Source organism: Cohnella zeiphila (genome assembly GCF_014212055.1).
GTDB lineage: Bacteria > Bacillota > Bacilli > Paenibacillales > Paenibacillaceae > Cohnella > Cohnella zeiphila.
This window is the reverse complement of record NZ_JACJVO010000037.1, coordinates 1-45,324: the sequence shown is the minus strand read 5'-3', so window position 1 is coordinate 45,324 and position 45,324 is coordinate 1. Positions and strand designations below refer to the sequence as shown.

Here is a 45,324-nt window from a genome sequence, read left to right as displayed (position 1 = left end):
GTGCTTGGCTGGGCACGCGAATTCGGAAAAGCCGGCGAGCCGGTCGCGATCGTGACCGGCTCGTCCAGCGGTTTGGGTCTATGGACATGCGTTTGCCTGGCCGCGGACGGGTACCGGGTCGTCGCGACGATGAGGAATCCGGACGCGAGCGGGGAGCTGCTCCGCGAGGCGGAACGCGCGGGCGTCGCCGGGCGGATCGCGGTTCGTCGGCTCGACGTGACGGAGCCGGAATCGATTCGGGCGGCGGTCGAGGCCGTCCTTGGCGACGGCGGGCGGATCGATCTGCTCGTGAACAACGCCGGCTACGCCGCGGGCGGATTCATCGAGGAAGTTCCGCCGGAAGCTTGGCGGGAACAGATGGAGACGAACTTCATCGGAACGGTCGCCGTCACGCAAGCGGTTCTGCCCGCGATGCGGAGACAAGGAAGCGGCACGATCGCGAACGTCGGCAGCATCAGCGGCCGGATCGGCTTCCCGGGCTTCGGTCCGTATGCTTCCTCCAAATTCGCGATCGAAGGCTTCAGCGAATGCCTCCGGCACGAGATGGCTCCGTTCGGCGTGCGCGTCGTGCTGCTGGAGCCGTCCTCCTACCGCACCCCGATCTGGCGCAAAGGCTGGGAGCGGATGTACAGCCGCCCCGGCTCCGCTTACGAACAGGCGCTGCAATCGGTGCTTCGCTATACGCAGCGCACGGCCGAGAACGCGCCCGACGCCCGAGACGCCGCGCTCGCCATCGTCCGGGCGTTGCGGGTCCGCTCCTCCCGCCTCCGTTATCCGATCGGCCGCGGCGCCCGCCTCACGCTGATCGGCAAAGCGCTGCTGCCGTGGCGGCTGATGGAGCGGCTCATCGCTTCGACGCTCCGGTAATATTCATATTGCGCTAATATATACCATGATATATTATTTATATAAGATTCTATAAGGGGGAATACCCAGGAGGACGCAAGATCATGTCAAGTCCGATGTACGAGCGAATCTTCGCAGCGCTGCGCGACGACATCCGGAGCGGAAAATACGGGATCGGCGATCGCGTGCCGTCGGAGAAAGAGCTGGCCGACGAGTATAACGTGAGCCGGATCACGAGCAAGAAAGCTCTCGAATGGCTGTCGGCCGACGGATGGATCGTGCGCCGGCCCGGCCGCGGCTCGTTCGTGGCCGGCCCCGCCGGACAGACCGCCAGCCTTGCCGGAGATGGAAGAGCCCTCTCGAAAAGCGGAGCCGCGCGCGGCAAGCTGCTGATCGGCCTGATCATCAACGACTTCTCGGAAGGCTTCGGCACCCGGCTCGTGCACGGATTGGAAGAAACGTCGCGCGAGCGGGACAGCTATTTGATCGTGCGGCGGTCGCTCGGGGATCCCGCTTGCGAAGAGGAAGCGATCAAAGGGATGCTGGAGATCGGAGTGGACGGGCTGGTCATCCTGCCGGCGCACGGGGAGTTTTTTAACGCGGAAATTTTGAAGCTGGCGATCGGCAAGTTCCCGCTCGTCATGATCGACCGGTATTTGACGGGCATCCCGGCCGGCGTCGTCTGCACCGACAATATGGCGGGAGCCAAGCGCGGCGTGGAGCATTTGTTCGACCTCGGCCACCGGCATATCGGCCTGCTCGCGCCTCCGCCGGACCATACGACGTCGGTGGAGGACCGGATCGACGGTTTCGTCAAGGCGCACGCGGAACGCGGCATTCCCGTCGACCGGGAATTATGGATGAAGGACATTCTGTCGACGATGCCAAGCGCGTTCACGGCGGAGAACCGCGAGCGGGACATTCTCAAGATCAAGCGGCTGCTGCAGAGCCGCCCCCGAATCACGGCCCTGTTCGCCATCGAGTACAATATCGCCCTGCTGGCCCGCGAAGCGGCGAGCCGGCTCGGGCTGGCCGTGCCGGGAGATCTGTCCGTCATCTGCTACGACTGCCCCGAGATGAACGGGACCTATCCGTTCACCCATCTGAGGCAGCAGGAGGAAGAGATGGGGCGAACCGCGTTCGAGCAAGTGATCGATCTGCTGGAAGACGGCGGAACGCCAAACCGAACTCTGTTGGAAGCGCAGCTCGTGCAGGGAAACTCGACCGCTCTCGCGCCTGTACACCGTTAACGGCCCCCGCTTTGTTCTCAAGCTCGTCCCGTCGGCCCGACTGGCCGACGGGCTTTTTGTTGTTTTTTGGATGGTATGCCAACATAGCATTTAATAAATTTAATATATTGACATCTAATTGTTATGACATTATATTGGAGGTGTAAACGCTTTTATGGAGATCATCCGAAGCCTATTGCCACACATCGAGGGATAACTGGAAAGGAGCATCTCTTCCATGAACACAGTGGATTCATTCGCCGCCCTGAACGATTTGATCCGGGCGGTTGCCGAACGAACGGGAGAGAACCCCAAGCTGTCCCGCATGTTCCGAAGCATGCTGGAGAATACGCTAAGTACGACGGTTCGCCGGCATCCGGACGGAACGACCTACGTCATCACGGGAGATATTCCGGCCATGTGGCTGCGGGATTCGGCGGCGCAGATCCGTCCTTTCCTCGTGCCGGCCCGGCAGGACGAACGGCTCGCGGAGCTGATCGAAGGACTCGTCCGCCGGCAAGCCGCTTTTATGGTTCTGGACCCTTATGCCAACGCTTTCAACGACGCTCCGAGCGGCAACGGGCACCAGAACGACCGCACGCGGATGACCCCCTGGCTGTGGGAACGCAAGTACGAGATCGACTCCTTGTGCTATCCCCTGCAGCTCGCCTACCTGCTATGGAAGAACACCGGCCGGACGTCGCAATTCGACGCCGCGTTCCGATCCGCCGCCAAGATCGTCCTGGATACTTGGAAGGTCGAACAGCATCACGAGACGCTGTCCCCTTACACGTTCGAACGCTTCGATTGCCCGCCGAGCGATACGCTCCCCCGGGAGGGCAAAGGGGCGGAGGTCGCCTTCACGGGCATGACCTGGTCGGGCTTCCGCCCGAGCGACGACGCCTGCCGGTACGGCTACCTGATTCCGGCCAATATGTTCGCGGCGGTCGTGCTGGAGTACTTGGCCGAGATCTCCCGCGAGGTATGGACCGATGAGACGCTGGCGGAAGAAGCGCTGGCGCTGGCCGGAGAGATCCGGTCCGGCATCGAAAAGCACGGCGTCGTCGACCATCCCGAGTTCGGCCGCATTTATGCTTACGAGACCGACGGAATGGGCAACCATCTGCTGATGGACGACGCCAACGTCCCGAGCCTTCTGTCGATCCCTTACCTTGGATATGCGAAGGCGGACGATCCGGTCTACCGGAACACCCGGCGTTTCGTGCTCAGCTCCGCCAATCCTTACTATTACGAAGGCTCGGCCGCCAGCGGAATCGGCAGTCCCCATACGCCGGACCGGTACATCTGGCACATCGCGCTCGCCATGCAGGGACTCACCTCCGAGGATCCGGACGAGAAGAGGCGGCTGCTCGCTCTGATGGCCGACACCGACGACGGCACGGAGATGATGCACGAAGGCTTTCTGGCGGAGAATCCGTCACGGTACACCCGCTCCTGGTTTTCCTGGGCTAACATGATGTTCTGCGAGCTGGCGATGGATTGCTGCGGCATTCGGGTTCAAAGTCGTTAGATACGCTGTAGCGAAGGAGGAGTCTTGAAGCCATGAAGTCCGCGATGACCAAACGCAAGTTACGGGAATGGAGAAACGGTTACTTATTCATTCTGCCTTCGATTATCGGCTTTAGCGTGTTCGTCGCCTATCCGCTGCTTTCCTCGATCTATTATTCGCTCACGGAATGGAGCGGCTACGACAAGCCCAAGTTCGTCGGGCTCGACAACTTCGACTACATCTTCAACGTGGATCCGGCGTTCTGGCCGTCCATCCGGGCGACATTCTATTACGTCCTCATGAGCGTCCCGCTGTCCCTGATCATCGGCCTGTGCCTGGCCATGCTGCTGAACCGGGGCCTGCCGGGCATCAAGTGGTTCCGCACGATCTACTATTTGCCGACGGTGGTCCCTTCGATCGCCACCCTTACCCTGTGGCTGTTCATCTACCAGCCGCAGTACGGGCTCGCCAATTCCCTGCTTCGAGCGCTGGGCTTGCCCGAGGGAACCTGGCTGACGAGCTCGCGAACCGCCCTTTTCTCCATCGTGCTCATCGGCCTCTGGCAAGTCGGATCGGGCATGATCATCTTTCTGAGCGGCCTGCAATCGGTCCCCCAGGAGCTGTACGAGGCCGCCGAGGTCGACGGAGCCCCCAGGTGGAAGGTTTCGCTCAACATCACCATTCCCATGATCACCCCCATCCTGTTTCTGCAGCTCATTCTCGGCATAATCGGCGCGTTCCAGGCGTTCAACCAGGTGCAGGTGCTGACGGCCGGCGGGCCGAACTTCTCCACCTCCCTGCTGAACTTCAAAATCTACCAGGACGCCTTCAACAACAAAATGTTCGGCTACTCGATCGCCGAGGTATGGGTGCTGTTCGTCATCATCATGATCTTCACGCTGCTGACTTACCGCTACTCCAACCGGTTCGTTTATTATGAGAGCGATTCCAGATAAAACAGATATCCACTTATGCAAAAAGAGGTGAAGGACCGATGAATGCCCAACCGGGAGTGGCAGCCGGATCCCGCCGAGGCGGTTCCCCTGCGCTCAAAGCCATTCGTTTCCTCGTGCTGTGCGTAGGAGCCGTCGCCATGCTGTTTCCGCTGCTGTGGATGGTGACGATCGCGCTGAAGAGCGACAATGAAGTGTTCCGGCTTCCCCCGCAATGGTTCCCCAAAGAACTGCACTGGTCCAACTTCGTGACGGGAACGAGAGAAATCCATTTCTGGCAGACGTTCGGCAACTCCTTGTTCATCGCCGTACTAACCGTAATCGGCCAGGTCGTCAGCTCCGTATTCGTCGGCTACGGTCTTGCCAGACTGAATTTTCCGGGCCGGAAGCTGTGGTTCTCCTTCTTCGTCGGAAGCCTCATGCTGCCCGGGTTCGTCGGCATGATTCCGCTGTTCCATCTTTACTCGAGCCTCGGATGGTATAATACTTGGCTGCCGATCATCATTCCCGCTTTCTTCGGCAACGCGACATTCTCCTTTCTGTTCGTGCAATATTTGAAAACGATCTCCGTCTCCTTCGACGAAGCGGCCAAGATCGACGGGGCTTCGGATTTGTACGTGCTGACCAAGGTGCTGGCCCCCATGGCGGCGCCGGTTATCGTCACGATGGTCATCTTCGCCTTCCAAGGCTCGTGGAACCAATACCTGGAGCCGCTGATCTACATCGTCGACCAGAAGAAATGGACGCTGGCCCTCGCCATGGCTTCCTACAAGGGCACGTACGCCACCGCCTGGAACCTATTCATGGCCGCGGATCTGATCTATATTCTGCCGATGCTGATCCTCTTCTTTTTCGGCCAGAAATTCTTCATGCAAGGTCTCGGCTCGGTGAACTCCGCTTCCTTGAAATAGCGCCCGCGTCCGCGCTCGGCGGCAACTTCGCAAAGGTGGTGGTAGCGCTTTCAAATGTACAAGTAGGCAAATCGCAATTCGCAACGATTCGCTTGATTGAAGAACCAAATTCGAAATGCGGGAGGTCTTACAATGGACAAGGCAACTCGGAAATGGGTATCGGGAATGGCGGCCGGCATGATGGCGGCCGGTTTGTTGGCGGGATGCGGCAACGGCGGCAATTCGAATGGCGGCTCGGCTTCCGGATCGGCGGGCGAGTCTTCTCCGGCATCGTCCGGAACGGCTTCGGCTTCGCAGCCCGCGTCGTCTTCCGGCGGCGGCAAGAAGGTCGAAGTGACGCTGATGACGTGGGAATCCGCGGAGATGAACGACAAGATCATGGCCGCCATGAAAAATTTCGAGCAGGAAAATCCGGACATAACGGTCAAGCTCATTCCGACCCCGCTGGATAATTACGGCGTCAAGCTGAACGGCATGCTGGCCGCCAAACAAGCGCCCGATATCTTTCAGTCAGGCAACGACATGCTCATCAGCAATGGTTCCCAAGGGTTATTATACGATTGGACGTCCCACGCGACGAACGATTCGGAGTTCTTAGGCGGTTTCTACAAAGGCACCGTCGACAGCTGGTATCTGGACGGCAAGCTGCTCGGATTGCCCGGACTCCTGAATACGTACGGCATCTTCTATAACAAGAAATTGTTCCAGGACGCCGGCTTGACGGAGCCGAAGATCGGCTGGACGTACGACGAATTTTTCGCGGATATGCAGAAGCTGTCCGGCAAGCAAGGCGGGGTTCAGCAATACGGCTATTACGCCGCTCCGGATCCGTTCATCACTTCTCTCTACGCCGTATCGGCGGGCGGCGCTCCGTTCGCGAACGACATCATCAATCCGACCAAGGTGGAGATCAGCCCCCAGTTTATCGAGGGCGCCGAGAAATATAAAGACGCCATTGCAAACGGTTACATGAACGCTCCTACCTTTGATTTGACCAACATCATGAGCTCGTTCAAGGAAGGCAAAGTGGCGATGACGTACCAAGGCCAATGGGTTGCGGACGATCTGATTCGCACGGCTCCCAAGGATTTGCAATGGGGCTTCGCCCCGATGCCGGTCGTGTCGTCGCAGACGGAAATTAACGACGCCGTCGGCTGGACCAGCCCGGCCTCCATTAAAAATCCGGATGCCGTGTGGAAAGTGCTCAAATACCTCGACTCGACCATGTACGAACAAGTGCTGCCGCAAACGCCGGTCGCGCCGGCCGCCTACAAGGCTTCCGCTTCGGCTTACTTCGACGCGCTCAAGACCGCTGGCCACCCGGAAGTGGGCGAAACGATCGACCATATTCTGAATTCCCCGAATATTCAACCTGTTCGCTTCCTTCCGGCCTGGTCCGGCAAGGCGAATCCGTTCATCGACGCGACGTGGAAAAACGTGCTGGCGGGCAAAGCGCCGATCAGCGACCTGAACGGCATGGCGGACAAGATCAACAAAGTGATCGGCGGGTAACAAATTCGCGCGGGCGCGAAGCCGACGGAAATGCTGTATGTCGGCTTCGTCTTCCGCCCAATTTCATTATAATGGAGGGAATGTAATGAAACTGCTCAGCTCGAAGCCGGCCAGGTGGGGAACCTGGACGGTCGCGGTCGCCTTGGCCTGCTCTCCCCTGTCCGTCATCGGCCCGGCCCAGGCGTCCGCCTTCACGTCTTCCGATGCGGATACGGCGATAAAGGCGTTCAATTCCGCATTCTGGGACAGCAGCGCCAAGTACTTCTGGGCGAATTCCGGCCACGGCAACAGCTATCAGGGCTTCTGGGTCGAGGCGGAGCTCTGGGAGACGGTGATGGACGCGTACTTGAACACGTCCGACCCGAGCTTGAAGGCTTCCTTGCGAACGCAGATCGACGACGTCTTCGACGGCACGGTGGCCAAATACGGCGAGGATTGGACCAACAATCACTTCAACGACGACATCATGTGGTGGGCCATGGCAAGCGCAAGAGCTTACGCTATCACCAAGGAGCAGCGCTACCTGGACAAGGCGAAATACTACTTCGACTTCGTGTACGATACGCAGTGGAGCGACGACTTTGCGAACGGCGGCATCTGGTGGATGAACAGCGACCATTCGACGAAGAACGCCTGCATCAATTTCCCGGCGGCGGAAGCGGCGATTTTCCTCTATAACGACACGAAGGACGAGCACTACCTGGATGCGGCGGCCAAGATTTTCCGCTGGGGCAAGACGATGCTGACCGACGGCAACGGGAAAGTGTTCGACCGCATCGAAGTGAAGAACGGCGCCGTTCCGGATGCCACTCATTACAATCAGGGCACGTTCATCGGCGCGGCTGTCGGGCTGTACCAAGTCACCGGCAACAGCGTCTATCTGGATGACGCCGTGAAGGCGGCCGAGTTCACCAAGAGCCATCTGGTCGACGCTAGCGGCCTGCTGCGCTTCGAAGGCCCCAACGGCGACTTGAAGGGCGGCAAAACGATTCTGATGCGCAACCTCGCTTATCTCCAGAAGGCCGTTGACGAAACCGGCGGCGCCTACCAAGCGTTCGGAACCGAGCTGAACGACTGGCTCGCCTTCAATACGGAGACGGCCTGGAGCAATCGCGGCTCGAGCAATCTGGCAGACGGCAACTGGGCCGGTCAGCTGCTGGCCGGCACGTTCGACTCCTGGGGAGCGTCCGGCGCCGTCGAGGCGCTGAACGTGATCAAGCCGCAGACGGCCGAGCTCCATGTCGCCGACAAGGATCCGTATTCCAAAGTCGAGGCCGAAAGCTTCAACACGGGCACCGGCTTCCTTCTGGAAGGCAGTCCGGAAGGAACGATGCAGCTCAGCGGCATCCAATCCGGCTTCTACGCCGCCTATAAGAATGTAGATTTCGGAACGACGGGCGCGGCGGGCTTTATCGCCAGGGCGGCCAGCGGCACGGGCGGCGGACAGATCGAGATTCGTCTCGATTCTCCGGACGGCCCCAAGGTCGGCACCGTCGACGTGACGGGAACGGGCGGCTGGAACAACAATGCGGACTTCCCCGCCGCTTTGTCGGACGATCAAGGGCAGCCGGTCACCGTTACCGGGAAGCACGATGTCTACCTTCTTTTCAACAAAACGAACGACCCATACTTATTCAACCTGAACTGGTTCAAGTTTACGGCCGGCGATCCGACGCGGACCGACGCGTACGCCAGACTGAGCGCCGGCAACTTCGACGATAGCTCCGGGCTGAACAAGAACGCCGACAACGGTTACCTGGACACCATCCATGACGGAGCTTACGCATCGTATAAAGGAATCGACTTCGGAACCGGCGCGGCCGGCGTCACCGTCCGCGTCTCGAGCGGCAATCAGGGCGGCTCGATCGAGCTCAAGCTGGACAGCCCGGACGGCCCGACCGTCGGCACGGTGAACATCCCCGCCCAAGGAGGCTGGGACGACTGGTCCGAGATTATGGCCGCGATCGACGACACGCAAGCCGCCGGCGTCCATGATCTGTACCTAATCTTCCATGGAGCGGACGGAAGCGATTATCCGTGCAACCTCGACTGGTTCAGCTTCACGACCGTCAAAGGCAAGGAACAGGACGCTTCCGGCAAAATCGAAGCCGAGAGTTATTCGACCGGCGTGCAGTTCGGAACGGAGAACGGCGGGGGACAGACTTACTTGGCCGGCATTTACGGACCGAACAATCCTTATGCCGTCTACAATTACATTAACTTCGGAGACGCCGGCCCGGCCAAGCTGTACGTGAACGCCGCCAGCGACACGCAGGGCGGGACGATCGAAGCGAGACTGGACAGCCTGAACGGCCCGCTCATCTCTTCCGTCAACGTTACGGGTACCGGCGGCTGGCAGACGTTCCAGGTGTTCTCCGGGGACGTCGCTACTCCGGTTACCGGCAAGCATATCGTATACTTGCTATTCAAAGGAAGCGACTATCTGTTCAACCTCGACAAGTTCACCTTCGGCGATCCTGACGTTCTGACGAAGCCGGACGAACCGCCGACGCCTCCGACGGACAGCGTGGCTCCTGGCGAGGTCGAGCATGTGCAGACGATCCGGGAAGACGACCAGATTCGGCTGACCTGGGACGGGCCTTACGATATCGACGGCACGAAGACGATCATTACCGTTCTCCAGAACGGGCAGCAAATCGGAGAGCCCGCCATTGTGAATCGTGGCATTCAGACGGCCCTGCTCAGCGGACTTGCGGTTGACGAAGACTATACGATCGTCTTTAGGAACGTGGACACGTCGGGCAACGTCTCCCAGGGTCTCTCCATCGAGACGAAAAACGGCCCTTCCTTCTCGCTCGCTTCCGGCGGAAAAGCGGTGAAGGAAGGCAGTTCGATCGGCGACGGCACGCCGTTAAGCTTCCAGGTCACGGACGGCGTCTCCGAGATCGTCTCGGCCGTCGTCACGCTGGACGGCAAGGATTATCCGGCCTCCGGAGGCAAGACGACCATCGATCTGGCCGGCAATCTCGGCGACAAGACGGCGGTCGTGGAGCTGACGGATCGCGCGGGAAATCGGGTTCGGGCAACCCTCGCCTTCCATGTCGTTACCAGCCTGGACGACATCGGGCGGCTCCTCTCCCGCTACGCGGAATCAGGCGACCTGACCGGCCCGCTCGTTCCCCAGCTGACCAACGCGCTCGATCAAGCGAGGCAGCAGTTGGATAAAGGAAGCAAGGAGCAGGCAGTCAAGCATATGGAGGACTTCATTAAACACCTTAATAATAAAGCGCTAAGCGATCTGGTGTCGGCCGCAGCCAAAACGGCATTGAATGCCGACGCCCAATCACTCCTCTCCGCTTGGAAATAGAAGTCGCCATACGCTCGCCGCGCACCAGCCGCCGGCCCCTCGGGCCGACGGCTTTTTGATTGGACGGCCCAACCGAAGAGAGCACAAATGAACAGGCGGACTCGAATGCTTTTTAGGTAAGATGAAAGCATCGGAACCTTAATCCAAACCCGAAAGGGAGTTTTCAGAGATGGAAACGTTATGGAAGCGTTATTGGTTCAAACGCCTGCCGATCCTCGAACAGAATGCCGCGGCCTGGGCTGCCCATACCGAGCGGCACTGGAATCTCGAGCCCTACCGTCCGGCCGATCCGGTCCCGGCCGAGGAAGTCAAGCTTCTGATCCGACAGTTTATGCCGGAACTGCTCGCCGAATTCGAAGCTCTCGTGTCGGCATCGCCGGATCGTTCCGGTCAGGCTCAGATGATCGCCATGCATAATTTGCGGCCCTTCTTCTCGGGGTGCAGCAACTCGATTTCCCTCCGGTCGGGTTACCCGACCTTGATCCGGAACTACGACTTTGCCACCGACGGTTTCAGCGGCGTGTTCCGTTACGAGCCTACGCCGGACGGCGGGTGGATCATCGGTTCCGCCGAATGCGGCTGGGGCTATCTCGACGGCTTGAACCATCACGGTCTCGCCGTGGCCATCACGTTCGGCGGAAGCTTCGAAGTCGGGGACGGCTTCAGCATTCCCATCATCGTCCGCTACCTTCTGAGGACTTGCGCGACGGTTCCGGAAGCGGCGGAACGGCTGAACGCCCTTCCGCATCGCCTCGTACAGAACCTCTCCCTCTTGGACCGCGACGGGCGCTATTGCGTCGTCTACGCTTCGCCGGATCAAGTGACCGCGGAACACGGACTTCTCTGCTGCACCAACCATCAGCAGCGCATCCAAGAGTCGGGGCATGTTGAACACGGGACGGTCGAACGATTCGACCATCTCTTCAAGAGGGCGGGCGACGTATCTCCGGAGGTTTTTCTGGAACCCCCTCTGCACTCCAAACGGTTCTCCGATCAATTCGGCACCCTGTATACCGTCGAGATCGATCCCAGGTCCGGGACGGTTCACTATCATTGGCTTGAAGGCAGACAGCTACGGGTCTCGCCCGATTCGCCGGAGACGGAGTTCAGCATTGCGTTATCGGATAGGGAGGACTAACGAGCTGCCGCGGTTCGTCGTCCGCCAACACATGCTTATTAAGCTAAGGAAATATACACTGTCAGCCGCCGGCCCACAATGGCCGGCGGTTTCGTTTTGAGCATTCTGCCGGAGCGACTCGCACTCCTACCGATTCCTGCAATTATTTTACGTTCATTGAAAATTCGACAAAATGATCGACATTATTCGCCAATCTCCCACTCATTTCCATGATAGTATAAGGTCAGAGTGCCCATTTTTAGTGACTGCAGACGGAGGTCTATCGATGCAAAAACGTTGGCTGACAGGTTTACTGGCATTTATTCTGCTTTTTCCCCTTGCACTTCCCGTACATGCCGAGGATGCCCCGAATACGAGTACCGGCGATCCGCCGACGGTCGAACATCAATCCGATGTCTCGCAGACGTCCGATCAGCAGCTTCCTCTGCCTGACGAGAACGCCGATTCGCCGGACAACCTCTCCGCTGCTGCCATGGTTCCCGGAGTTATACAAATGGGAAGCATTGAAGGCTTTTCCCCATCCGAAGGAACCGTGAATATCCTGCAGCAGGGCATGAACCATAGCCTAAACATTGTAAGCGGCCAAGTCGATCTTCGACCTCTCGAATTGTCCGCGGACGCTCCCGTTCGGGTCGATCTGGTCGACAGTTATGTCAACGATCAAGGCGAAACGCTCGTTTATTTGGACTCCGTCGACTTTGCCTCCGGAGCGCAATTGCTGCAAACGGAAGAATGGCCGATTAGCGGTGACGCGGTACGATCGACGGTAAACTTGCCGGTCTCCCCTGGCGAGACCGACCGCAATCTGTATTTTGCGATCAACGGCTATCCATTAAAAATTCCTATTCATGATGCGGCTTCTGTCGCCTTGTTGGCCGAGCCGACGTCTCAGTTGGAAGTAGTTTACACCGGCACGGTCGGTCAGACAGGCTACCTCCTGCGAAAGACGGCGACCGTAGCAGCCGGCGGAGGAATTTCCTTTACGTCCGCCGATCTCGATGCCGCCTCCGAAATCTCAATGCCCGAGGGCAACGGACTAACGTATGTCCAAGCTCCCGGTTTCTTTGCCTATTTCCAAGCTGTAGACAAAATTAGAGTGACTAACGGGGCACAATATTCTTTCAACATCACGCAGACGATAAGCGGAGAAAACGGCATTCCGTATCTCTATTTTTGGAACAGCGCGCCTCTTCAAATAACGGAGGACAAAACGCTCAGCTTCGCCTCACCGAAGGTTGTCCCCACTTACGTTCATGCAAGCTCCGATAATATCAACGTCGTTTTTACCATCCAAAATGGCGATTTCCTTCTTAATGACATTCAGGAACAGTCAGGAATCGGAAATTCGGAAATCGAAACACTCGTTCAACTGAAGAACGACGCCGGGGATCTCGTTTATGACGAAACGAGCCAGCTAGGCTGGTGCTGCATCAATCATGCATTCGACCCGAAACTGCCCGGCGGCAGCTACAGCCTTAACGTCACCGTAAACTACCCGGGATTGCCGCAGCCTCTGACTCTCGACAAAGAACTTATCTTTCTCAATACGGACAGCTCGACCAATGGCCTCACCATTCAAGCGGAAGATGAAACGGGTCAAAGACTGCAGCACGCCCGAGTTTACTTGTTCTCTAAGCAGCCCCCTTGGGTCGATCGGGCGAACCAAGGCGAAACCAGCTATGGAACCGAGCTTCTCTATCAAGCCGACGCTAAAGAAGACGGATCGTTGTTCGTTCCCGACGCATACTTGCTGAAGGGACGTTCCTATGAGATGATCGTTGCCGGTTCGTCGGCGGACGGTAAATACGATGCGATCTATCACAATTCCTTTACCGGAGGAATCTCGGAGCTTCAATTCCGCGGGGGAGACTTGAAGCATTTGACGGTCTCCGCCTCGCAGGCGCATGAGCATGACAAGCTGCTTCTATCCGTTCTAGGCGATCAAGGGGAGTTATCCAGTTGGCCTCGGCCCCTGGAGTTTGACGGCAACCATCAAGCTGAGGTTTACATTCAGGGCGGCAGTAAGCTCTCCTTCTTTACCAAATTATATGACGCCGTTAGCGACACCGGTTATTTCCTGCACAAAGACGTTGATATAACGAATGACAAAAACCAAACGGCAAACCTGAACGGCGATATGATTCAAATTACGCTGCCGCAAGAAAATACCGCTAAGCTGGATGTCAATTACAGTTGGAGCGGCGAAGCCGACGACGCTTACACTTCTCGCTATCTGGTCAGTAAAGGAACGGACGTTGACGCCCGGTACGAGGTCGATGCCGACGGTTATCGTTACGAGTTCGAGAAATATTTAGGTCCTGTCGACCGGGATGTGGCACTAAGCTTTGGCCATACGTTTGCCGATCGCAATGCCTCGGCCTCGGTCACTTCCTATCGGGCGGGCGCGGTCAATCAGAAGGTTTATACCGATTACCGGGACGATCTGGATAATGAACTGAACGACGTCACGATGTTGGAAGTGGCTAAGATAACCCAGCGAATGACCGGAGAGGACATTTCCTTCTCCGTTAGCGGAGAAACCGGGCCGCAGACGATGACGATTCAGCGCTCTGCCGACGGAGTTTCCTATGCTCCGCTCGAACGCGCCGACGCGCAGACCTCGGCTCTAACCGGGGGCTTGTTGAACTATCGGCTGTACGATTCGCAGCAGTTGCCGATCGGCCAGCCTACAGCCGCAATATCGCCGCGCAGCGTTTCGCTCGACATTCCGAATCAATCGGGTGACTATTCGCTTCGTCTCGAACAACAGGCTTTTCCGAATGATCTCATTCGGCTCGATGAGCAAAGGAAGATATCGGTAACGGGAGAGCCGATCGCCAGCAAAGAGGTGACGATCGTATACCCTCCCGGCTATACCGCTGGCTCTTCCGATAGCTATGGCGAATTGTGGGAGGCCGGAAGCAGCGACGACGCAGTCCACTTGTTTATCCAAAACGGCAAGCTGATTCTGCCCGATACGTCGGCCATCGATCCCTTGAAGACTTATGTGCTGTCATTTATCGTTTCGGTCAAACCTCCTGGAGCTAGCTCGATCAACGGAACCTTGTACTTTAACCGGCAAACGCTGAGCGGAGCGGATTTGTTGCAGCTTGACAAAGTTGCCTATCCATCCGATGCTATTTCCGTAAAACCGGAAATCAGCGATTTGCCGAGCGACTTGACTGATACCATCGTTCAGTACCAATTTCCCGTCGAAAACCGAAGCCAGCCTTTCGCCGTTTGGAAAGGCAACATTAAGATCGGCAGCACTTTCTATTTCGACGATCTGCTGATGAAACCTGGCGACTTCTCCCTCGATGTGAAGGGAACGGACGGAGCGACGACTGGGTATCACATTCTGAAACGAATTCATGTCGATTCGTTCACCGGCCGTACGACCGTTTCGAGCTTTCCGCTGCATCGCATTCAATTGGAAGGAAAAAAGCCTTTCCTGGGTCTCGATATTGTCGACAGACCGGAAGAGGCCATATACCGAAGCTATTATAACGGAACCATGTTGAACCAAGCTTATCTTCCCGAAGGGGAACACACGATTCAAGTCGAGACAGCGTCACGCGATAACGGCGCAACCCCTTGGCTCTTGTTCTGGAAAACCGGCGCTCCTATACAAATCAATAGCGACAGATCCATTCCTTTCACGGGACAGGTGGATGTTGCGGCCTCGTCGCTCGCGGTCAGCAAGCAGCAGCAGAACGAACGGACCGTTCTCACCGTTACGCCGAATCTGATAAGCGGGAATTTGAAGCTAATAGGCGTAAACGTTGAATCCAAAGTCGATGACGGCACATATTCGAGCTCTGTGCAAGCCATGGTCACGATAACGGATGCCAACAACAATAAAGTGTACGAAGCCTTAACGGATTGGCAAAGACCGTTTGACATCGCCGCGCGTTTCCAAGCTGAAACGTATACATTGACGTTCCAGTTGCCAGTCGGGCCGAATGACGAGGTTGTCTTGAAAAGCACGTTTTCCGGGGCTTCATCGGACAATAATGACGGCGGGACGGGTGGAGGTTCCGGAGGCGGAGGAGGAATCGGCGGCGGCGGTGGCGTCACTTCTCCCGGCGGTGCCGAGACCGGATCGGCTGCGTCCAAAACCGTCGAGTTCGGCGCGAAAGATATTCCCGCTGCCGTGAATGGCGTCGTTTCGCTCGACATCGCGGACAACGAAACCGTGACGCTGCCCGCCGGCCTGTGGAGCAACGCGGAAGCCTCGAACGCCATTGAAGTCGTGACCAGCCGCGGCAAGGCGGTAATTCCGCCCGAGGTATTCGCCCAGCTTACAGGCTTGATCGGAAAAGTGGATTTGGCCGACGCGAAGGTATCCTTCTCCATGAAACCGATAAGCGGCTCGGACGCCGCCGCAAAAATGGAGGGGGCGCCAGGAACCACAGTCAAGCCGGTCGGCGACGTTTACGAGATGAAGTTGTTCATTACGACGAAAGCTGGCAAGTCGATTGCTCTGACCCAGTTCGTCAAACCGATCTCCCTGACGTTCAAGATGAACGCAGGCGCGGACAAGCAGTTGACGGGCATCTACTATGTCACCGACGAGGGAGCGCTGACTTATATTCCGGCGCACAGGGACGAAGGGACGCTTACCGCCGAAGTAACGCATTTCAGCGAATACGGCGTGTTCGAGGTACACAAGGAGTTCGGAGACGTCGGCTCCTCTCATTGGGCTCACGCTGCCGTTCAAGAACTGGCGGCCAAACAAATGGCTCAAGGGGTTACCTCCGACAGGTTCGAGCCGAACCGGCAGGTAACGAGAGCGGAGTTCACGGCGATGCTCGTTCGCGCGCTTGGCCTTAGCAGCGATAAGTCCCCTACTTTTGCTGACGTTCCCTCGTCGGCATGGTACGCTTCCGCAGTATCTGCCGCATACGAGAACGGACTCGTTCAAGGAGTAGATTCCGGCTCATTCGAACCGGCCCGGGAAATTTCCCGGGAAGAGATGGCCGTCATCGTCATGAACGCCTCCCGGTTGGCGCAGTTGAACGCAGCCGGCTCCGATCCGGCCGTCTTCAAAGACGCGGATCAAATTAGCGGTTGGGCTCAGGAACCGGTTCGGTCGGCTTCGGCGCTGGGGCTTCTCAAGGGAACGCAAGAAGGAAAGTTTGTCCCCAAGGGAGACGCGACACGAGCCGAAGCGGCTCAGTTGATCGTCAATTTGCTGCACCGCATCTCGGAATAGAGAGCGGAAGAGACCCGAGCGATCGGGTCTCTTCCCTTATCCCGCTCGGAAACGGATGATCCTCGTGAAAACTGTTCCATCCAGACAGGCAGGTTTATCGTCGCTATTGCTGGCTCTTTTTCTACTGGTCGGACCCTTGGTTCATGGTTTTTTGTTTGAAGCCGAGACGTGGTCCACCGCTATTATCGTCGCCGTCGGCTTTGTCTTCTTTCTGTGGATGGGAGCCGCTCCGCGCGGGATCCTTCCCTTGCTGCTTGCGGCTTTTCTCGCTATTTATACAGCCAGCGTCTTCTACGGAACGGACCATCGAGCAGCGCTGACAGGCGCGCTTGGAGCCTGCCTGCTTCTCCCCTTGCATTCGTTCGCTTCAGTTGCTACGTCCCAAATGATGAATCGCCTTTGGACGGTCTTCGTCTGGCTGCTTGCCGTCTCCGTTCCCGTCAGCGTCGCGATGGGCCGTTTCGTCAAGGGCCGATTGGCGGGATTTCTCGATTATGCCAATGGCTATGCCATTTTGTTGCTAGCCGGTCTGATTGTGGCTTACAGCTTGTATCGCACGGAACCGGCCCGGCACCGCTGGATGCCTCTGGCCTACTTCGCATGCGCCGGCGGCCTGGTGCTGACCGAGTCGCGAACGGCGTTTTTGTTTCTGCTGATCGTCTTGGGAGTGCTCGGCTTCTGGAACCGGAAAGTCTCTCGTTTTTCCTGGTTCCAGCTTGCCGCAGGCACTTCTCTAGGCATTATCGCCGCCTTGACGTACCAGCTTTCGCCGTGGCTGCCGGTCCCTTTCGCTGCCGCAGCTGTTTGGTTATCGGTTCGGACGAGAGACACAGCGGCGACCCGAAGGGCCTATGCTCCGGCCCTGATCGCGTCCGTTCCGCTTACCCTGGCTGTCGCCTTCATGTCCAATTCCGGGCTGGCTGCCCGGTGGTCCTCCTTTTTATCGAAAACAGGCGAAGGATATGCGCGGCTCGTCTATGCCCACGACGCCTGGTCGATGATTCGGAAATCGCCGATCTGGGGATACGGCGCAGGCGGCTGGACGAATTTCCAATATCGCTATCAAACCGCCGATTATTATACGGAGTACGTTCACAATCATCTGCTCCAGTTGATGACCGAAGTGGGGGGAATCGGCCTGCTTCTGTACGTTGCCGCCTTCGCCTTCCTGATAGCAGAGGCCGTTCGAAAAGCCCGTCTTGCAGAAGGAGATGCTGCGTTCGCGATTCGCTGCCGCCTGCTCGCGTGCTTCACCCTCTTCTTTCACAGCCTGACGGACTTCACTTTTTCCTACCCTTACCTGCTCGGTCTGGCGTTCGTGCTGGCGACTGTACCTTCCGGTTCCGGCGCGATTTCGCCCCAGGAGAAAATTCCAGTACGCAAAATCGCTTTTACGGCAATTGCCGCCATTACGGTCGCCGTTGCGACTCTGCTGCTGCTGTCTTCCGCCTACGAGGGCGCCGTGGACAAAGCGCTTGCCTCCGGCCGCTCAGCCGATGCCATTCATTGGCTGGACCGCAGCGCGCGAATCGCCCTTTTTGCCGACCGGATTCATGACCGGAAAGCGCGGCTTTATTATAAAGCCTTCCTAAGCAGCCGGGATCGCCGATACTTGCAAGTGGCCGAAACGGAAAACGAAAAGTCGCTAACAGCCGCTCCACAGAATATCTGGTACTTAAAGCTGAAAAGCGACATTCTGTGGGAGCTTGGCGACCGCGATACCTCCGTCTCGCTTTTGAGCAGATTGGCCGGGCAGAACCGTTTCATCCAACAATGGCAAGCGGATCTGCAGAGCAGAAGCCAGGTCGGTTAGGAACTGCCGATAAACAAAGACCGTCCCTTGCCCGATGCCGGACGAGAGGCGGTCTTCCTATTCTCATAGGATGAACTGGAGTTACGGAAGCTTCGCGTTCAGCGTCTCGGCGAGCTCCAGCAGTTCGAGCGGCTCGCGAATCGTGTAGTCGGGACGCTGGCTGTCGTCGGCGGGCTCGTGCGGGTAGCGCGACGTCCAGCTCTGGAAGATGCTCGTGATGCCGAGCGCGTTCGCGCCCTTGACGTCGCGTGCCAGGTTGTTGCCGACCATCGCCACCCGGCCGAAGGCCGAAGCGTCCAGCCCGATCGCGCCGATCGCCGCCAGGAACATACGGGCATTCGGCTTCTCCGCTTTGACGTTCTCCGAGTTGATCATGGCCGTAAAACAGTCATAAAAGCCGTGCTGGATAAACATATTTTTGAACGATTGCGCCAGTCCGTCGGCCACCAGCACGAGCGTGTAGCCCCGCTCGTACAGCGTGCGGATCATGACGTCGGCTCCCGGAATCACATCCGCGCGGATGACGACTCCGTTTTCGTCGCGGATTTCGGTCGTCTCGTCGATAATCGTATCTCCGCTGTCCAGGAACAGAATCAGCCTTTTGTCGCTGCTTGCTTCTTTCAAGATGTGTCTCTCACTCCTTCAATTAGCCGATGGCATCGGGCGGCGGGGCCGTCGATTCCCGAACGATCAGCTCGGGCTCCATGACGAAGCGCCGCCGCTCCGGGCCGCCTGCTTCCGGCTCTCCGATCAGCAGCTCCAGCGCCTTGCCGACAATCCGATCCAGCGGCTGAGCGATGGTCGTCAGCGCCGGATCGGTCACTTCGGCCAGAATCGTATTGTCGAAGCCGACGACGGACAATCCGCCGGGAACCCGAATGCCGAGCCGCTTCGCCGCCCGCAGCGCCCCCGCCGCCAGCATGTCGTTGCAGCAGAACAACGCGGTCGGACGATCGGGGCGGCGCAGCAGCTCGCCCGCGGCCCGCTCCCCGTCCGCGACGCTCGTCTCGCAGACGAGGATGTCCGCCTCGGCTAGTTTTAGCCCCGCTTCAGCCAGCGCCTCCCGAAAACCGCGCACCCGGTCCTTGCTGCTCGTCACTTTGGCGTTCTCGGCCAGCACCGCCAGCCGCCGATGCCCGAGTCCGAGCAGGTGACGTGCCGCTCCCGCCCCTCCCGACCGGTCGTCGGTCAAGACGCTGCTTGCGGGGAGAAGATCGGAGCCGCGGGCGATCATCACGAGCGGAACCGACTTCTCCTTCAGCTGGGACAGCGCGCCGGACCCGCCGAGCCCGGTGCCGATCATGAGCCCGTCCACGCGCTTGCGCTTCAGCAGCCGGATGTAGCGCTCGATCCGCTCGTCCTTGTTGTCCGTGCTGCAGGCGATGACGCTGTAGCCGGCCTGGTGCGCGTGGTCTTCCACCAGCCGCGCGATCTCGGCGAAAAACGGGTTCGCTACGTCCGGCACCAAAAGGCCCAGCGTATACGTTTTTTTGCCCATGAGAGCGGAAGCGAGAACGTTCGGCCGGTAGTTGAGCCGCTCCATCACGGCGCGGATCTCTTCCCGCTTCTTCGCGCTCACCTTGCCTTTGCCGTTAATAACGTTCGACACGGAAGCGATGGACACGCCCGCCTCCTTGGCCACGTCGTAGATCGTCGTCTCTCTCATGGTCTCCCCCGTCATCGGTCGGTTCCGGGACTCGTCTCGTCCGCCGGTCCCTTTTCGGCTATTATCCGTCGATTCGGCTCCCGTTGCAACTTCATAATTTATTGCGAGCGGGCACTATCTCCAAAGCGATTCTAGGCATCGCCAACCGAGTTAACGTCAGAAAGCAATAACATGCGCCAATTAGCGTATTCGCAAGCCGAGTTAGTGTCAAAAGGCAATAACACGCGCCGTTAAGCTACGAGCTTTAAACTCCCTTGGGCTTCACGATCCACTCGTGATCCGGGTCGTTATGGAACTTCCACTGCCGGATCGGGCCGGCCATGACGTTCAAGTAGTAGACGTCGTAGCCGGGCGGCGCGGATACCGGATGGTAGCCGCACGGAACGAGCACGGCTTCGCCGTCGCGCGGCGCCAGCGTCTCGTCGAGCGAGCGGTCGTCGGTATAGACCCGCTGCACCGCAAAGCCTTGGCCCGGCTGAACCCGGTAGTAATAGGTCTCCTCCAGCAGCGACTCCTCGGGCAGCGCGTCCCGATCGTGCTTGTGCGGAGGATAGCTGGACCAGTGTCCGCCCGGAGTGAACACCTCGACGACGAGCAGGCTGTCCGCCGGCTTCTGCTCCGGCAAAATATTGTGAATGTAACGCAGCGTGTGCCCTTCCCCGCGCTCCTCGAAGCCGACGTCCTCCGGCCCGATCAGCCGCGAGGGATACGTTCCGGCACCCGGCGCCCAGCAGACCGCCAGCTCCAGCTCGGTCACCGCCTCCACGTCGAAACGGTTGCCGCTCGGAACGTAAACGGTGTAAGGCGGAATCCGCTCGAACACGTTCATCCGCCGGCCGATCCCTTCCCACTGCCCGTCGGCCGTGCTCGCATTCGCTTTGCCGCTCAGCAGCACGAGAGCCGCTTCGCGCTCGCCCGTCTCCCGCAGCAGACGCTGCCCGGGTCGCAACCGATACACCTCAAAACCGACATACGTCCACCCCGCCGACTCCGGCGTAACCGCAAGCACGCGCCCGTCCGCGTCCGGCGCGGTCTGCGGCACGATCAGTTCAGACGCCATGACCCAGTCCCTCCTTCAGCTTCTCGATCTCGGACAGCTTCACGGGCCGGCCGCTCTCCAGCGACAGCTTGGCGGCCAGCGCGATCCGCTCCGCCTGCCATGCGTCGCCGCCGTCCACCGGCACCGGCCGGCCTTCCCGCAGGCATTCGACGAATTGAACGGCCTCGTCGACGTAAGCCCCCTGGTATCGCTCCAGGAAAAAATACAGCGGCTTCTCGCTCACGACGCCGCTCCCGTTGCTGACGACGGCCGTGCTCGGATAATCGTTGGACGCCGCGACCGAGCCGCCGGAGCCGAATACTTCCGCCCGCTGGTCGTAGCCGTATACCGCCTTCCGGCTGCAGTCGATGACGCCGAGCGCGCCATTCGCAAACTTCAGCGTTACGATCGCCGTGTCCACGTCGCCGTGAACCGCGAAGACCGGGTCGATCAGCACGCCGCCCTGGGCGTACACTTCCTCGACCTCGCTGCCGGACAGGTAGCGGGCCATGTCGAAGTCGTGGATCATCATGTCCATGAAAATACCGCCCGACACCTTGATATAAGCCTCCGGAGGAGGGCTGGGATCGCGCGACGTAATCTTGACCACGTGGGGGTCGCCGATCGCGCCGGCGAGCACATGCTCGCGAACTCGCTTGAAATTATGATCGAAGCGGCGGTTGAAGCCGACCTGCAGCTGCACGCCGGCGACGCGAACCGCTTCGAGCGCTTCCTCCGTCTGCGAGAGGTCCATGCTGACCGGCTTCTCGCAGAAAATATGCTTGCCCGCCGCGGCCGCCCGCTTAATGAGCGGAACGTGAGTGTCCGTGGACGAACAGATAAACACGGCGTCGATATCGGGATCGGCGAGCAGCTCCTCGCTGTCCTTCGTCACTTTGCCGATGCCGCGGAGCGCGGCCCATTCCCGCAGCTCTTCCCCGGCGAACAGATCGCTGACGCCCGCTACGACCGCTCCCGGAACGCCGCGCAAGTTGTCGGCGTGAATTTTCCCGATGCGCCCGGCTCCGATAATGCCGATGCGGATCAATCTCGTATCCGTCATGTCCGTTTCTCCTCCGCTTTTCCCGAGCTGCCGAACAGCCGCATTTTGGCGCGGACGGCGGCTTCCACCGCCTCGCGCGCCGGAATCAGATAGTGCCGGGGATCGTACGTCTCCGGGTGCTCGCCCAGGTAAGCGCGGATCGCGGCGGTGAAGGCGGCCTGATTGTCCGTATTCACGTTGATCTTGGCGGTGCCCGCTTCGATCGCCCGAACGATCTCTTCGTCCGGCAAGCCGCTGCCTCCGTGCAAGACGAGCGGCAGCCCCGTCCGTTCGCGGATCAGCCGCATCCGCTCGAAGCCGAGCTTCGGCTGACCGCGATACGGCCCGTGCACCGACCCTAACGCGGGTGCGAGGCAATCGATGCCGGTCTCCCGCGCCAGCCGGACGCATTCCTCCGGAACGGCGTACGCCGCCTCGGCTTCGTCCACGTTCAGATCGTCCTCGCGGCCGACGATCCGCCCGAGCTCCGACTCCACGGAAGCGCCGAGAACGTGCGCCGCCTCCGTCACGCGGGACGTCACGGCGATGTTCTCCTCCAGCGGATGATGGGACGCGTCGATCATGACCGAGGTGAAGCCGGCCTTCAGCGCCCGGATGCACACTTCATAGGAAGTGCCGTGATCCAGGTGCAGGGCGACCGGAACAGTGACCGCTTCTTGTTCCAGCAAGGCGTTGACCATGCCGGCGATGCAGGGCAGGCCGCCCATATAAGGTATATAGGCTTCGCTGACGCCCAGGATGACCGGGGATCGCTCCGCCTGGGCCGCCCGAAGAATCGCCTGCGTAAATTCCAGGTTGTTCAGATTGAATTGCCCGACGGCGTAGCCGCCGTCAACCGCCGTACGCAGCATGGCCGTCATCGACACAAGTGCCATCGCCTCAAGCCTCCCCTTCCTTGCGAACCGGCTTTACCAACGCGCGGTTACCATTTTTTTGCGGGTGTAGAACTCAATGCCGTCCGGTCCGTTCGCATGGAGATCGCCGTAAAACGACTTTTTCCAGCCGGAGAAAGGGAAGAACGCCATCGGAGCCGGGACGCCCAGGTTGATGCCGAGCATGCCCGCGTCTATGCCCTCGCGGAACTGGCGCACGCTGCTGCCGTTCGTCGTGAAAAGACAAGCCCCGTTCGCGAATTCGGAACGGTTCGCCAGCGCGATCGCCTCATCCAGCGTATCGGCGCGGGCGACGGACAGGACGGGCGCGAAAATTTCGTCCCGCCAAATTTTCATCTCGCCGGTGACCTGATCGAAGATCGTCGGTCCCACGAAGTAGCCGGGCTCGGAGATTGCCCCGTCCTTGCGGCCGTCGCGGACGAGCGTTGCGCCTTCGGCCTCGCCGGCTTCGATGTAGCCGAGCGTCCGATCCTTGTGCGGCGCGCGGATGACCGGGCCGAGGAACACGCCGTCCTCCAGGCCGTTGCCGATCGAGATCCGATCCGCGGCTTCGGTCAGGCGGCGCACCAGTTCATCCCCGATCCCTCCGACGGCGACGACGACGGCGCATGCCATGCAGCGCTCGCCGGCCGAGCCGAAAGCGGCGCTGACGATCTCCTTGACAGCCAGGTCGAGATCGGCGTCGGGCATGACGATCGTATGGTTCTTGGCGCCGGCGAGCGCCTGCACCCGCTTGCCGTGGGCGGTACCGGTCCGGTAGACGTACTCGGCGACCGGCTGCGAGCCGACGAAGGACACCGCCTGAATGCCCGGATGCCCGAGAATGCCGTTCACGACGTCGCGCGCTCCGTGCACGATGTTGAACACGCCGTCCGGCAGGCCTGCTTCATGAAGAAGCTCGGCAAGCCGATTGGCGAGCAGAGGGGTCCGCTCCGACGGCTTCAGCACGAACGTGTTGCCGCAAGCGATGGCGAGCGGGAACATCCAGCAGGGCACCATCATCGGAAAATTGAACGGAGTAATCCCGCCCACAACGCCGACCGGATACCGGTACATGCCGGATTCGAGGCTCGTCGCGATGTCGGGGAGCTGCTTGCCCATCATCAGCGACGGAGCGCCGGCGGCGAATTCGACGCATTCGATGCCGCGCAGCACTTCGCCGCGGGCTTCGCCAAGGCTCTTGCCGTTCTCGACCGTGATCAGCCGCGCCAGCTCCTCCCAATGGTCGACAAGCAGCTGCTGATATTTGAACATGACGCGCGCCCGACGAGGCACCGGGGTGCGGCTCCACGAAGCGAACGCCTCGCGGGCCGCGCTTGCCGCGCGGTCCACATCCTCCTGCGTCGACAGCGGCACCTTCGCGATGACCTCTCCCGTCGCCGGATTGTATACGTCCTCCGTTTGCGTGCCGATGGCTTCGACCCACCGGCCTCCGATCCAATTTTTCAACGTATCCGCCATTTGGTTATCCCGCTCCTTCAGGCCGCTTCAGCCGGCCGTAATCTCGCCGCGTTCGCAGCGTTCGATGTAGTCCTTCACCTGGGTCTCCGTCGGCATCGCGTCCGAGCAGCTGTGGCTGGAGATGACGATGCACGCCGCAGCGCTGCCGAACTCCATGCTCCGCTCGATGGTCCAGCCGGAAAGCAGCCCGTGCAGGAAGCCTGCGGCGTACGAATCTCCCGCCCCGAACGTCTTCACGACCTTCGCCGGGAACGAGCGAGCGCGGTGCTCCCCGCCGTCCTTCGTATAGGCGATCGAGCCTTCCTTGCCATGCTTGATAATGACGATGCCGGCCTTGCAGCCGAACCACTTCTCGGCGGTATACCGGTCGCTCCGGTCCGGGTTGCGCTCGAACCGCTCCATCTGATCGAACTCTTCCCGCGTACCGACGATAATGTCGCTTTTCTCCGCCGCCAGATTGCAGTAGGCCGCCGTCTCCTCCGGGGATTTCCACGTATAAGGCCGGTAATCGATATCGAGCACGACGACGGTTCCGTGCTTGCGCGCGTAATCCAGCGCCAGCAGCGCCGCTTCGCGGGACGGGCTGGCCGCCAGCGCCGTGCCCGAGACGAGCAGCATCCGGCTGGAAGCGATTAGCTCCTCGCTCACTTCGGTCGGCGAGAGCTTGAGGTCGGCGGCGTTGTCGCGGTACATCAGAATGCTGCAGTCGGTCGGACTCTTGATCTCCGTGAAGGCGAGGCCGGTCACCGCGCCCGTCTTGTCGGTCACGACGTTCCGGGTATCGATGCCTTCGCGCGTCAGATAGCCGTGAATGAAGCGGCCCATCTGATCGTCCGCGATTTTGCCGATGAACGCCGTCTTGCGGCCGAGCCGGCTCATGCCGATCGTAATGTTGGCCGGGGAGCCTCCGACATACTTCGTAAAAGTCATCGTTTGCTCCATCGGCCGGTTGATCTCGTTCGCGTTCAGATCGATGCAAAGCCGGCCGATGGCGACGAATTCAAATTCGCGGCCTTCCGGGAAAATGACGCTCACGCTTCTCCCTCCTTAATTGCAGGAGCCAGCTTCGCCAAATACTCGATCGCCCGCTCCGCATATTCGCGCGCCGGATGCAGCGCCGGATCCTGCTCTCCCTCCAGCATCGCCCAGCCGTCGTATCCGCGCCGGACGAGCTCGCCGACGATCGGCGCAAAGTCGATGCAGCCGTCGCCCGGGACCGTGAACACGCCGTCGCGGATGCAGGAGATGAAGTCCGCCCCCGTCTCGCGGGCTTTCCGCAGCGATTCCGGCCGGACGTCCTTCAGATGGACGTAGGCGACGCGATCGAAATGCTTGCGCAGCAGCGCCAGCGGATCCGCGCCGCCGTACAGGGCATGGCCGGAATCGAACAGCAGGAATACCGCTTCCGGATCGGTCAGCTCCATCAGCCGGTCGATCTCTTCCGGCCGCTCGACGGCCGTGCCGCCGTGGTGGTGGTACGTCAGCTTAAGGCCGTGCTCCCGCGCGATCCGTCCGGCCGCGTTCAAGCCTTCGGCCAGGCTGCGCCAGCCGGCTTCGTCCAGCCGCAGCACCTCTTTCTCGTGCGGCGTTCGGCGCGGATCGAAGTGCAGCGAGCCGCCGACCTCGCACGTGCTGATCACCTTGCTGCCCATCTCTTTCAGAAAAAGCACGTGACGCCGGTAAGCCTCCAGCTCCTGCTCGCGGTAAGCGGGATCGGAGAACAGCACCGATTTCCACTGCGAGACGAGCTGAATGCCGCGCTTGGCCAGCACCTCTTTGAGCAGCCCGATGTCGGTCGGGTATTTGCGCCCCATCTCGGTGCCGGCGAGGCCGAGCGATTGCATGTCGTCGAGAATCTGTTCGTAAGTCGTGTCGTCCCCGTGCTCCTTGACGTCCTCGCCGACCCAGTTGATCGGATGGGCGCCGAGCCGGAACGGATACGGAAGCGCCGATGCGTCCGCCATGTTGGTGGCCTCCTTTTATTCGGGAGTATGCTAAGTGAATGGGGCGGGCGGAAAACCATCTGGCCGGGTCGCCATTCCCGGCTTCGCCGGCTAAGCGAAAACTGCAAAAGTGCAGGAATTTCAAGCGATATTACCGCTTATTTGCTAAATACCTGCAAAAGTGCAGGATTTCTCCCCGTTTACCCGCCCAGGTCCGCTATTGCCTCTAAAATAACTGCATTTTTGCAGGTTTAAGGGTTCGTCGTTTGAGTCGAGAACAAATTCCTGTATATTTGCAGGCCTTGGTCGCCCATCCACCGGAAAGATCCCGTTTCGCCTGCCGTCAGTAAGGCTTCGCCAGCCCGATCTGACGTTTCATCTCGGCATGCGCGGCGACGACTTTGTCGCTCTCCGACACTTCCGGAACGCCGACGTTCCACCACGACTCGTAACCGTCGGTGTTCGTGCCGGGCAGCACCGGGATCTCGATCAGCGTCGTGCGCGTCTCCTGGCGAGCGGCAACCAGCGCCGCGCGCAGCTCATCGGTCGTCCGGGCCGTGTAGGTCGCCGCCCCCAGGCTGCGGGCGTGACCGGCGAAGTCGACCGGAAGGTAGCTGCCGGTATATCGGTTCGTTGCGGCTTCCCGGTAGCGGAATTCGTTGCCGAACCCGTCGCTGCCGTGGCCCCGCTGCAGGTTGTGGATGCATTGGAAGCCGTGGTTGTCGAACAGCAGCACCGTGATCTTGCGGCCCTCCTGCAGGCTGGTGACCAGCTCGGAATGGAGCATCAGGTAGCTGCCGTCGCCGACGACGGCGTACACGTCGCGGTCCGGCTCCGCCAGCGCGGCGCCGAACGCCCCGCTCACCTCGTAGCCCATGCAGGAAAAACCGTACTCTAGATGGTAGTTGGCCGGCTCTTCCGCGCGCCACAGCCGCTGCAGGTCGCCCGGCAAGCTTCCCGCCGCGCACACGATGACGGAGCGCGGGTCGATCGTCTCGTTGATGACGCCGAGAGCACGGGTTTGCGCCAAGCCATCTTCCCGTTCCAGCGCGTACAGCCGGTCGATCTCGGCTTCCCACTCGCCGCGGACAGCCGCCACTTCTCCGTCTGCATAGCCGGCCGAGTAGCCTTCCGTCTGCAGCGCTTCTTTCAGAGCAATGAGCGCCGTCTTGGCGTCGGCCGCGAGCGCCGCGCCCTCCAGCTTGGCGGCGTCCATGGCGTTCACGTTAAGGTTTAGAAACTCCGCTTCCGGATTCGAGAAAGCCGACTTCGAAGCAGTGGTGAAGTCGGAGTAGCGCGTTCCGACGCCGATGATCAGATCGGCGTCCTTCGCCAGCTTGTTGGCGGCCAATCCGCCGGTCACCCCGATGCCGCCGACCGCGAGCGGATGCCGCCACGGCAGCGAGCCTTTGCCCGCCTGCGTCTCGCCGACGGGAATGCCGAACGCTTCGGCGAACGCTTTAAGCTCCGCCGTCGCCTCCGAGTACCGGACCCCGCCGCCGGCGATCAGCAGCGGCCGCTTCTTCGAGCGGATCAGTTGGACGGCCCGTACCAGGGCGGCCGCGGTCGGAACGCGGCGCTCCACGTAATGGACGCGCTTCTCGAAGAACGACGCCGGATAGTCGTACGCCTCCGTCTGCACGTCCTGCGGCAGCGCCAGCGTCACCGCGCCCGTCTCCGCCGGGTCCGTCAGCACCCGCATCGCGTTCAGCGCCGCGCTCATCAGCTGTTCCGGCCGAACGATCCGGTCCCAGTAGCGGCTGACCGGCTTGAAGCAATCGGTCGCCGACACCGTGTAGTCGCTGCCGACTTCCATCTGCTGCAGCACCGGATCGGGCTGACGCGAGGCGAAGTTGTCGCCCGGAAGCAGCAGCAGCGGGATGCGGTTGACCGTCGCCGTGCCCGCCGCCGTCACCATATTGAGCGCGCCCGGTCCGATGGAGGACGTGCAGGCGTAAATCCGCCTCCGGTTCGCCTGCTTGGCGTAAGCGGTTGCAGCGTGGGCCATCCCCTGCTCGTTTTTGCCCTGCACATAGACGAGGTCTCCCGGACTTCTCTCCAGCGCCTCGCCGATCCCCGTCACGTTGCCGTGCCCGAAGATGCCCATGACACCCGTTACGAACTTCGTCTCGACGCCGTCGACCGAGATATACTGCCGATCCAAAAAGCGGATCAGCGCTTGCGCCATCGTCAACCGTATAGTCGTCATACGCACTCTCCTTCAACATGAGATTAAGCGCTTCACTCATTGTGCCAATGACTCCAATATACCTCCACTTCGAGAAAAGGTAAAGCGCTTAACGACAAAAAGATAAATTATTTTATGTCTGCGGAGCGGCGGATATGCTCAGAGCGGCTCGCGCTGAGCATAACTTCGTCCAAACGCCTAAAATCGTGCCGAACCGACACGCCCGGACGCTTAATCTTCGTTCCGTTCCGTTGACCGTTGCTTTGGCGCCCGCTTCATCTACCGCTGCTTCGGATGACATTGTCCCCCACAATAGCGTCCGGGCAAGCCGTCAGGCGGACGGCGTCCGCGGGAGATTGAATCTCAGCCGAGAAGGCGCCATAAAGCCGCAGCTCGTTGCTTCGGAACCGGATCGACGCGGCGCTCCGCGCTTCGAGCGCCAACCCTTCGCGCATCTCGAAGCGATTGCTCTCGATCGCGATGCCGCTGTGAACCGGATGTTCTTCGTCCGTCTCCGCAACCTCGGGCGTGATCGCGATAACGGGAAAATCCGCCCCGCCGCACTCCGCGAACCGGTTGCCGCGAATCGCCATCTCCCGCACCCGGCCGGATTCGTACCAGTTCTCGGCTTCGCAGGTGACGAGAACCGCGTTCATGATCATTCCCTCGAACTCGTTGTTCTCGATCGTCGTCGGGCGCCGGGTCGTAGCCAGAACGCCGCGCGTCGGAATGCGCGCGAACGTATTGCCCTCGATGCGCACTTCCGGCGTCCATGTCACATTCTCCACGGCGTCTCCCTCTCCGACGCCGTCCGGCAAATCTTCCCGCAGCGTGAGCACGATCTCTCGCGGCGAGACGAGCTCGGCGCGCTCGACCGTCCCCGTGCCGCAAGCCGCAAGCGAACGGCTCCGCACGAATTCGAGGTCGTCGCCGGGGTAGAACGCGTCGAAGCCATACGTTTGCGGGTGCATGAACCGCACGCGAAGCCGGCGAGGGCCGAGACGCTCGATCACTCGCAGGAACGTTCCGTGCACGTTGATGCCGTCGTCGTGCAGCCCATCGAAGCGGCAGCCCCGGATATCGACGCGGCCCCTGCAGCCGGACAGATGGATGCCGTCCGCGAAGCCCGCGACGGTCCGGCCGGTCTCGGGGCGCGGAGCGATCGTCACCGCATCGAAGCTCATGTTCTCGCTGAATTGGCCGACGACGCCGAGCCCGTGCATGAAATGAAGCCCGACATCGGCGAACGCCGTGTTCCGGCTCTGCCGGATCAGGACGCCCACCTGGTCGCGGATGCCGTCCCGCGCTTGAAGCACTCTTCCGGCGGTCTGCACAGGATCGAAGTCGAACCGCAGCCGCAGAAGAGACGGCTCCAGCTCCTCGGCGGAAGAGGCCCGCTCGAACCAGTTGTCGATCCGCCAAGTCCGGTTCGTCGCCGGATCGTATTCCTGCATCGGCCCCCCGAGAAAGCGCCAGCCGGGCCCAACCCAATAAAACCTGCCGTCCGCAAACTCATAACGGCTGTCCCGATGAACCCGCACGTCCATCAAACCGCGTCCGATCCGCTCCACCGTCATCTCGACGACGGTGGGCCGCTCATAGTCGAAGCCGACGTTCCGAATCGCGACTCCTTCGCATTCGTCGATAACCAGCATCGTCATCTTGGCGTGGAAGACGCACAGCGCCCCTTGTCCGTCCAGCGTAAAGTCCGACAGCCCCCGCAGCCAGATCCCGAGCGTCTTCGTAACGTCCGGATTTTCCTCTTCGCTGGCCGTATTCGTAATGTAAAGAGGCACTTTCGCCGCCTGCTCCGCGAAAAAATCGTAACGTCCCGGTTCGCATACCAGCCGAACCGGCCCTTCTAGCCGAGAGGCCGCCTCAAGCGCCCGCCTCATGGCCGGCAGCGCATCCCGGCCCGAATTCGGCTCCGCGCCGAAATCCGCCAGCCGAATGATCGTCGCTGCGGCTTGCTCCGCTTTTACCCCGCTCATGGTCTCGCCCCTCCATCCTTCCGCTGCCCTTATAACGAGGAAAAGTCCCGCGCCTCGCGCGGAACGATCCCCATGGCTGAATCATTTTCCTTCAACTTACTTCCCTTGCTGAGCCTCGTTTGCGGTGACTTCGTCCACGGCAGCCTGCAGCCCTTTGCTGTCATAATAGCCCTTCACGATGTCGTGCCACATGGCGACCGGGTCCTGCTTGCTGAGAATGACCTTGGTGAAATCGTCGTCCGCGTTGATCGTCAGCTTGTCTTTGGCCGGCGTCGACATGGTGGAGATATCGAACGCGGTCGGAATCGCCTTGGCGTTGTCCAGCTGCCAGTTCAACTCGTCGAGCTGGAACTTGAGGACGTCGGCGCCCTGAACCGCCCGGTTCGCGTCGGTGTCTTCGAAATGGCTCGAGTCGCGCCACGCCGCCAGCTGCGAGATGATCTCGATCGAAGGATATTCCTTCTTCAGGTCGATATAGTTGTCGCCGTCCTTCGGGCGCGTAATCGTGATCTTGCCGGACGCGTCCTTCGTGTAGTCCTTGCCTTCGATCCCGTAGTCGAACATCTCCTTGCCTTCCGGCGACAGCAGCCAGTCGTAGATGCGCAAGATGCGGTCCAGCTTCTTGTCGTCGACGTCGGCGTTGATCATCGACTCCGACCAGAAGGAGATCGAGGTATGGCGATAAAGCGTGCCGTCCGTAGATGGCCAAAGGTGAAGAATCTTCACGTGATCGAAGAAGTTCTGGCCGGGATTGTTCTTCTCCCATTCCGCCTTGATGCCGGTCGGCCCGGAGATGGAACCGACGTTGAACGCGAGCGCCCCCGCCTGGTTCTGATAGAACTTCTGGTTGGCTTCCCCTGCTTTCTCCACCGCGAAGTCCGGATCGAGCGCGCCGTCCTGATACAGCTGCCGGGCTTGCGTCACGACCTGATCCATCTGCTTGGAAGCGTAATAAGGAATCCACTTGCCGTCTTCCTTCAGCCAGCCCGAATTGTCGAACTGCGGGAACGTCGGCATGAAAACGGATTTAAAATAGCCTAGCGTGTTCATGACGATACCGGTCGTGTCCTTCTTGCCGTTGCCGTCCGGATCCTGGTTGGCGAACGCCTTCAGCATCGCGTCGAACTCCTGGAAGTTGGTCGGGTCCTTGATGCCGAGTTTGTCCATCCAGTCCTTGCGGACATAAATCGCGCGGTCGACCGCCCACATGTCGGTGTTCGGATACGTCATGCGCGGAATCGCATACAGCTTTCCGTCGCGGTATACGCCTTGAACGTCTTCGGCTTTGGCCAGCTTCTCGACGTTGGGGTAGGCGCTCAGATCGTCGGGCAGCGCGTGGATGAGCCCTTGCTTCACCCAGTCGTTGTACGTAGCCGGACTGTCGTTCACGAGGCTGTTCGAGATAATGTCCGGCAGCTGTCCGGCTGCGGCCCATACCTGGTTTTTCTCTTTGTAGTTGTCCCAGCCGATGTCGACCGGCTTCAGCGTGACATTGAAGTCCTTCTCCAGCTTCTGGATGAGCTCGTCGTGCTTCTCGAAGGCGACGCCGATTCCCCACCAGGAGAGGGAGATGTCGAGATGCTCCGCATACGGATTGTCCGCGGACGCCGAGGCCGACGCAGGCGCGGAACCCGACGCGGACGGCGAAGACGAAGCCGATGCGGATGACGAGGCCGAGCCGTCGCCGGAATTGCTGCCGCAGCCGCTGAGCACCGAAGAAAGGATGAGTACCGAGAGCAAACTTGCCGAGCCGAGCAGCTTTGTTTTTCTCATGGTTTTTAGTCCCCTTAGTTGATTTTTATAATAAAAGCTTGCGCTTCTACTACCCTTTGATCGAGCCGATCATGACGCCTTTCGTAAAATATTTTTGCAGGAACGGATACAGGCAGGCGATCGGGAGCGCGCTGACGACGACGACGGCCATTTTCAGCATCTCGGGATGAAGATCGGTGTTCTGAAGCGAGATATTGGCGTTGATGCTGCTCAGCACCTGAGCGTAGTTGGTGAGCAGCTCCCGCAGCAGCGCCTGCAGCGGCAGCAGGTTGACGTTCGTCATGAACAGGACGCCGTTCCACCATTCGTTCCAGCGGTCGACCGCGTAGAACAGCGCGATCGTCGCGATCATCGGCTTGGCGACGGGCAGGACGACCCGGACGAGAATCTGGATGTCGTTGGCTCCGTCGATCTTCGCCGATTCTTCGAGCGCCGCCGGGATGGTGCGGAAGAACGCGATGCAGATGATCAGATAGAACGTGTTGACGGCCACCGGAAGCACCATGACGAGCAGGCTGTTGATCAGGTGAAGATTTTTCATCGTTAAATAATACGGAATAAGACCGCCGTTGAAAAACATCGTGAAGATGATCAGCGCCATGACGGCTCTGCGGCCGGGATAGCCGGTTTTGGACAGCACGTAGGCGCCCGTCAGGGTCACCGTCAAATTGACCGCCGTTCCGACGACCGTAACGAACACGGTGACGAGCAACGCCTTCAAAAACCTCGGTTCTTGGATAATGTAATGATAAGCGGACAAATCGACGACGGTCGGAACGAGATAGATCAGCTGCTTGGATACCGCCACCGAGTTGCTGAACGACATCAGCAGCACGTTGTAGAAAGGCAGGATCGTAGCGATGGTCAGCAGCGCCAGCACCAGGTGAATGACGATGTCGACCGGGCTTCTTTTGCCGCGTTTGACCTTCGGCTGCGCTTGTGTTTGTACCGCAGGTTCCATGTTAAACCAATCCCTCCCCGCCCAGTCTCTTGACCGCGAAGTTCGCGGTGTACAGCAGCGCGAAGTTGAGCGCGGCTTTGAACAGGCCGATCGCGGTGGATACGCCGAACCCCGATCCGTCGGCGAACGCGGACCGATAGACGTAAGTATCGATAATGTCGCCCGTGCTGTATACTCCCGGGTTGTACAAGTTGAAAATTTGATCGAAATTGCCGTTCATCGCGTTGCCGACCGCCAGGATGAGCAGAATGGCCGCCGTTCCGCGGATCGAAGGCCAAGTGACGGCCAGAAGCTGCTGGAACCGGTTGGCCCCGTCCATATAAGCGGCTTCGTAAAGCTCGGGGTTGATGCCGGCGATGGCCGCCAAGTAGATAATCGCGCTCCAACCGACTTCCTTCCAAATGTTCGAGAGGAACACGATCGCTTTGAACAGGCCGGGATTGGTGAGGAACGCTTCCTTGCCCGCTCCGAACGCCGCCAGGATCTGGTTCAGCACTCCGTCGCTGCCGAGAAAGTTGAACAGTATGCCGCTGATGATGACCCACGAGATAAAGTGTGGAAACGTAAACACGGTCTGGTAGAACCGCTTGGCTTTGCGGCCCGCGACTTCATTGATCAGAAGCGCCAGCACGATCGCCGCCGGGAATTCGAACACGATGCGCCCGAGGCTGATGACGACCGTGTTGCGAAACGCTTGCCAGAACTCGCTCTGCTTCAGCAGAACCGCGAAATTGTCCCAGCCGACCCACGGGCTGCGAAGAATGCCCTCCTTGATGTGAAACTCCTTGAAAGCCAGAAGAACGCCGTACATCGGCAAGTATTGAAACAGGACATAAAACAGCACTGTAGGCAGGAGCAGAATGTACAAATAACGGTACTTGTACAGCTCCTTCCCCCAACTCTTTTCCATTGCGTACCTCCTCGTAAGCGTTGCCATCTGCATAAATCATTATCTCTCGCCTCCTCTCCGGCCGGTATGCACGGGATTTAGGAAAATCCGGTCGCTCTCGTTCGGAACTATAAAAAAAGAAAACCTTCGGCGAAGGCTTCCTAAAAATAATCCATGGGGATTCTAAATAAAATCCATGGGAAAGCGGTTACGAATGCGCTTCCCGGAACTGCGTCGGCGTTGCGCCCGTGATTTTCTTGAATTGCCGGGCGAAGTAGAAGTAGTCGTGGTACCCGACCCGCTCGGCGATCTCTTGGAACGTGTCGTCCCCCTTCTTCAGCAGCTCGCAAGCGCGGGAGATTCGCAGCTTCGTCACGTAGGCGGTAAACGTCTCGCCGACTTCTTTTTTGAACAGTTGGCTGATGTAGCTCGGATTCATGAAAAACTGCTCGGACAAGCTCTGCAGCGACAAGTCCTCGCGGTAATGACCGGTGACGTACTGCAGGATGGAGTCGAACGTCCGGTTCCGCGGCTCCGCGCCCGCAGGCTCCGCTTGGTTCAGATCCCGGGCGGCCAGCTTCTTGAGCTCGTCCATCATCTCGAAGACGTCGGCGAACGTCTGCGCGAGCTGGTCGTAGCCGTACAGGATCGTCTCCGTCTGGCCCAGCTTGTACAAGAGCGAGACGGTCATGTTGTACACCTGGAAGGCGTGGCGGATCGACAGCGCTCCTTCCCGGAACAGCGCTTCGATCCGGTCCAGCGCGCGCAGCGCCTCCGCATCGCCCTTCTCCCGCACCGCTTCGCTCATCTCGGCCAGCGCCTGCCTTAGCTCCGCTTCCCGGAACGGGAGGCTCCGATGCGGTCCGGCCTCGCGGGCGATAAAAAAATGATACGCCAGCGCGTCGGCTTCCTCGATCGCATCGCCGATCAAGGCGGCATCGGCGATGCTGCGGCTTACCCCCACTCCCTTGACGCCCGGGGGAAGCGCTCCTTGCCAATCGTCCAAGACGGCGGAGGCGCGGCCGCTTCCAAGCAGGACGGCCGTCTTCGCGGCGCCGGTCTTGAAGACGAGGCAAGGCGCGGCCGGCCGGGGAAGCTCGCCGGTTCCGACGGAGACGACGGCGACGAAGCCGTCCGCTTCCCGCTCCAAGACGCCATGCTTGCGAAGCTCCTCGCGCAGCCGCCGGCCGCTCTCCCCGTCCGTTCCGGAATCTCCGACGAGCGAGACGAGCGAACGTTCCGAAGGCGCCTTTTTCTCCTTCAGCATCCGATCGAGACGGGTCAGCACGCCCGCAATCTCGATCTCGTCGAACGGCTTCAGGCAGTAGGCGAACGCGCCCTGGTTCATCGCTTTCTGGGCGTAAGCAAATTCCGCGTAGCCGCTCACGATGACGAAGTGGACCGGCAGAGACGCCGACCGGCCTCGCTGGATCAGCTCCAGGCCGTTCATCTCCGGCATGCGGATGTCGGTGAAGACGACGTCCGGCTCCAGCTCGGAGATCGCCTCCAGCGCCTCCGCGCCGTTGCGGGCTTGCCCGACGACCTCGAAGCCGTGGAGCCGCCAGTCGACCAGGTCCTTCAGGCTCTCCACCACCCAGCTCTCGTCGTCCACGAGCAGCACTTTATGCATGTTCCTTATCTCTCCTCTCCGAGATCGTCAGCACGACGCGGGTTCCTTCTCCCGGAACGCTCTCGATCCGCAGCCCGCTGGCGTCGCCGTACATCATTCGAATCCGGTTGCCCACGTTCACCAGCCCGATGCTTTTCTTCTCCCCGGTATCCAGCAGGTCCGCGAGAGGCTCCGCGAGCCTGGCGCGAATCGCTTCGAGCCGGTCCGGCGGCATGCCGACCCCGTCGTCTTCCACCCGTACGATCAGCGTCCCCGCCTCATCCACGTCCGCTCCGATCGTCAGCGCGCCCGGCCGAATCGTCGGTTCGAAGCCGTGATACACCGCGTTTTCGACGAGCGGCTGCAGGATCATTCGCGGGACGGGGAAGGACGCCGCTTCCTCCGACACTTCATAGCGAACCTCGAAGCGGTCTTCGAACCGGATCCGCTGAATCGAGACGTACGATTCGACGATCCGGATCTCCTCGCGGAGCGGCACCCGGTCCGCTCCTTTGATGCTGTAGCGGAAGATCGTCGACAGCGAGCGGGTCATCGTCTTGATCTCGGCCTGCCCTTTGACGACGGCCATGCCCGTGATCGACTCCAGCGTGTTGTACAGGAAGTGCGGATTGATCTGGCTGCGGAGAAAAGCGAGCTCCGACTTGCGCTTCTCGATCTCGGTCCCGTAAAGGGCGGCGTTGGTCTCCAGCAGGCTCTGCGTCAGCCGCTCGATCTCGTCCAGCATCGAGTTGAATTCGGCGGCCATGATGTTGATCTCCAGATATCCTCGCAAGGACAGCCGCTTTTTGAATTTCGGCAGCTCTCCTCGCTTGACGCTCGTCATGAAGAAAACCATTTTCCGCAGCGGACGCAAAATGTTGTTGATGATAAACGTGAACGGAATCGCCAGTACGATCAGTCCGATGCCGAGCATGACCAGCTCTTCCCTGCGGATGTCGACCAGCTCGCGCAGCAGCTCGTTCTTGGGCGCCATGCTCAGAATCGTTCCGTCGATGTCCGGAACTTGCTCTTTGTCCATAACGTACGTCTCTTTGTTCCACTCGATCATCTCGTTGCTGCCGCTCTGGTCGATCTTCGCGAATTCCGGCAGCTTGCTCCCCGGATCCAGTTCCGTATTGCTCGTGATGATGCCGCCTTCCCGGTCGAGCAGGTAAATCTCCGTGTTCGTCTGGCGCTGCTGGTAATCCTGCTCTCCCGCAAGCGCTTTCGGGTTGAGAATAAAAAACAAAGTCCCGATGTTCCGGTTGAACATGTCCCCCTGCTTCACGTAATAGATCGAGGTGGCGAAAATCATCTGCGGCTGGGAGCTGAACAAAGTGCCGAACGTCCGCATGCCGACATAATAAGCGTTCGCCTTCGCGGGAAGGTCGGCTTTGAGCGGATCTACGTAATAATTGGCCCCGCTGAGGTCCAGCCACGAGCCTTGGTTGCCGGAAAGCACGATGTCCAGAATGCCTTCCTTCAGCTCCTTCTCGTTCGAAAGCAAGCGGCTGAGCCGCTGGATCATCTCGAAGTCGGCGTTGCCGCCGCTGTCGCTCAGAAAGCTCTGCACGTCCTCATTGTAGGCGATATCCTGCATCAACCGCTGAATCACGTCCCGGTTGGACGTGACGTTCTTGCGGATCTCGGAGACGGTCTGTTTCACGTACTGCTCGTGATTGCGCGTAATCATGCCCGACATGACGGAATAGCTGTAAAAGATAATCAGAAGAATGACGATGACGGTGAACGCCGCAAGCATCAACAGCTGCGAGCGGATGGACAACTTGCGGAGGAAACCCACGGCTGCTCCTTCTTCCTATTCCGTCGGATTGACCGGCTAAGTACTTTATTATTGCGTTCGCGGGCGGGAGGCGTCAAGGGAGAGAGAGGAGGAATGCCGGTACCGGAAAATGATTACATGTAACTGTATAAGTTACACCGTGGATGGCTCATCATTACTGCCTAGCGCTCAAAACGGCCTTTCGGCAAACCGCTTTGCCGAAAGGCCTTGACCGCTACGAAACGTTCCTCCTCGCCTGGATTCGATCGGCCGCCTCCTCCGCGGTCACCACCGCGCTCTCCGCTTGATTCCGCTCCTTGTACTCCACTAGCCCCTCGCCGGCTTGCTTGCCGATCACGATCCGAATCGGTATGCCCAGCAGATCCGCATCCTTGAATTTGACGCCCGGACGCTCCTCCCGATCGTCCATCAACACTTCGACGCCGCTGTCCGTCAGCGTCCGGTACAAACTTTCCGCCGCTGCCATTTGCACCTCGTCCCGCACCGAGACAGGGACCACGTGAACGTGGAATGGAGCGACGGCCCAGGGCCAGATAAGACCCGCCTCGTCGTGATGCTGCTCGGCGACGGCGGACAACAAGCGGGATACGCCGATTCCATAGCAACCCATGAGAACCGGCTCGACTTGCCCCTCGGGATTCGTGAAAACGGCGTTTAGCTTCGCGCTGTATTTCGTGCCAAGCTTGAAAATTTGGCCGACCTCGATCCCCCGGTAGAACCGCAAGCTGCCCTCGTCACACCTGGGGCAAGCGTCGCCCGCCTGCGCCTGCCGGAAATCGCCGACCGCGTCGAGCGGAAAGTCCCGTCCCGGACGAACGTTGCGAAGATGCCAGTCCGGCTCGCCCGCTCCCGCAATGCCCAGGTTCATCGCCGCCACGGCATGATCGACGAGCAGCGGCAGCTTCATGCCGACCGGCCCCAGATAGCCGACGGGGCAGCCCGTCAGCCTAGCGACGGTCTCTGGATCGGCCAGCTCCAGGCTGGCCGCGCCCAGTCGGCTGCGGACCTTGATCTCGCTGACCTCGTGGTCGCCCCGAACGAGAATGGCCACGGCTTTCCCGTCCGCAAGCGCCACGATCGTCTTGATGATGTCCTGCGCCCTCGCTCCCGCCGCTTCCGCCAGCTGCTCGACGGTCCGGCTTCCGGGCGTATGAATTTTTTCCGCGGCAGGGGCCGGCTTGGCTGCTTTCCCTTCTTCCGGTTCCTTTTTTTCCGGTTTCCTTTCTTCCAACTCTCCTTCTTCCGGTTCCTCTTTTTCCGGCACCGCGGCTCTCGCTTCCGCCTTTTCCAGGTTGGCGGCATATCCGCAATGACTACACGTCGCGATCGTATCCTCGCCAATGTCGGCCAGCGCCATAAATTCGTGCGTGCCGCCTTCCCCGCCGATCGCGCCGGCGTCGGCTTCGACGGCTCGCACGTCCACCCCGCAGCGCCTGAAAATGCGCTCGTACGCCTCATGCATCCTCCGATACGTGTCGCCGAGTCCGTCCCAACCCGTATCGAACGAGTACGCGTCCTTCATCAGAAACTCCCGCCCCCGCAAAAGACCGTACCGGGGCCGCCGCTCGTCGCGAAACTTCGTCTGGATCTGATACAACGTCATGGGCAGCTGGCGGTAGGAATGAAGTTCGTCGCGGACGAGGGCGGTCACGACCTCCTCATGCGTCGGGCCGAGCGCGAACTCCCGGTCGTGACGGTCGCGAAGCCGAACCAGCTCCGGTCCGTACGCTCCGTACCGGCCGGATTCCTGCCACAGCTCGGCCGGCTGGAGCGAGGGCATTCGCAGCTCTTGGGCGCCCGTTCGATCCATCTCCTCGCGAACGATCTGTTCCAGCTTGCGAAGCACTCGCCAGGCAAGCGGCAAATACGTATAAACGCCGGCCGCCGTCTGGCGGATCATCCCGGCGCGCAGCAGCAGCCGATGGCTGGCCGCCTCCGCTTCGGACGGCGCCTCCCGCAAAGTCGGGGCAAACAACGAGCTTTGACGCATGATGAACAGCCTCCTCGTAAGGTAATGACGTTAAAGGGTAATGACGTTAAAGCTTTCCGGCCCGCAGCGCGCAGCGTTTCTGCGGCGTACGGCCCGCGAGCGGGCCGGCGACGGCGCGGCGGCGGGACGCGAAGCATCCGAGCAGGCGGTCTCACTCGCTAACGAAACCACGCGATCTTATTTGGCGAAAAAGAGGGAGGTTTGCATTCTAACGAATCTTAGGAGGCTTATTGGCCTGTTTGATCCGTTAAACGGCCAACATTTGCCCGAATAAAGTCTCCTCGTTTCGTTACGTTTGACACACCCTCGATTTTGCCGAAATAGCGCTGCTGAGATTCGTTAGCGGTTATGCTCGCTCCTCGCAAGCCTTCCGCCGGGACGTCTGACCCCGGAACACTTCAAAAATAAGCAAAAAAACGCACTCGTCAGGGACGAATGCGTTCGTGGTACCACCCTTGTTCGACCGTACGGCGCGCGCCGACAGTCCTCATCGGATAACGGGAAGGATTCCCGGCAGCGGATACTGGAGTTTTCCCCGCCGCAGCTCGCCGGATGGGAACCGTACCCTCGCGTCGAGAGACCTTTCAGCCTGCGGGTCTCCTCTCTGTCCGACCGATCGGGAACGTGCTTTCCGGGTCATGGCCATTGATGCGCGATACGCGCTTTGATTGGCTGTAATGTACGCTATTTTACGATGCGTGTCAAGTGTTCATGAGCGCCGGAGCCCGACGGTGCCGCGTCGCCTGCTCGAAGTCGTACGCCAGCTTGATCAGCGTCGGCTCGCTGTACGCCGTTCCGACAAAGGTGATCCCCTGCGGCCCTTTCGTCGGACAGCCGTCCGGCGGCGTCACACCCTTATGTGCGTAACCGGCCGGCACCGTCAGGCTCGGGTAGCCCGCCCTCGCGGCCAGATCGGAGCCCCCTTCGTCGCCCGGAAAAAGCAGCGCATCCAGCCGATGCTCCCGAAAAGCGTGATCGATCCCCTGCTCCCGGGCCGCCATCACGCTTTGCGCCAAGCTGTTCCGATAGGTCGCTTCGGCCAGCGTGCCGCTCGTCTCCTCCGCCCAAAGCAGCGTACCTTGTCCGTACTTCAACGCGCGATCCGCGTTCCGTTCGTTGAAGGCGATCACGTCCCGCAAAGAGCGGACCGGCGATTCGGGGCCCAGTCGGGCCAGATAGTCGTTGAGTCCTTTTTTGAACTCGTGGCGAAGAACTTCCGCATCCCAATCGGCGGATTCGCAAGGCAGCGAGACCGGGTCGACGACGACGGCGCCCCGCTTGCGAAGCACGGCGATCGCTTCCTCGGCGATCTCCATTCTCTCCTCGTCCAGCTCCCGGTAATAGAACCGGGGGATGCCGATCCTCGCCCCTCTCAAGCCGTCCGCATCCAAAAAAGGCGTATAATCGCGATGAGCGCGGTCGGCGTCAAAGCTCGCGGCGAGGTCTCGATCGTCCGCGCCCGCGAGAGCGCCGAGCAAGATGGCGGCGTCGGCGACGGTCCGGGAGATCGGGCCGGCCGTGTCTTGGGTATGCGTGATCGGGATGATGCCGAACCGGCTGACCAGCCCTACCGTCGGCTTGATTCCGACGGAGAAGTTCTGGCACGCCGGGCTGATGATGGAGCCCGACGTCTCCGTGCCGACGGCCGCGGCGCACAGGCTGGCGGCAACCGCGACGGCCGAGCCGGAGCTGGACCCGCCGACGAACAGTTCGCCGGGCCCGTAAGGGTTCACCGTCTGGCCTCCGCGCGAGCTGTAGCCGGCCCACATCGTCCCCGACATGAAGTTGGCCCACTCGGTCATGTTCGTTTTGCCCAGTAATACGGCCCCTGCCTCGCGCAGCCTCGCAGCGACGAAGGAATCTTCCGGCGCAACGGATTCGGCCAAAGCGAGGGAACCCGCGCTCGTATGCATGCGGTCTTTCGTGTCGATGTTGTCCTTGAGCAGAATGGGAATGCCGTGCAGCTTCCCCCGGCTTCCCGTCTCCCGTCGTTCCCGGTCCAGCGCCGCGGCAATCTCGAGCGCGTCCGGATTGATCTCCAGAACGGAACGGAGAAGCCCGTCGTGTTTGTCAATCCGCTCCAAATAGCCGCGTACGAGATCGACGGCCGTCATCTCGCCCGCTTCCATGGCGCCCTGAAGCTTGGGGATATCGGCCTCGATCAGCCAATCGCAATCGAACGGTTTCATGGATGGCGGCCTCTTTTCCGGAACTGCGACTTTAGGAGCCTTCCTTTTGCATTTTGGCGGGATTGTTGATCTTGTAAGGCACCGGGTGCTTCGTCAGCTTCTTGGCGATGACCTTGGCCTCGAACGTGATCGTATCCCCGACGTTCAGCTCCCACTTCTTGACGGTGGCGCTGTGGCTGGACCACGCATCGCCCAGCTCGGTCTCCGAGTCCAGAATGGAGACGGCTTCATAGATGACCACTTCGTCGTCGTTGTCGGAAAAGTGGTTCGGAACCGTCGTAAACTCCTTGACGGTCGCAACGAGTCTTACCTTTTCCTCCGGGAGCTGGACTTTGGACGACTTCGATCTTTTGGCGGGCTTCGGCTCCGCAGGCGTCACCTGGGCCTCGGCCTGCGCGGGCCTTTCCTTCTGAACCAGTGCCCCGTCTTCCTCGAAAACCTCGATCTCTACGAGAGCGTCGGTCTCTGCGGGAGCCTCGGAGACGGCCTCCGCTGCCGACGGGACCGTCTCGGCCTGTGCCGCCTCCTCCGCCGAAGACGCATCCGCCCCTTCTTCGGAATCCGCCGCGGCCGCGCTCCTGCGCCCGAAGTTCGCCGCCTGCATCTCCTTCAGGTAGGCAGGGTGAATGCAATGCCGCCGCCCGTCCGCGAATTCGAGCACGGCGGTCATATCATCGACGTAGCCGACAATCTCGCAGGGCTCGTTTCTGCCGTACCCTTTGTACAGGAACGTTTTGGACTTGGCCGCTTTCTCCGATAGCAGCCCCCATTCCTTGCACTTGTCGATCTGTTCCATCTCATCCGCAAATGCGGTATACGCGATCGGCTCGATGACGAACGAGTAGACCATCTAAGCTCCGTCCTTTCTCTTACTGATCTGTTAGGAACAGTGTACCATGTTTTGCGGACATCCGCCGCTGTCCGTCGCTCTTCCGTTCATGTCAGCGGCCGAAGCGCCTCGACGCCGCCCAGATACGGGCGTAGTGCCTGAGGCACGCGGACGGAGCCGTCCTCGCGCTGGTGATTCTCCAGCAGAGGGATCAGAATGCGCGGCGTCGCGATCGCCGTGCCGTTCAGCGTATGCGCGAATCGGAGCTTTCCGTCCGCGTCCCGATAACGGATTCCTGCCCGGCGCGCCTGAAAATCGAGCACGTTCGAGACGGAGTGCGTCTCGCCATAAGATTGCCTGCTCGGCATCCACGTCTCGATGTCGTATTGCTTGTGCGTCTTCTGCGACAGGTCGCCGGCGCACACGGCCACGACGCGGTAAGGCAGCTCCAGCATCTCCAGGATGTCCTCGGCGTTGCGCAGCATCTCTTGCAGCAGCCGTTCGGAGAGGAGAGGATCGGCGGCGCACAGCGCCACCTGCTCTACCTTTGCGAACTGGTGCACCCGGTACAGCCCGCGGACGTCGCGCCCGGCCGAGCCGATCTCGCTGCGGAAGCAATTGGAGGCCGCCCCCAGCCGGATCGGCTCCTCCAAGTCCACGATCTCACCCGCGTAGTACGACACCAGGCTGACTTCGGAAGTGCCGACCAGATAACGGTCTTCATCCGCCAGCGCAAACGTCTGGTCCCGTCCCGTCGGAAAAAAGCCGGTATGAAGCAGCGCCTCGCCCCGAGCCAGCAGCGGAACTTCCAACGGCAAAAAGCCGCGCCTCGTCACGACGTCCAGCGCAAGCTGCTGGACCGCGCGATGGAGTTGGCAGCCCCATCCCTTCAGCACATAGCTGCGCGTTCCCGCGATCTTGACCCCGCGCGGAACGTCCAGCAGGTCCAGACGCTCGGCCAGCTCGACATGATCCTTCGGCGCGAAGTCGAAGACGGGCGGTTCCCCGACCCGCCGGATCTCCACGTTGTCCGCGTCCGACCGCCCGTTCGGCGTGTCGCCCGACACCGGGCTCGGCACGAGCAGCATCAGCTCCCGGCACGTTCGTTCCGTCTCCGCAAGATCCGCCTCCAGCTCGCCCAGCTTTTCGTTCGTCTCTCCTACCTGCCGCTTGAGACGCTCCGCTTCCTGCCGTTCGCCGTTCCGAACCAGGGCGCCGATTCGCTCCGACGTCCGGTTCCGTTCATGCCGCAGCCGCTCGATCTCGCCGAGGAGGCTTCTCCGAAGCTCATCGCGTTCCAGCAGCGCGCGGATCGAGACGGCGATTCCTTTGCGCTCGGCCGTCCACTGCAGCAGCTCCGCATGCTCTCGAACAAACGCCATATCCAACACGGTTCGCCCCTCCTCTCAGCCGAATTTTCGCCGAAAATCGTTCATCCAGGCAGCCAGCTCCCGGCAAGCCTCAACGGGAACCGCATTGTAGATCGACGCGCGCAAGCCGCCGACGCTTCGGTGACCCGCCAGTCCGGCCAAGCCGCCGCGCTCCGCCTCGTCCGCGAACTTCCGTTCCAGCGCCTCGTCCGCGAGCCGCCACGTCACGTTCATCGTCGAGCGGAACGGCGGCTCCACGATTCCCCGGTAAAATCCGTCGCTGTCGTCGATCGCCCGGTAGAGAATCGCGGCCTTCTCCTCGCCCCGTCTCTCCATTTCCGCGACGCCCCCCTGAGCCTCCGTCCAGTCGAGCATCAGCTTCATTACGTAGATGGCATGAACCGGAGGCGTATTATAAAGCGATCCATGTTCCGCAAACGTCTTATACCGGAAAATGGCAGGAATACGCTCGTTGCCCGACTGCAGCAGATCGTTGCGAATGACGAGGGCGGTCACGCCGGCAGGCCCGAGGTTTTTCTGGGCGGCGGCGTAGAACAGGGAGAATCGGCTCCAGTCCAGCGAGCGGCCGAGCAGGTCGCTCGTCATGTCGCCGATCAGCGGCACGCCTCCGGTGTCGGGAAGCTGCCGGAACTGCGAGCCTTCGATCGTATTGTTCGTCGTCATATGCAAGTACGCGGTGTCCGGTTCCAGGTCGATCCCGCTTACGTCCGGCAGGCGGCTCCAGCCGCTCGCTTTTCCGGTGGCCGCCACGGCGGCCTCTCCCACCGTCTGCGCCTCCCGGTAGGCTTTCTCCGAGAAGCTTCCCGACAGCACGTAGCGCCCGACCTTCCCCGGCCCGAGAAAGTGGAGCGGCACGAGCGCGAACTGAGCGCTGGCTCCCCCTGCCATCAGCAGCACCCGGTAGTCCGCGGAGTTGAGGCCGATCAGCCGCAGCAGAGTCTCTTCCGTCTGACCGACCAACCGTTCCACTTCCTCGCTCCGATGCGACATCTCGAGCAGCGACATGCCCTTGCCATCATAGTCGACCAGCGTCTCCCGCGCCCGCTCCAATACCTCCAGCGGCAGCGCCGCCGGCCCCGGGTTGAAATTCCATGCTCGCTTCATGCTCCTCCGTCCTTCCTGTTCTCATGGGATTGCTAGAGTGAAGGGCTGAAAAATTTCAGCCCCTCCTCATCAAACCGTACGTGAGG

At 60.4% G+C, this 45,324-nt stretch carries 30 protein-coding genes; 10 read left to right on the top strand and 20 right to left on the bottom strand.

All coding sequences use genetic code 11. The features are described 5' to 3' along the window. The 10 genes from H7C18_RS28335 to H7C18_RS28290 all read left to right on the top strand — a co-directional run bounded on the left by H7C18_RS28335 (nt 1) and on the right by H7C18_RS28290 (nt 18,455). Complete coding sequence (locus tag H7C18_RS28335; RefSeq protein WP_185132501.1) at nt 1–867, top strand: SDR family oxidoreductase; 867 nt, start codon at nt 1–3, stop codon at nt 865–867. Nucleotides 868–950: 83 nt separating this feature from the next. Next, nucleotides 951–2,096 carry a GntR family transcriptional regulator gene (locus tag H7C18_RS28330; RefSeq protein ID WP_238358030.1) on the top strand — a complete coding sequence of 382 codons (1,146 nt, stop codon included), beginning with the start codon at nt 951–953 and terminating at the stop codon, nt 2,094–2,096. 217 nt (nt 2,097–2,313) lie between these two features. After that, nucleotides 2,314–3,606 carry a glycoside hydrolase family 125 protein gene (locus tag H7C18_RS28325; RefSeq protein WP_185132500.1) on the top strand — a complete coding sequence of 431 codons (1,293 nt, stop codon included), beginning with the start codon at nt 2,314–2,316 and terminating at the stop codon, nt 3,604–3,606. 32 nt (nt 3,607–3,638) lie between these two features. Then, complete coding sequence (locus H7C18_RS28320; RefSeq protein ID WP_238358029.1) at nt 3,639–4,541, top strand: carbohydrate ABC transporter permease; 903 nt, start codon at nt 3,639–3,641, stop codon at nt 4,539–4,541. A 38-nt stretch (nt 4,542–4,579) separates the two neighbouring features. After that, the gene (locus H7C18_RS28315) at nt 4,580–5,449 is read left to right on the top strand and encodes a carbohydrate ABC transporter permease (RefSeq protein ID WP_185132499.1); all 870 of its coding nucleotides are present in this window, start codon (nt 4,580–4,582) and stop codon (nt 5,447–5,449) included. 132 nt (nt 5,450–5,581) lie between these two features. Continuing rightward, a complete protein-coding gene (locus H7C18_RS28310; RefSeq protein WP_238358028.1) occupies nt 5,582–6,961 on the top strand; it encodes an ABC transporter substrate-binding protein in 1,380 nt (459 codons plus the stop codon). A gap of 85 nt (nt 6,962–7,046) precedes the next feature. Beyond that, nucleotides 7,047–10,289: a carbohydrate-binding protein gene (locus tag H7C18_RS28305; RefSeq protein ID WP_185132498.1), complete on the top strand. Its 3,243-nt coding sequence runs from the start codon at nt 7,047–7,049 to the stop codon at nt 10,287–10,289. Nucleotides 10,290–10,458: 169 nt separating this feature from the next. Next, nucleotides 10,459–11,427: a C45 family autoproteolytic acyltransferase/hydrolase gene (locus H7C18_RS28300; protein ID WP_185132497.1), complete on the top strand. Its 969-nt coding sequence runs from the start codon at nt 10,459–10,461 to the stop codon at nt 11,425–11,427. Nucleotides 11,428–11,692: 265 nt separating this feature from the next. Next, nucleotides 11,693–16,642 (top strand): S-layer homology domain-containing protein, encoded by a 4,950-nt coding sequence (locus tag H7C18_RS28295; RefSeq protein WP_185132496.1) that lies wholly within the window; start codon nt 11,693–11,695, stop codon nt 16,640–16,642. A 64-nt stretch (nt 16,643–16,706) separates the two neighbouring features. Continuing rightward, nucleotides 16,707–18,455 (top strand): O-antigen ligase family protein, encoded by a 1,749-nt coding sequence (locus tag H7C18_RS28290; protein ID WP_185132495.1) that lies wholly within the window; start codon nt 16,707–16,709, stop codon nt 18,453–18,455. A gap of 81 nt (nt 18,456–18,536) precedes the next feature. On the opposite strand, the gene H7C18_RS28285 is transcribed toward H7C18_RS28290, so the two are convergent. The 20 genes from H7C18_RS28285 to serC form a co-directional block, all read right to left on the bottom strand. Then, nucleotides 18,537–19,079, bottom strand: coding sequence for an HAD family hydrolase (locus H7C18_RS28285; protein WP_202887567.1), 543 nt, complete (start codon nt 19,077–19,079; stop codon nt 18,537–18,539). Between the two features lie 22 nt (nt 19,080–19,101). Further along, on the bottom strand, nt 19,102–20,121 hold the full coding sequence (locus H7C18_RS28280) for a LacI family DNA-binding transcriptional regulator (protein WP_185132494.1): 1,020 nt from the start codon (nt 20,119–20,121) through the stop codon (nt 19,102–19,104). 244 nt (nt 20,122–20,365) lie between these two features. Continuing rightward, nucleotides 20,366–21,181, bottom strand: a complete 816-nt coding sequence (iolB, locus tag H7C18_RS28275; RefSeq protein ID WP_185132493.1) for a 5-deoxy-glucuronate isomerase — start codon at nt 21,179–21,181, stop codon at nt 20,366–20,368. Beyond that, the gene (gene iolG / locus H7C18_RS28270; RefSeq protein WP_185132492.1) at nt 21,171–22,223 is read right to left on the bottom strand and encodes an inositol 2-dehydrogenase; all 1,053 of its coding nucleotides are present in this window, start codon (nt 22,221–22,223) and stop codon (nt 21,171–21,173) included. Before iolG ends, iolB begins: the two co-directional genes overlap by 11 nt. After that, nucleotides 22,220–23,098 (bottom strand): class II fructose-1,6-bisphosphate aldolase, encoded by an 879-nt coding sequence (gene fba, locus H7C18_RS28265; RefSeq protein WP_185132491.1) that lies wholly within the window; start codon nt 23,096–23,098, stop codon nt 22,220–22,222. The genes iolG and fba overlap by 4 nt, the downstream gene beginning before the upstream one ends. A gap of 33 nt (nt 23,099–23,131) precedes the next feature. Beyond that, complete coding sequence (locus H7C18_RS28260) at nt 23,132–24,577, bottom strand: CoA-acylating methylmalonate-semialdehyde dehydrogenase (RefSeq protein WP_185132490.1); 1,446 nt, start codon at nt 24,575–24,577, stop codon at nt 23,132–23,134. Between the two features lie 27 nt (nt 24,578–24,604). Beyond that, nucleotides 24,605–25,612 (bottom strand): 5-dehydro-2-deoxygluconokinase, encoded by a 1,008-nt coding sequence (gene iolC / locus H7C18_RS28255; RefSeq protein ID WP_185132489.1) that lies wholly within the window; start codon nt 25,610–25,612, stop codon nt 24,605–24,607. After that, nucleotides 25,609–26,541 carry a myo-inosose-2 dehydratase gene (iolE, locus tag H7C18_RS28250; RefSeq protein ID WP_185132488.1) on the bottom strand — a complete coding sequence of 311 codons (933 nt, stop codon included), beginning with the start codon at nt 26,539–26,541 and terminating at the stop codon, nt 25,609–25,611. The genes iolC and iolE overlap by 4 nt, the downstream gene beginning before the upstream one ends. Before the next feature lie 322 nt (nt 26,542–26,863). After that, nucleotides 26,864–28,729: a 3D-(3,5/4)-trihydroxycyclohexane-1,2-dione acylhydrolase (decyclizing) gene (gene iolD, locus H7C18_RS28245; protein ID WP_185132487.1), complete on the bottom strand. Its 1,866-nt coding sequence runs from the start codon at nt 28,727–28,729 to the stop codon at nt 26,864–26,866. Nucleotides 28,730–28,983: 254 nt separating this feature from the next. Continuing rightward, complete coding sequence (locus H7C18_RS28240; protein ID WP_185132486.1) at nt 28,984–30,699, bottom strand: right-handed parallel beta-helix repeat-containing protein; 1,716 nt, start codon at nt 30,697–30,699, stop codon at nt 28,984–28,986. A 96-nt stretch (nt 30,700–30,795) separates the two neighbouring features. Beyond that, on the bottom strand, nt 30,796–32,472 hold the full coding sequence (locus tag H7C18_RS28235; protein ID WP_185132485.1) for an extracellular solute-binding protein: 1,677 nt from the start codon (nt 32,470–32,472) through the stop codon (nt 30,796–30,798). A 49-nt stretch (nt 32,473–32,521) separates the two neighbouring features. Further along, on the bottom strand, nt 32,522–33,433 hold the full coding sequence (locus tag H7C18_RS28230; RefSeq protein ID WP_185132484.1) for a carbohydrate ABC transporter permease: 912 nt from the start codon (nt 33,431–33,433) through the stop codon (nt 32,522–32,524). A 1-nt stretch (nt 33,434) separates the two neighbouring features. Beyond that, nucleotides 33,435–34,343, bottom strand: a complete 909-nt coding sequence (locus H7C18_RS28225; protein ID WP_185132483.1) for an ABC transporter permease — start codon at nt 34,341–34,343, stop codon at nt 33,435–33,437. Between the two features lie 187 nt (nt 34,344–34,530). After that, complete coding sequence (locus tag H7C18_RS28220) at nt 34,531–35,952, bottom strand: response regulator transcription factor (RefSeq protein ID WP_185132482.1); 1,422 nt, start codon at nt 35,950–35,952, stop codon at nt 34,531–34,533. After that, nucleotides 35,945–37,735, bottom strand: a complete 1,791-nt coding sequence (locus H7C18_RS35870) for a histidine kinase (protein WP_185132481.1) — start codon at nt 37,733–37,735, stop codon at nt 35,945–35,947. Before H7C18_RS35870 ends, H7C18_RS28220 begins: the two co-directional genes overlap by 8 nt. A 214-nt stretch (nt 37,736–37,949) precedes the next feature. Then, nucleotides 37,950–39,725, bottom strand: coding sequence for a proline--tRNA ligase (locus H7C18_RS28210; protein WP_185132480.1), 1,776 nt, complete (start codon nt 39,723–39,725; stop codon nt 37,950–37,952). Between the two features lie 701 nt (nt 39,726–40,426). Beyond that, nucleotides 40,427–41,914 (bottom strand): amidase family protein, encoded by a 1,488-nt coding sequence (locus H7C18_RS28205; RefSeq protein ID WP_185132479.1) that lies wholly within the window; start codon nt 41,912–41,914, stop codon nt 40,427–40,429. A 31-nt stretch (nt 41,915–41,945) separates the two neighbouring features. Continuing rightward, nucleotides 41,946–42,764 carry a hypothetical protein gene (locus H7C18_RS28200; RefSeq protein ID WP_185132478.1) on the bottom strand — a complete coding sequence of 273 codons (819 nt, stop codon included), beginning with the start codon at nt 42,762–42,764 and terminating at the stop codon, nt 41,946–41,948. An 86-nt stretch (nt 42,765–42,850) separates the two neighbouring features. Next, nucleotides 42,851–44,134: a serine--tRNA ligase gene (gene serS, locus H7C18_RS28195; RefSeq protein WP_185132477.1), complete on the bottom strand. Its 1,284-nt coding sequence runs from the start codon at nt 44,132–44,134 to the stop codon at nt 42,851–42,853. 15 nt (nt 44,135–44,149) lie between these two features. Then, nucleotides 44,150–45,238 carry a 3-phosphoserine/phosphohydroxythreonine transaminase gene (serC, locus tag H7C18_RS28190; RefSeq protein WP_185132476.1) on the bottom strand — a complete coding sequence of 363 codons (1,089 nt, stop codon included), beginning with the start codon at nt 45,236–45,238 and terminating at the stop codon, nt 44,150–44,152. Nucleotides 45,239–45,324 lie beyond the last annotated feature (86 nt).

What these genes read in the sequence shown, in the direction of transcription:
- H7C18_RS28330 (WP_238358030.1), top strand. Translation starts at nt 951, where the DNA reads ATGTCAAGTCCGATGTACGAGCGAATCTTCGCAGCGCTGCGCGACGAC.
- H7C18_RS28325 (WP_185132500.1), top strand. Translation starts at nt 2,314, where the DNA reads ATGAACACAGTGGATTCATTCGCCGCCCTGAACGATTTGATCCGGGCG.
- H7C18_RS28320 (WP_238358029.1), top strand. Translation starts at nt 3,639, where the DNA reads ATGAAGTCCGCGATGACCAAACGCAAGTTACGGGAATGGAGAAACGGT.
- H7C18_RS28315 (WP_185132499.1), top strand. Translation starts at nt 4,580, where the DNA reads ATGAATGCCCAACCGGGAGTGGCAGCCGGATCCCGCCGAGGCGGTTCC.
- H7C18_RS28310 (WP_238358028.1), top strand. Translation starts at nt 5,582, where the DNA reads ATGGACAAGGCAACTCGGAAATGGGTATCGGGAATGGCGGCCGGCATG.
- H7C18_RS28305 (WP_185132498.1), top strand. Translation starts at nt 7,047, where the DNA reads ATGAAACTGCTCAGCTCGAAGCCGGCCAGGTGGGGAACCTGGACGGTC.
- H7C18_RS28300 (WP_185132497.1), top strand. Translation starts at nt 10,459, where the DNA reads ATGGAAACGTTATGGAAGCGTTATTGGTTCAAACGCCTGCCGATCCTC.
- H7C18_RS28295 (WP_185132496.1), top strand. Translation starts at nt 11,693, where the DNA reads ATGCAAAAACGTTGGCTGACAGGTTTACTGGCATTTATTCTGCTTTTT.
- H7C18_RS28280 (WP_185132494.1), bottom strand. Translation starts at nt 20,121, where the DNA reads ATGAGAGAGACGACGATCTACGACGTGGCCAAGGAGGCGGGCGTGTCC.
- iolB (WP_185132493.1), bottom strand. Translation starts at nt 21,181, where the DNA reads ATGGCGTCTGAACTGATCGTGCCGCAGACCGCGCCGGACGCGGACGGG.
- iolG (WP_185132492.1), bottom strand. Translation starts at nt 22,223, where the DNA reads ATGACGGATACGAGATTGATCCGCATCGGCATTATCGGAGCCGGGCGC.
- fba (WP_185132491.1), bottom strand. Translation starts at nt 23,098, where the DNA reads ATGGCACTTGTGTCGATGACGGCCATGCTGCGTACGGCGGTTGACGGC.
- H7C18_RS28260 (WP_185132490.1), bottom strand. Translation starts at nt 24,577, where the DNA reads ATGGCGGATACGTTGAAAAATTGGATCGGAGGCCGGTGGGTCGAAGCC.
- iolE (WP_185132488.1), bottom strand. Translation starts at nt 26,541, where the DNA reads ATGGCGGACGCATCGGCGCTTCCGTATCCGTTCCGGCTCGGCGCCCAT.
- iolD (WP_185132487.1), bottom strand. Translation starts at nt 28,729, where the DNA reads ATGACGACTATACGGTTGACGATGGCGCAAGCGCTGATCCGCTTTTTG.
- H7C18_RS28240 (WP_185132486.1), bottom strand. Translation starts at nt 30,699, where the DNA reads ATGAGCGGGGTAAAAGCGGAGCAAGCCGCAGCGACGATCATTCGGCTG.
- H7C18_RS28235 (WP_185132485.1), bottom strand. Translation starts at nt 32,472, where the DNA reads ATGAGAAAAACAAAGCTGCTCGGCTCGGCAAGTTTGCTCTCGGTACTC.
- H7C18_RS28230 (WP_185132484.1), bottom strand. Translation starts at nt 33,433, where the DNA reads ATGGAACCTGCGGTACAAACACAAGCGCAGCCGAAGGTCAAACGCGGC.
- H7C18_RS28225 (WP_185132483.1), bottom strand. Translation starts at nt 34,343, where the DNA reads ATGGAAAAGAGTTGGGGGAAGGAGCTGTACAAGTACCGTTATTTGTAC.
- H7C18_RS28220 (WP_185132482.1), bottom strand. Translation starts at nt 35,952, where the DNA reads ATGCATAAAGTGCTGCTCGTGGACGACGAGAGCTGGGTGGTGGAGAGC.
- H7C18_RS28210 (WP_185132480.1), bottom strand. Translation starts at nt 39,725, where the DNA reads ATGCGTCAAAGCTCGTTGTTTGCCCCGACTTTGCGGGAGGCGCCGTCC.
- H7C18_RS28205 (WP_185132479.1), bottom strand. Translation starts at nt 41,914, where the DNA reads ATGAAACCGTTCGATTGCGATTGGCTGATCGAGGCCGATATCCCCAAG.
- H7C18_RS28200 (WP_185132478.1), bottom strand. Translation starts at nt 42,764, where the DNA reads ATGGTCTACTCGTTCGTCATCGAGCCGATCGCGTATACCGCATTTGCG.
- serC (WP_185132476.1), bottom strand. Translation starts at nt 45,238, where the DNA reads ATGAAGCGAGCATGGAATTTCAACCCGGGGCCGGCGGCGCTGCCGCTG.